The organism is Mediterraneibacter sp. NSJ-151, assembly GCF_022487435.1.
Lineage (GTDB): Bacteria > Bacillota > Clostridia > Lachnospirales > Lachnospiraceae > Schaedlerella > Schaedlerella hominis.
This window is the reverse complement of record NZ_JAKVPP010000005.1, coordinates 1-57,671: the sequence shown is the minus strand read 5'-3', so window position 1 is coordinate 57,671 and position 57,671 is coordinate 1. Positions and strand designations below refer to the sequence as shown.

Sequence of the window (57,671 nt, the reverse complement as noted above, 5' to 3'; positions counted from 1 at the left end):
GGATGATTTCGGGGCAAAAGATTCAAGTTTTTCTATTTTGTCTATTATGGAGTTTGATGGTCTAAAACTAGATAAAGGAATTACTTCTAATATTGTAGGAAACAGTAAAAGCAGAATAGTGGCAAAAGCAGTGATTGATATTTGCCGTCGACTGGGTGCATCTGTTTATGCCTGCGGAGTAGAAACACAGGATCAGTTGAATGTAATGCAAGAATTGGGATGCGATTATGTTCAGGGAAATTTATTTAATAAAGCAATTACAATTGAGACATTTGAAGTGCGATATATGCAGTAGATGTAAAAAAGTAAGATGGGAGATATAAACAGATGAAGAAAAAAGCGATGAAATATCGTCTGATTAAAATACTTTGCGTTGGAATCATCTTTGGAGCATTGATAGGAATGCTTCTTATGGGATTGAGTGGAAGAGCAAGAATCAAAGAAGTAAGAGAAGAATGTAAAACTACAGAGGATAAGCTGAAAAAAGAAAATGAACAGTTGCAGGCAGAAGCTGAAAAGGCTAAGGTGCAGCCGTCATCAGAGGCAATCGCGAAGGAAAATGCGGAAAAATTAGCTTCAAACGATGATGACTGGAGTCTTGTTCTGATTAATAGCGAGAGCCCGCTGGATACATCTTATGCACCGAGTCTGACAAAAATAACAGATGATTATTCTGTGGACAGTCGTATTGCGGATGATACAAAGAAGATGTTTCAGGATGCAGCGGATGCAGGGCTGAGTTTAAATATTATATCTGCATATCGTGACTATGAGACACAAAGAGGCGTGTTTAATGATACAATGCTAAACTGGATTTATCAGGGAAAAACACCACTAGACGCCTATGATGAAACAAAACAGTCTGTAGCAGTGCCGGGGACAAGTGAACATGCTACCGGATTGGCAATGGATATTACATCATCAACTTATCAGGAGTTAGATGATGAACAAGAAAATACAGATGAAGCAAAGTGGCTGAAAGCAAACTGTGCAAATTATGGTTATATTTTGCGCTATCCTACTAATAAGTCAGATGTAACAGGAATTGTTTATGAACCATGGCATTTCCGTTATGTCGGTAAAACAGCGGCAAAAGAAATTATGAAACAGGGTATTACGCTTGAAGAATATTTGGAACAGCAAAAAGACGGAAAATAATCTGGAAATTTAAATGAAATTCATGAATAGTCACAAAAGTATAAAAAAATTGAATATTTAATTGACATTCTGACAGAGGTGAGTATAATAAGACTCAACAAAAACAAAGGCGTTTTTCCATTACGGAAAAGCGCCTCTTTTGTTTTGTAGTTGTCATGCATGCGACCCTGTTTAACGAGAAAAAATTGCGAAAGCAATTTTTCGATAATAGAAGGAGGTTGAGAATATGAAGAAACTTGAAATTGTAATTCAGCCAGAAAAATTAGAGGATTTGAAGGGGATCCTGGATGATTGTCAGGCAAATGGTCTTATGATAACAAATATCATGGGATATGGTAATCAGAAGGGACATAAAAAGATTTATCGAGGTGCAGAATATAGTGTGAATCTTTTACCAAAAGTAAAAGTAGAGACAATTGTTGAACCAGATACAGCAGAAAAAATTATTAAAAGAGTTGTAGATGAAATTCAGACCGGTACTTATGGAGATGGAAAAATCTTTGTATACGAAGTACAGGATGCAGTTCGAATCCGAACAGGAGAACGTGGATCGAATGCATTATAATTCGGTGCAAACCATGAAAATAAAAAAAGATATAGATTGTTATCAAAGAGGATAGTTGTAAGATACATAAAAATGTTCTTACAGGTGTCCTCTTTCTTTTGAAATATTGAATGAGATAGTTAAAAGACAGTCTCTAAAGAAATGAGAAGGAGGATGTAGATATGGGATTGACAGATTTAATTGCAGGCGGAATGGATAGCATAGACGCAACAGCATTATTGATAAATGTTATGTGGACAATGTTAGGAGCTATATTGGTTTATTTCATGCAGGCAGGATTTGCTATGTGTGAGGCAGGTTTTACAAGAGCAAAAAATACAGGAAATATTTTGATGAAGAATATGATGGACTTTGTACTTGGAAGTATTTTCTTCTTTATATTTGGCTTTGCTTTGATGCATGGTACAGATTGGAATGGTATTGTAGGAATCAAAGGATTTTTTGATCCGACATCACTGGCAGATGCAGATGGGATGATCAATGGACTTCCGGCAGGCGTGTTTATTATTTTCCACACAGTATTTTGTGCAACAGCAGCAACCATTGTTTCAGGATCTATGGCTGAGAGAACAAAATTTGCAGCATACCTGGCATACAGTGCAGCAATCAGTATTTTTATTTATCCGATTACAGGACACTGGATCTGGGGCGGAGGCTGGTTATCAGAACTCGGATTCCATGATTTTGCAGGATCTACAGCAGTACATATGGTAGGTGGTATCTGTGCTTTGGTAGGAGCTAAAATCCTTGGACCTCGTATTGGAAAATATAACAAAGAAGGAAAAGTAAGAGCTATTCCTGGTCACAATCTTGCAATTGCAGCGTTGGGAGTATTTATTTTATGGTTCTGCTGGTTTGGATTTAACTGTGGATCTACAACAGCAGCAACAACGAACTTAGGTGACATTGCAATGACAACAAACCTTGCAGCCGCAGCCGCTACATTGATGGCATTGATCGTAACATGGGTTCGTTATGGAAAACCTGATGTTTCAATGACATTTAATGGTTCTCTGGCAGGTTTGGTAGCAATTACAGCAGGTTGTGATGCAGTAAGTAACTGGTCAGCAATCATCATCGGAGCAATAGCAGGTGTATTGGTTGTATTTTCAGTAGAGTTCTTTGATAAGGTGGCAAAAATTGATGATCCGGTCGGAGCAATCAGTGTACATGGTGTATGTGGTGCGACAGGAACAATTTTAACAGGTGTATTTTCACCGGATTACACATTTGGAACTCAGTTGCTTGGTGTTGCAGCAACAGCAGCATACGTATTTGTATTAGCAATCATTATTTTTACAATTATTGATAAAACAATCGGTTTGAGAGTATCTAAAGAAGAAGAAATTGATGGTTTGGATGTTCATGAGCATGGATGTTCAGCTTATGCAGATTTTAACTTTAGAATTTAATATAAAAGATTCTGCTGTTGTGCAGAGCGTCTGTGAAAGACAGCAGAAAAATCTATCTTCTTTCTAAAAGGAACAGGAATTACTTGTAAATGACAGCGAGTAATTCGGTTCCTTTTTTAATATAGTAGAAAAGAAATTTTTTAGGGAGGGGTTCTGCATTGACGATGGAATGTGCTTTTGTTAGAATAAGGGGTAGATGTAAGGAGGGTTTCTTATGGGAGATTTAACGTTTGGCGAACAAGTTAAAATTATGTTAAGCAGAAAAAACATGACGATCAAACAATTGGCTGAGATGATCGAGGAACGAACTGGGAAAGCAATGTCACGTCAGAATCTGACCCAGCGTTTGAGTAGAGATAACTTTCAGGAACAAGACATGAGATTGATTGCAGCTATTTTGGGGTGTCCGTTTAAGTTGAGTATATTTCCAGAGGAGCTGGAAATAGAGGAAACCGCGTCAGAGGAACTTGCAGTTCAATATGCAAACAATGCAGGACTGAAAAATAAAGATGCAGAAGAAATGACAGTTGAAGAACCGGAATCAGAAGAACCAGAATCAGAAACAGAGGAAGCGGAAGAATTAGAAACAGAGGAAGCAGAATTTGAAGAAGTAGATGATGATTCGGAAGAAGAAATTTTACTTGAAGATGAAGAGCCTTGGGATGAATCAGAGGAATTGACTCTGGAGGATGCGGAGGAGATACCGCAGGACGAAACAGAAAATTATGATGATCACAAGACAACTATCTGGAAGCCACAGATTGTGCAGAGTGCATATGAGAGGGCGAGATTTACTTCGGAATGGGAGAAGGCAACGATTGAGCCGGAGGAAGAACCTAAACGCTTTGTGAAGAGAAACGAAATTGAAGAAGATTTGACGATAGGAGAATTGAATCCATATACAGGACACGAGTATTTATCAAATAGTGTGAGAATGCATCCGAATAAGATCGGATATGTGCAGGTATATGATCGTGCGAAGCATCGTTGGGATGATATGACAGAATGGGCATATCTTGGATACCAGGAGCGGATGAAATCAGAGCTTGGCAAAGATTATGAACCACCAATTTATTTAGACTAAGATGAAATGGGGAGCTACAATAAACGGATATGCTCCCCATTTATAATGCAAAGAAATTTTAGAAAAATATTTTCTAATAAATGTAATGACACCAGTATCCAAAATTTTCCTGTGTATTACATTCATCAGGAGAAAGTTCTAATTGATCGTTGTAGGCGTTGATAAATTCCGGAAAACCAAAAATTTCTGCGGCCCGGGCTTCTCGAATATCATATACTCCTGGCACTCCGAGCTGATAATGACCATTTTCTTCGATAAGGAGAAGATGATGATAATTATGATATCCATGCAGAAGAAAACTGTTGTTTGCAAGATTCCAACATTTTTTAGGAAGAATTTTCAAATCTGAATGATGGATTTTCTGTATGGTTTTAGAAGGAGATAATAAGTTTGTTGTATCACTGGCTTCGAATAAATTATCATTATCGTTGTATTCGGAAGCTGAAAGATCTGGAGCTGGATCAGGAGTTTCGGATTGCACAGTTGTTGAAAAAATTTCATTGATATCCAGATGAAAATGAGATTCTGTAGCGGTAAGAAAACTTTCATCAGGCAGTGGAATTAAAAAACCATGCAGATTCTCCATGGATGAAATTGAATTGATGGCAGAATCCGGTAGTGTAAGTTGAGCAGAAATGATATGAGAATTGCATGGAAGCTCACTTATTTTTTTGGAAATGTTATGCTCTTGTTCGGTTAAAATAGCACAGAGTGGGACAAGGTGCTGATTCGTGACGGGAATATTTCTGGCTTGAATCTGAAGAAGCCAGCAATCTGGCTTCTTTGTGAGTTTTAAAAATCCGGTGTTGCGCATACAGTGATTATTTTTATATTCATAAAGATAATAAATACCTGGATTCATAGAGTACCTCCAATAGATTAATAAAATAAGAATTGAGGAAATGCTGTTCAAAACCTCTAAGATAATGTATTCTTGTAATAATAAGAAAAGAACTGAAAATACATGAAAGGATTAGAAATATTCATGGATGAGATGAACCAAAAGTTGGATGAAAAATATATGAGAGAGGCGATTCGGCAGGCGAAGAAGGCTTATGCGCTGGAGGAGGTTCCGATAGGATGTGTGATCGTGTACGAAGGAAAGATTATTGGACGAGGTTATAATCGAAGAACAACAGACAAAAATCCATTGGCACATGCGGAGATTGCTGCGATAAAAAAAGCGAGTAAAAAAATAAATGACTGGCGATTGGAAGAGTGTACATTATATGTTACCTTGGAACCTTGTCAGATGTGTGCGGGCGCGATTGTACAGGCGCGGACAAAGCGGGTTGTTGTCGGGTGTATGAATCCAAAGGCCGGGTGTGCAGGCTCTATTTTAAATCTGCTTGATATGCAGGAATTTAATCATCAGGTTGAGCTTACGACAGGTGTACTGGGTGAAGAATGCAGTGCGATGATGAAACAGTTTTTTAAAGAACTCAGGGAGAAGCAGAAGAAAATAAAATACGAAAAAACGCTGAAAAAAGAGGATTAGATAAGAGAGTATAGAACAATCAGTTAAATATAGAAAAAATAAAAGACACTGTGAGGATTCTCCTTTTCAGTGTCTTGAATTTCTTATTTTACGTGCATTACGCTTCGAATACATCTCCACAAACGTTACCTTGGTAGTTGACTCGATCCAGGCACCCTCACAACACCCGGAAGGTCCTGCTTAGTGCTGCTTCGTTCCCGACCTGACACGGTTCACAGGTTCCCGTCGTGTGAGACCCGGATTTTCAACGCCACTTTCCAAGGGCAGCTTTGCAAATCAGCACCCTCTGCGTAATATCACCCCTGCTATAGCGGATTGCAGGTACAAGGTACCGCTAACACCCCGGCTGCACGAGTCTTAAGTTTACATGGTTTTTAAGAAAAAGTCAAGATGCCTAAGAAGAATAATTGAAAATAGAGGGGGAAGCGTTTATAATGAAATGAAAAAAGTATCGGGTTATTTAATATAAAAGTGACATATTAGAAAAAGGGAGCATATAGATGAATATTTTATTGACTGCAATCAATGCAAAATACATTCACTCCAATTTAGCAGTATACAGTCTGAGAGCTTATGCGGCAGGAAAATGTGAGAAATATAAAGAAGAGATAGGAATTGCGGAATATACGATCAACCAGCCATTGGATCAGATATTGATGGATCTGTATAAAAGAAAACCGGAAGTGCTTTGCTTTTCCTGCTATTTGTGGAACATTGAATATGTAGAACAACTGGTCGCAGAACTAGGGAAGATTATGCCACAGACAGATATCTGGCTTGGTGGACCTGAGGTTTCATATCATGCGTCTCATATGTTGGAACAATTTCCACAGGTATATGGCATTATGCGAGGAGAAGGAGAAGAGACATTTTTAGAATTGGCAGAGTTTTATTACAACAACAGTGGGAAAAGTCTGGAACAATGTGAAAAAGTCCAACGATTGAAAGAAATCGTGGGGATAACTTTCCGAGATGGAGAAGAAATCATAGAAACTGCAGATCGAAGTGTGATGGATTTAAGTAAAGTGCCATTTGTATATGAAGATTTAGATGTTTTTAAGAATAAGATCATATATTATGAATCAAGCAGGGGATGCCCGTTTTCATGTAGTTATTGTCTCTCTTCTATTGATAAATGTCTTCGTTTTAGAGACTTAGAGCTGGTAAAAAAAGAATTACAGTTTTTTATAGATCATGAGATTCCGCAGGTGAAGTTTGTAGACCGTACATTCAATTGTAAACATTCACATTCTATGGAAATCTGGTCTTATATAAAAGAACATGATAAAGGGAAAACAAATTTTCATTTTGAGGTGGCAGCAGATTTATTAAATGAAGAAGAATTAAATTTAATCAGCACTATGCGACCTGGATTGATCCAATTGGAAATTGGTGTGCAGTCAACAAATGAACAGACGATTAAGGAAATTCATCGTACAATGAAATTTTCGCAGGTGACAGAAGTGGTGAATCGTGTGCATGCTGCGAAAAATATTCATCAGCATTTAGATTTGATCGCGGGTCTTCCTTTTGAAGATTACAATAGTTTCCATAAGTCATTCTGTGACGTATATGCATTGAGACCGGAACAGCTGCAGCTTGGCTTTCTTAAAGTTTTAAAAGGCTCATACATGGAAGAAAAAACAAAAGACTATGAGTTGTTGTATCAGAACAGACCGCCGTATGAAGTGCTGTCGACAAAATGGCTTCCATATTCGGATGTGATTCGCCTCAAAGGACTGGAAGAGATGGTAGAGGTGTATTATAACAGCAGACAATTTGAACATACTATGGAATTGCTTGAACAAGTCTTTGGAGATGCGTTTGTGATGTTTGAAGAAATGAGTAACTATTATGAAGAACATGGATATTACGGGGTGAATCACAATCGTGTCGCACGATATGAAATATTATATGCGTTTATAAAAGAAGTGGCATTAGTACAATACGAGACTTTATTAACAGAAGAGCAATTTCGTCAGACGTTAGTTATGGATTTATATCTGAGGGAAAATATGAAAAATCGTCCGGCATTTGCAGGTGATTCTTTAGTAAGTAAAGAGGTGGAGCGGACATTTTACGATACAGAGGCAGAAGAACATCAATATTTGAAAGGGTATGAAAAGTATGATAAACGTCAGCTGCGTAAGATGACACATTTGGAAAATATAGATGGACATTTGATTTTGTTTGATTATCAAAACCGCAATCCGCTCACAAATCAGGCCACAACATATGAGGTTATATAAGGGTTGCAGGTCACGTTACTGTTCACAGGTACTGTGAATGATAACTATATAGGTTCTTGCAAAAAATGAGCAAAAAGTATAGAATAAAACCAATTCAAAATAAGAAATAAAAAAAGGGGTATCGAAATGAATTTTTATGATAAAAAATTTAAGAAAACAGTGTCTATTGTTATTCTTGTAATAATATTAGCAATGGTTGCAACGATGATAATTCCATATCTTATGTAAAGGATATGGATGCCAGATAAGACCAAGGGGTATAAGATGCAGCAGAAAAAAAGAAAGAGAAGAAGCAGAAGAATTCGAAGACTCCAGAGAGATATTTATTTGTTGGGTATAGTGTTGCTCTTAATATTAATCATTATGGGGGTGGTACAGCTCGTTACGAAAAGCTATATACATCGTCATGATGATGGGAAAATATTATCAGGGATTACAGTTGGAGGAGTCGATGTGTCCGGGCAGACCAAAGATGAGGCTGTTCAGACAGTGCAGGGTGTTATAAGCCAGGAAAATAATGTGACCTTTACATTCAAAGTGACGGATGACAGAGCATTTGATGTCGAAGCAAATGCATTAGGACTTCAAGTGAGTAAGCTGGAAGATTCTGTACAACAGGCAGTGGACTATGGCAGAAGAGGAAATGCATTAAAAGCATATAAAATTATGAAAAATGCAAAACGTGGAAAATTGACACATGATATTCCACTGCAATATAAAATAGATGAAAATACAGCAAAAAAAGCGTTGGAAACAGCTGCGGTATCAGCTCTTAATGAGCCACAGAATGCCTGTGTGACACAGGATGCATTAGGAAATGTAAGCATCGAGAAGGAAAAAAGCGGAGAAGTTCTGAATACAAATAAAACAATCGAGAATATAAAGAAGCTTTTAAAAGCTTGGGATGGAAAAAATGCTACGATTCAAGCGAAGATAGATGAAGATAAGGCAAAAGTTACAGCAGAGGAATTGAAAGATGCGACGGATTTATTGGGAAGTTCTACAACTTATTATGATGTGAATGACAGTGGGCGAGCACAAAACGTAGAAAGCGGAGCAAAACACCTGAATGATATTTTGTTGCAGCCTGGTGAAGAGCAGTCGGCAGATGAAGCAATGAGGCCATATACAGAAGAGAATGGATATGCAAAAGCAGCTTCTTTTTCCGGGAATACGGTAGAACAGACAATGGGTGGAGGAATCTGCCAGGTGTCTACGACATTGTATCAGGCATTGCTTTATGCAGAACTTGATATTGTAGAAAGACATCAACATTCTATGCTTGTATCTTATGCAGAGCCGTCTATGGATGCGGCAATAGCAGATGATGTGATGGATCTGGTATTTAAGAATAATCAGGAATATCCTGTTTATATTGAAGCAATTGTTGGCGGGGGTAGCTTAACGTTTAATATATATGGAAAAGAAACAAGAGATCCGAACAGAACAGTTACTTATGTCAGCGAGACACTTTCAAGTGAACAGGCAACAGGAACAAATTATGTTGCATCAGATGACCCAATCGGATATATCAATTATGTGAGTGCAGCACATCCGAAGATTTCTGCACAGCTGTGGAAGGTTGTGACAGAGAATGGGACAGAGGCGAGCAGAGAAGTTGTGAATCATAGTGAGTATGTATCGTCGCCGGAGACCTATTCTGTGGGAACAGCATCAGATGATGCCAATGCTACAGCTAAAATGCAACAAGCGATTGGAACACAGGATTTAGCAACAATCAATGCAGCAATTCAGGAAATTATTTATGGTTATTGATCAGGAGTGCAAAGAACATAGAAGTCCGGATGATCAAGGAGTAGTATGAAAGTAGGAAAACTATCACAAACTGCATGGAATCGTGCAGTGATGAAACAATTATATAAAAAGCAAGAACAAAATTTATTGAAGATATCAGCGGCAGAAAGTTGCAGTGCCTATGCTGTAGATGATGAACAAGTGCTTATAAAATCGGCGGCATCCACATCAGGTGATACAAAAAAACTAGGGAATTATTCTTTGGTAGCAGCAATCAATCAGTTAGCATCCAGAGGGGCAAAACCTATAGACGTGCAGATTTTTATTTTGATCTCGGAGCGTATCGGAGAGCAAAAGGTGGCAGGCATGGTACAAGAAATGGAAGAAATGTGTACCATGATGAATATTGCAATTTCAAATGTTCAGGTAGAGGTGAATCCGGCAGTGGCACAGGCAATTGTGCGTGTGGAGACAATGGGATTTGCTGAAAAAAGGATGCTTAGAAATATCGAGAATATCAAGCCGGAACAAGACATTGTCATGTGTGGTTTTGTGGGGTTAGAAGGTACGCTGCGTATTTTGGACGAGCAGGAAAAAGAGCTAAAAGGAAGATTTGTTCCGGCATTTTTACGTCAGACCAAAGAACTAGAGTCACAGATGCTCAAGCTTCAGCTATTGGAGAATGTTGAAAAAGAAGTGAAAGAGGAAAATATTATTTTATCCGCTGTGCAGCATGTAGGAAGCGGTGGGCTCTTTGCAACTTTATGGGATACAGCTGAGGTGGCAGGACTTGGGTTGCAGATTGATATGCAGAAGATACAAATCCGACAGGAAACCGTAGAAATTTGTGAATATTATCATTTGAATCCATATAAGATGACATCAACAGGAAGTCTTCTGTTTTTCACAGATCAAGGCGAAAAGCTGATCGAGATTTTAGAAAAGAACGGCGCACGAGCCGTTAGGCTTGGGAGTACCACCGCAGAGAATGCGAGGGTGATCACAAGCGGAAGTGAAATCAGATACCTGGATCGGCCAACATCGGATGAACTGATGTTATGGAGAAAACAGAAATTAGAGGAAGGTAAAAATTATGGATACAAAACAGAAATTAAGAAATGAAATTTTGAGAAATTTAGAGAAAAACAGCCGGATTGATCTTGGAGAACTTGCAGTTCTTATGGGTATGGAAGAAGCAGAGATTGCAAATGAAGTGGCAGAAATGGAAAAAGAAAAAATCATTTGCGGATATCATACAATGATCAATTGGGATAAAACCGGGGTGGAAAAAGTGACAGCGTTGATTGAAGTGCGTGTTACACCACAGAGAAATCAGGGATTCGACCGTATTGCGGAACGTATTTACAATTATCCGGAAGTGAATGCGGTATATTTGATTTCCGGTGCATATGATCTTCTTGTTACATTGGAAGGAAAAACATTGCAGGAAGTATCATTGTTTGTATCAGAGAAGCTTTCTCCGATTGAACCGGTTATTGGAACAGCAACTCATTTTATTTTGAAAAAATACAAAGACCATGGTACGATCATGTTGCCTAAGAAAGGGTCTGACAGAATGGTGGTGACACCATAATGAGAAATCCATTATCAAAAAAGATTGTATCAGTACAGCCATCAGGAATCCGAAGATTCTTTGATGTGGCAAATGAAATGGAAGATGTCATTTCCCTTGGTGTTGGAGAACCGGATTTCGACACTCCATGGAGAATACGTGAAGAAGGAATTTTTTCTCTGGAAAAGGGAAGAACATTTTATACATCTAATGCAGGATTGATGGAGCTTCGTACAGAAATCTGCAAATATCTTGAACGTACGATCCATGTCAATTATGATCCGAAAAAAGAAACACTGATCACTGTCGGAGGAAGTGAGGCTATTGATTTGGCGCTTCGTTGTATGCTTGATCCGGGAGAAGAAGTATTGCTTCCGCAGCCTAGTTATGTATCTTATCTGCCATGTACAATTATGGCGGATGGGGTTCCGGTAATCGTAGAATTAAAGCATGAAAATGAGTTTAAACTGACAGTAGATGATCTGAAAGATAAAGTGACAGAAAAGACAAAGATTCTGGTCATGCCATTTCCAAATAATCCGACAGGGTCAATTATGACAAAAGAGGATTTGGAGCCAATAGCAAAGTTTGTGGAAGAACATGATCTGTTTGTTATTTCAGATGAAATTTATTCGGAATTGAGTTACAAAGGTGACCATGTTTCTATCGCTAGTTTGCCTGGAATGAGAGAGCGAACAATTGTGATCAATGGATTTTCAAAAGGGTTTGCGATGACAGGATGGCGTCTTGGATATTGCTGTGGTCCGCAGGTGATTTTGAAGCAGATGATCAAATTACATCAATTTGCAATTATGTGTGCACCTACAAACAGTCAGTATGCAGCGATTGAAGGATTGCGTCACTGTGGAGATCAAGTAATAGAAATGCGAAAAGCATATAATCAAAGAAGACGATTTTTGATGCACGAATTCAAACGTATGGGATTGGAGTGCTTTGAACCATTTGGTGCATTCTATGTATTTCCAAGTATCAAAGAGTTCAATATGACATCGGAAGAGTTCGCAACTCGTCTGTTATACGAAGAAAAAGTGGCGGTTGTTCCGGGAACAGCATTTGGAGACTGTGGAGAAGGTTTCCTGAGAATATCTTATGCATATTCTTTGGAAGATTTAAAGGCTGCATTGGAAAGACTGGAGCATTTTATTGAAAAATTACGTGCAGAACAAAATAAATAATTATTTTGCTTAGAAAAAACTGTAGTGGAGAAAAAATATGTTAAATATTGTATTATTGGAGCCTGAGATTCCGGCGAATACAGGAAATATCGGACGTACTTGTGTTGCAACAAATACAAGACTGCATTTGATCGAACCATTAGGATTCCGTCTTGATGAGAAAGCATTGCGTCGTGCAGGAATGGATTATTGGAAAGATCTTGATGTTACAACTTATATTGATTATCAGGATTTTCTTGATAAAAATCCGGGAGCAAAGATTTACATGGCAACGACAAAAGCTGAAAAAGTATATACTGATGTAGCATATGAAGAAGACTGTTATATTATGTTCGGGAAGGAAAGCGCAGGTATCCCGGAGGAGATTCTTGTTGAAAATCAGGAGAACTGTGTGAGAATTCCAATGGTAGGAGAGATTCGTTCTTTGAATCTTGGAAATTCAGTTGCAATTATGTTATATGAGGCATTGAGACAAAATCAGTTTGCAGGGATGAATTTGGAAGGACATCTTCATCGTTTGGAATGGAATAAATAAAAGAAAAAGAGAGAAAAATCCTTTTTAGCGGATACGATGTATTGGCTAAAAAGGATTTTTTTCTATTTTAAAAATCTAAAAATTTTTTAGATAAGGTGGAATAAATATGGAATAAAAAGAGCATAATAAATAAAAGTTGTGCATATTTTACTAAATTGTTTCTATTATTGACAAAAAATAAACAATTTATTCACAAAAAAGTTTGAAAAAATCTAAAAGATTTATAGATTTTATACAAAAGATGTGCTAGGATGAGAATATGTACCTTAGGGAAAGGCGGTGACTAGAATATGGTAGAAGAAACCATTCAGGTAATCCGGGAGACAGAAGCAAAAGCAGATGCAATAACAAGAGATGCTGAAGTCAAAGGCAATCAGATCGTGGACGATGCAGAAAAACAGGCGAAACAACGGAAAGAAGAACAGTTAGCTGTAATGGAAGAGAAGATGCAGAAAGCCATGACAGATGCAAGAGAAGAAGGAGAACGGGTACAAGCAGAGACGCTGTCAAAGATTGAGAAAGAAGTTGTAGCGTTAAAAGAACTTGCTTCCGTAAAGGAAGAGGAAGCAGTCAGCCTCGTAATAGCACAATTGGTATCATAAGTTGCGTGTTGCGGGAAGGTAAAAAGGATTACAGTTTGCAGGTAAACTGTAATGAAAAAGGAGGGATTGTGTTATGGCGGTATTGCAGATGCAGCGAATGAGTATCTGCGCGTTGAAGAAGGACCGAAAAGCGATTCTGGAAAAGATTCAGAGCATGGGAGTTATGGAGATTAACCATGTGTTGGACGAAGACGAAGATTTCCGCCGGATGGACACTGCAAATGCCAGAAGCAGTTTTGAAAAAGCTGCTAATTCTGCTGACAGAGCTTTGGAGATATTGAATGAATATGCTCCGGTAAAAACATCGATGCTGTCATCTTTAGAAGGCAAGAAGCTGGTTGATGCAAAAGTACATGAAGAAGTGATTCGAAAGCGAGAGGAACTGCTTAAAGTGGTGAGTAAGATTCAGGCATTGGATAAGGAAAAAGCAGAGAATAAAGCAGAGATCCTTAAGTTGGAGAATCGGATTGAGAGCCTTGTCCCATGGCTGAGTCTGGATATCCCGATGAATGCGACAGGAACAAAGAAAACTTCTGTGATTTTAGGAAGTATTCCGGGACTGGCTGATATTTCTGGAATTTACGAGATTTTGGCAGATGCAGCGCCGGAAGTTGAGGCGGCAGATGCTTATGTGATTTCATCCGGACAGGATATGACTTGTATTGCAGTTATCTGTTTAAAACAAGAAGAACAGAGTATAGAAGAAGCACTTCGAAGTCGAGGATTTTCAAGAATAGCGCAGAGCAGCGCAAAGACTCCGGCAGGGGAAACGGAGGAGTTAAAGCAGGCAATTAAAGAAAAAGAGAATCGGATTTCACAAATCGAGCAGGAAGTGATCAGGCTCGCAGAACAAAGAGAAGAGATTTATCTGCTTGCAGATTATTATCGTGTACGAGCGGAAAAGTACGAAGTATTAGGAGAGATACCACAATCGGCAAATACTTTTGTGCTGAGCGGTTATGTTCCTCATCGGGATGTAGAAAAGGTGAAACGGGTTCTGGAAAGCAAATATGACTGCGCAATCGATGTAGAGGAGTTAAAAGAAGAGGAAGAACCGCCGGTACTTTTGAAAAATAATAAATTTTCAGCAAGTGCGGAAGGAGTTTTAGAATCTTTCGGACTTCCGAAAAAAGGTGAGATTGATCCGACAGCGATTATGTCAGTATTTTATGTATTTTTATTTGGATTGATGTTATCAGATGCAGCATATGGAGCAATTGTTTCTATTGCCTGTGGTGTATTGATTTTAAAATTCCCGCGTATGTCAGAGGGAATGAAGAAGTCGATTCAGTTATTTTTCTGGTGCGGATTATCAACATTATTCTGGGGAATCATGTTTGGCGGATATTTCGGAGACGTGATCAACGTTGTATCCAGAACATTTTTCGGACATGAAGTGGGAATCAAAGCATTATGGTTTGTTCCACTCAATAATCCAATGAAATTGTTGATTTATTCTATGGTATTTGGATTGATCCATTTATTTACAGGATTAGGGATTAAAGGATACATGTGTATCAGAGATAAAAAATATGTAGATTTCTTATGTGACGTAGTATTGTGGTATGTTTTCTTAATCGGATTGATTTTGTTATTAATTCCGACAGATATTTTTGCATCTATTGCACAGGTTCAGATTACATTTCCGCCGGTTGTCAATGCAATTGCAAAATGGGCGTCCATCCTCGGAGCGGTGGGTATTGTGTTGATGTCAGGCAGAGCAAATAAAAATTTTGGACTTCGTATCGCATTAGGAGCATATGATCTGTACAATGTGACAGGATGGTTAAGCGACGTGTTATCTTATTCAAGACTTCTGGCACTGGGACTTGCAACAGGTGTTATTGCCCAGGTTGTAAACCAGATGGGAAGTATGGGAGGAAAAAGCGTATTTGGAGTGATCCTGTTTGTGATCGTATTTATTATCGGACACGTATTTAATATTGCGATCAACTTACTTGGCGCGTATGTGCACACAAATCGTTTACAGTATGTAGAATTTTTCGGAAAATTCTATGAAGGTGGAGGAAGAGCATTCCATCCATTTAGAGAAAATACAAAGTATGCGGATGTTAAGGAGGAATAAAAAGTTATGGATAAATTAGGTATTGTATATGCACTTCTTGGAGCAGCATTAGCTGTATTATTGGCAGGAGCAGGTTCTGCTTTAGGTGTTGGAGTAGCAGGTCAGGCAGCATCAGGGGTTGTATCAGAAGACCCAAGTAAATTTGCAAAAGTATTGATTATGCAGCTGCTTCCAGGTACACAGGGAATTTACGGATTGTTGGTTGGATTTATTACACTTTCAAAGGTTGGTTTGCTTGGCGGAGGTATCAAAGAAGTATCTGTGGCAACAGGTCTTTTGATTTTGGCAGCATGTCTTCCAATTGGTATTGTTGGATTGATCTCAGGAAAATCTCAGGGTAAAACAGCTGCAGCAGCAATCGGAATCGTGGCAAAGAAACCGGAACAGTTTGGTAAAGCAATGCTTTTCCCGGCGATGGTTGAGACATATGCAATTTTAGCACTGTTGATTTCTATCCTCGCAGTAAGTGCAATTCCGGTATAAACTGAAGGGTTACTTCAGGAGAATGTTATTCGGAGAATGAAGATGAATTGAAATAGAGCGAGGTAAAGAAAATGAGTGGATTAGACAAGATGAAAAGTCAGATCCTGGAAGATGCAAACGCACAAGCCGAAGAGAGAATCGCACAAGCAAATGCACAGGCAGAGGAAATACAGGCAAGAGTAAAAGCGGAAGTAGAAGAAGCACAGCAGCGAATGGATCAGAAAACAAAAACTGCAGTGAAGAATTATCATGAACGCATTGCCTCCTCTTGTGACATGAAGAGAAAGACGGCCATTTTGAAGGCAAAACAGGAAATGATCTCCGAAGTGCTTCAAAAGGCATATGAAAAAGTAATGAATCTTTCAGATGCAGATTATTTCGAATTACTTACAAATCTGTTGAAGACATATGTGCAGTCAGGTGATGGTGAGATTTATTTTTCTGAAAAAGATAAGCAGAGAATTCCGGCTTCGTTTGTAGAAGAAACAGAGAAAATCGTAGCATCGAAAGGCGGAAAGCTGACATTTGCTTCGGAAACAAAACAGATTGATGGCGGTTTTATTCTGGTATACGGAGGGATTGAAGAGAACTGTACCATACGGGCAATCTTTGAATCCAAACGTGATGAATGGTCTGACTTGGTGCAAAAAGTAATGTTTGTATAAAATAAAGCAGCCGGGAGGATTGAATGTGAATGAATTAGAATATACCTATGCAGTTGCCAGAATACGTGCGTTGGAGGCATCACTGCTTACAGATTCTGTAATCGACCAGCTCCTTGCATGCAAAGATGAAGCACAGTGTCTTGGGCTTTTAAGTGAAAAAGGCTGGGGAAATGCTGAGACAGAAAATGATGTGGAAGCAATTTTAAATTGCGAGGAAGAGAAAACATGGCAGGTTATCCAGGAAGTATCTCCAGATTTAACAGTGTTTGATGTGATGTCTTATCCGAAACTATATCATAACCTAAAAGCAGCGATCAAGGAAGTTTGTACAGAGGTGACAAATGAAAAGATTTTTTATGATGACTGCGAGATTCCGGGAAAGGAAATGCTGTCAATTGTAGAGAATAAAGCGTTTGAACGTCTTCCGGGGAATATGGAGGCGGCTGCAAAAGAGGCTTATGAGACATTGCTTCAGACAAGAGATGGGCAGTTGTGTGATGTGATTGTCGATCGTGCAGCTTTGGAGGCTATTACACAGGCAGGACATGACGCAAAAGATGAGATTATCCGTGTATATGCTGAGTCAACGGTGGCACTTGCAAATATCAAAATTGCAGTGAGATGTCAGAAGACAGGAAAATCGCTGGAGTTTATGAAACGTGCTATGGCTCCGTGTGAGAGCATCAATGTGGAACAGCTGGCAAAAGCAGCATTGTCGGGAGCAGATGCATTGCGAGAATATTTGAAAGAAACAGTTTATGCAGACGGTGTAGAAGCGTTGGAAGAATCGCCATCGGCATTTGAAAGATGGTGTGATAACCGGATGATCGAGGCAATTAAGCCACAGAAATATAATGCCTTTTCTGCAGGACCGCTGGTAGCGTATCTGCTGGCAAGACAAAATGAAATTAAGACGGTGCGGATGATCCTGACAGGAAAACAAAATGGATTTCCAGACGAGATGATCCGGGAAAGGATAAGGGAGATGTATGTATAAGATTGCAGTAATCGGAGATTATGACAGCATATATGGATTTGCAACACTCGGTCTTAGCATCTGTCCTGTCAAGAACCGGGAAGAAGCAAAAGATAAGCTGCGTCAGCTGGCAGATGGAAAATATGGCGTTATCTATATTACAGAGGCAGTTGCAGCGCAGTTGACAGATGTGATAGAAGAATATCAGGAACGGACATTTCCAGCGATCATACAAATTCCGGGCGTATCGGGAAATACAGGTGCCGGTGTGGAAGGCGTAAAGAAGACGGTGGAACAGGCTGTCGGAAGCGATATTTTGTTCTCAGAAGAATAAAACAATAGATAGAAAGCGAGGTAGTTCGTCAAATGAGTACAGGCGTAATAAAGAAAGTCGCAGGCCCACTTGTTATTGCTTCGGGAATGCGAGATGCGAACATGTTTGACGTCGTTCGTGTTAGTGAACAAAGACTGATTGGCGAAATCATAGAGATGCACGGAGACGAGGCATCTATTCAGGTATACGAAGAGACATCAGGACTTGGACCGGGAGAACCGGTAGAATCCATGGAAGTGCCGATGTCTGTTGAATTGGGACCTGGATTGATTACCAGCATATATGATGGAATTCAGCGCCCGCTGGATGACATTATGAAAGTATCCGGAAATAACTTAAAACGTGGTGTAGAGGTTCCATCTCTGAAGAGAAATTTGAAATGGGAATTTGTACCTACTGCAAAAGTTGGAGATGAAGTAGAAGCCGGAGATGTGATCGGAACAGTGCAGGAGACAATCGTCGTACAGCAGAAGATCATGGTTCCATATGGAATCAAGGGAACCATAAAAGAAATAAAGGCCGGAGAATTTACGGTGGAAGAAACAGTGGCTGTTGTAGAGACTGCAGAAGGTGACAAGGAATTGACACTGATGCAGAAATGGCCAGTCCGTAAGGGACGTCCATATAAAAAGAAATTATCTCCGGATATGCCACTGGTAACAGGACAGCGTGTTATTGATACATTTTTCCCGCTTGCAAAAGGTGGAGTTGCTGCAGTACCGGGGCCATTTGGAAGTGGTAAAACAGTAATCCAGCATCAGCTTGCAAAATGGGCGGAAGCAGATATCGTTGTTTACATCGGATGTGGAGAGCGTGGCAATGAGATGACGGACGTTCTGAATGAATTTCCGGAACTGAAAGATCCAAAGACAGGACAGTCTTTGATGCAGAGAACCGTTCTGATCGCAAATACATCAGACATGCCGGTTGCAGCACGTGAAGCATCTATTTATACAGGAATTACAATTGCGGAATATTTCCGAGATATGGGATATTCAGTTGCGTTAATGGCAGATTCAACATCACGTTGGGCAGAGGCACTTCGTGAAATGTCAGGACGTCTGGAAGAGATGCCTGGTGAGGAAGGATACCCGGCTTATCTGGGAAGCCGTCTTGCACAGTTCTATGAAAGAGCAGGACATGTGATTTCATTAGGTAAGGAAGAAAGAGAAGGAGCATTGTCTGTAATCGGTGCAGTATCACCTCCGGGTGGAGATATTTCAGAACCGGTATCACAGGCTACACTTCGAATCGTAAAAGTATTCTGGGGATTGGACTCAGCACTTGCTTATAAGAGACATTTCCCGGCAATCAACTGGCTAAACAGTTATTCGTTGTATCTTGATAATATGGAAAAATGGTTCAATGAAAAAGTTGAGCCGGACTGGATGGCAAAACGTCAGGAAATGATGACCCTGCTTCAGGAAGAAGCGGAATTAGACGAAATCGTAAAAATGGTTGGTATGGATGCCTTATCAGCAAGCGACCGTCTGAAGATGGAAGCTGCACGCTCTATTCGAGAAGATTTCCTGCATCAGAACTCTTTCCATGAAGTAGATACTTATACTTCTTTGGATAAGCAGTATATGATGATGGATCTTGTCCTCGCATATTATGATCAGTCTGTAGAAGCCTTAGAAAAGGGTGCAAAATTACAGAACTTGATCAATCTGCCTGTACGTGAACAGATTGGCCGATTCAAATATGTGACTGAAGATGAGATTCAGAAAGAATATGAAAAAGTAAAAGAAGAATTACACATTGAGATTGCGAATGCATTGGGAAAGGAGGACTTCTAAATGCCAAAAGAGTATAGAACCATACAGGAAGTAGCCGGACCACTGATGCTGGTGCGCGATGTGGAAAATGTTACTTATGACGAGCTGGGCGAGATTGAGCTGGCAAGTGGGGAAGTAAGACGTTGTAAAGTATTGGAAATTAATGGAAGTGATGCTCTGGTGCAGTTATTTGACAGTGCAACAGGTATCAACTTATCGAACAGTAAAGTGCGTTTCCTTGGAAGAAGCATGGAACTGGGTGTTTCAGAAGATATGCTTGGACGAGTTTTTGACGGTATGGGACGTCCGATTGATGAAGGACCGGAGATACTTCCGGAAGCTCGTATGGACATCAACGGACTGCCGATGAATCCCGCAGCAAGAAGTTATCCGGAAGAATTTATCCAGACAGGAGTATCAGCTATTGATGGATTAAATACACTTGTACGTGGACAGAAGTTACCAATCTTCTCAGCATCGGGTCTGCCACATGCAAATCTTGCAGCACAGATCGCAAGACAGGCAAAGGTTCGAGGAAAAGACGATAAATTCGCCGTTGTATTTGCGGCAATGGGTATTACATTCGAAGAGTCAAACTTCTTTATTGAAAGTTTTAAAGAGACAGGTGCAATAGACCGTACAGTTTTATTCGTCAATCTTGCAAATGACCCTGCAATTGAGCGTATATCTACACCTCGAGTTGCACTGACGGCAGCAGAGTATCTTGCATTTGAAAAAGATATGCATGTACTTGTAATTTTGACAGATATTACAAACTATGCGGATGCACTTCGAGAAGTATCAGCAGCCCGTAAAGAGGTTCCGGGACGTCGAGGATATCCGGGATATATGTACACAGACCTTGCTTCTTTGTATGAAAGAGCGGGACGTCAGAATGGTAAAAAAGGAAGTATCACAATGATTCCAATCCTGACAATGCCGGAAGATGATAAGACACATCCAATCCCTGACCTGACAGGATATATTACAGAAGGACAGATTATTTTAAGTCGTGATCTGTATCGAAGAGGTGTAACACCACCGATAGATGTACTTCCATCATTGTCTCGTCTGAAGGACAAAGGTATCGGCGAAGGTAAGACACGTGCGGATCATGCCAATACAATGAACCAGCTGTTTGCGGCATATGCACGTGGTAAAGATGCGAAAGAGCTGATGGTAATCCTTGGTGAAGCAGCATTGACAGAGATTGATTTGTTGTATGCGAAGTTTGCAGATGCATTTGAAAAAGAATATGTATCACAGGGATACAATACAGATCGAAGTATTGAAGAGACTTTGGAAATTGGATGGAAACTACTTTCCATGCTTCCAAGAACAGAGTTGAAACGTATCGATGACAAATATCTCGATGAATATTACGGAAAGTAAGTTGCTGCAAAAAAGGTGACGAAAAAAGACTCTGAGAAGCATCAAAGGAAAGGTAGGTGAGGACGCTTGGCATCCACACAAGTAAATCCAACCCGTATGGAACTGACACGTTTGAAAAAGAAACGGATCACTGCAGTGCGAGGTCACAAATTATTGAAAGATAAACGTGATGAACTGATGCGCCAGTATCTTGATCTTGTAAGAGAAAACATGGAAGTTAGAAAACGGGTCGAAGCCGGCATTTTATCAGCGAATAAAAATTTTGTTATTGCCAAGGCTGGAATGTCGGAGGCGGAACTTCACACAGCACTGATGGCACCGAAACAGGAAATTAATTTGATTCCTTCGGAAGAAAATGTCATGAGCGTAGAGATTCCAAAATTTGAATATAAAACAAGAACAGCGGATGAAAATGATATTTATTCATATGGATTTGCATTTACATCCAGTGATTTGGATGGGGCTGTCAAATCTCTTGCAGATATTCTGCCGGATATGATAAGATTAGCAGAATGCGAAAAAGCATGTCAGTTAATGGCGGCAGAGATTGAAAAGACACGAAGACGTGTAAATGCGTTGGAGCATGTAATTATTCCGGAAACAGAGAAAAATATTAAATATATTACGATGAAGCTGGATGAGAACGAGAGAAGTACGCAGATTCGTCTGATGAAAGTAAAAGACATGATGCTCGAAGAAGCACATGGATATTCAAAAAAATAAAACCAGATTTTAAAGATGCAGTTGGAAAACCTAAAAGGTGCTCCGGCTGCATTTTCTATATATAAGCGGAACCATTTTGCAAAAAAGGCATACAGTAATGATATAAGCTCAGAAATGGGGAGGGTGACCATGAACTCGAAACTGCCGTATTATATGGCTTATCCGATGCCGCTTGCATATGACGATGAAAGGATGGAACGACGAGATTATGAATATATGAAAAGTCTGTACCCGGATACTGCAAAGAAAGTACTTCCCTATGTAGAGGAAGAGTGTGATAGAAATGAATATCCATGCAGTATGATTTATGATGAATATCCGGACCGCTTTTCACTTCGGATGATGTGTAATCGTATCTTTGATAAGGTTGTAAGTCAGGAAAAACTGGAACCGGAGGACTGGCTTAGAAATTTGATAGAGGTCATATTATATCAGGAATTGTTCAAACGTAGAAGTGATGACAGGAGAAACAGACGCCGCTTTTATTGACTGTACATGATGTTAAGAAAATTTTTATGAATTATAAGTGTTTTGAGTGGCGCAGATATTTTACAATGAAAAAATATATGGTATAATAGAAACCGATGTTAACAATTATATTATTCAAAGTGAAATGAAAGAACATAAGCTGGAGACATATATGAAAAAAAAGAATATTATATTTATAGGAATGCCTGCTGTTGGAAAAAGTACGGTAGGGGTTGTGGTTGCCAAGCGACTGGGTAAACAGTTTATTGATACAGATTTGTTGATACAGGAACAGGAAAAAAAGCTGCTTCGTGAGATTATCGCAGAAGTCGGCGAGGATGGATTTTTGAAGATTGAAAATCAAGTAAACAGAGACGTAGATGTAGAGAATGCTGTAATCTCTCCGGGAGGAAGTATTGTGTATTGCGAGGAGGCGATGCAGCATTATAAAGAAATCGGAACGATTGTATATTTACAGGCATCTTATCAAACAATAAAACAAAGAATCCGTAATCCGAAGAAGCGAGGGGTCGTGCTCAGAGAAGGACAGACATTAAAGGATCTTTATGATGAGAGATGCGTTTTGTTTGAAAAATATGCAGATATCATTGTTAATGAAGACCAGTGTGAGATAGGGGATACGATTGAGAATGTACTGGAAGAACTCTCCAGATTATAATTAAGTTTATATCAAAAAGTTTTGCAATGATGTTACGAAAATAAAAAGTTCTTTTACAAAATTGTTTTTTATGCTATAATGTTTTAGCGTTTGTGAATTTGTAGACACAACAGCGTGTCATTTGAAATAGACAAAGAATAACGCGGGATATAAGTATATAAGCTAAAAAATGATTTATGCAACCGAGAATGGGGATTTAGAAAGATACGATATAAATATCGGATAATAGAGGTGCAAAATGGAGCAATATATTATTAAGGGTGGTAATCCGTTAGTTGGTGAAGTAGAGATTGGCGGAGCAAAGAATGCTGCACTGGCAATACTGGCAGCTGCAATTATGACAGACGAGACTGTATTGATTGACAACCTTCCGGATGTGAACGATATCAATGTGATGTTGGAAGCAATCGAAGGAATCGGTGCGATGGTAGAGCGTATTGATCGTCATACAGTGAAGATTAATGGTGGAACGATCACAGATTTTAATATTGATTATGATTATATTAAAAAGATTCGAGCATCTTACTATTTATTAGGAGCAATGCTTGGAAAATATAAAAAAGCAGAGGTGGCTCTTCCGGGTGGATGTAATATCGGAAGCAGACCAATCGATCAGCATTTGAAAGGATTTAGGGCACTCGGAGCTGATGTTGATATTGAACACGGCAAGATTGTTGCCGAGGCCGATGTACTTAAGGGTACACATCTGTATTTCGATGTTGTCTCTGTAGGAGCAACAATTAATGTCATGATGACAGCAGCGATGGCTAATGGCATGACAATTATGGAGAATGTAGCAAAAGAACCACATGTTGTTGATGTTGCAAACTTCCTGAACAGCATGGGTGCGAATATCCGTGGAGCCGGAACAGATGTGATTAAGATCCGTGGAGTGAAAACGCTTCATAAGACAGAGTATTCCATTATTCCAGACCAGATCGAGGCAGGAACATTTATGTTTGCAGCAGCGGCTACAAAGGGAGATGTAACTGTAACAAATGTAATACCAAAACATTTGGATGCAACAATTTCTAAGCTGATTGATATTGGCTGTGAGGTAGAGGAACTCGATGATGCAGTTCGTGTTGTTGCAAAAGGCAGATTAAAGTCTACACAGGTTAAGACATTGCCATATCCGGGATATCCGACAGATATGCAGCCACAGATTGGTGTAGTATTAGCACTGGCATCAGGAACAAGTACAATCACAGAAAGTATTTTTGAAAACCGTTTTAAATATTTAGATGAGCTTGCAAGAATGGGAGCAAATATCAAAGTAGAGGGTAATTCAGCTACAATCGAAGGCGTAGAGAAGTTATCCGGAGCAAGAGTGAGTGCACCGGATCTTCGTGCAGGAGCAGCACTTTGTATTGCAGGTTTGGCTACAGATGGAATTACAATTGTAGATGATATTGTTTACATTCAGCGTGGATATGAGCGCTTTGAAGAAAAACTCAGAAGCCTGGGTGGAATCATTGAGCGTGTATCGAGCGAAAAAGAAATTCAGAAATTCACATTGAAAGTAAGCTAATCTAAAAGTTTTATAAACTGTATTGACAGAGACAATGATGAGTTGTATAGTTTGTTTGATAACTACAAATTAAATAATATAAACTTTCTCTTATTCAGAGCAGTGGAGATACAAAGGATCGAAGAAGCTGCGGCAACCCCTCTAAGCAGGAAGGTGCCAGCCTGAGCGAGTAATCGAACAATAAGGGGATTGTTATGAAATAGAAACAGTCCGTACGTTGTGCGGGCTGTTTTATCGTTATAAGCATCTAAGAAGGCTATATCAGCTGGGGAGTCAATCCCCCAGCTGATATAGCCTCCGGCAGGATTGCAGAGGTGCGCAGTAGAAGTGTGTTATGCAATTGCATGACGCGCACCTCGCAGCAAGAATGCCGAGGCATTCTTGAACAAGCCGGGAAGCAATGGTGTTATGCGGTATTCAAGTCGAACAAATCCTAAACCGAGAGAAAGTACGGAAGAAAAGGAGAAGAACATGGAAAAATTATTATTTACATCCGAGTCCGTTACAGAAGGACATCCGGATAAGATGTGTGATCAGATTTCAGATGCAATTTTGGACGCATTATTGGAAAAGGATCCAATGAGCCGTGTAGCATGTGAGACATGTACAACAACAGGTCTTGTTATGGTTATGGGAGAAATTACAACAAATGCCTATGTAGATATCCAGAAAATCGTTCGCGATACAGTTCGTGAGATTGGATATACAAGAGGAAAATACGGATTCGATGCAGAGACATGTGGTGTCATCACAACATTGGATGAGCAGTCTGCGGATATCGCTCTTGGAGTAGACAAGGCATTGGAAGCAAAAGAAAATAAGATGTCTGATGACGAGATCGAAGCAATCGGTGCCGGAGATCAGGGAATGATGTTTGGATATGCAACAGATGAGACAGAAGAATATATGCCATATCCAATCGCAATGGCACATAAGCTTGCCCTGCAGCTTACAAAAGTAAGAAAAGACGGAACACTTCCTTACTTAAGACCGGACGGAAAAACACAGGTTACAGTAGAATATGATGAAAATGGTGTCCCAAGACGTCTGGATGCAGTTGTATTGTCAACACAGCATGATCCGGAAGTGACACAGGAACAGATTCATGCAGATATCAAAAAACATGTATTTGACGTGATCATCCCAGCAGATATGATCGATGCCGATACAAAATTCTTCATCAATCCGACAGGACGTTTCGTAATTGGGGGACCTCACGGAGACAGTGGTCTGACAGGACGTAAAATCATCGTTGATACTTACGGCGGAATGGCTCGTCATGGCGGCGGTGCATTCTCAGGAAAAGACTGCACAAAGGTAGACCGTTCAGCAGCTTATGCAGCACGTTATGCAGCTAAGAATATTGTGGCAGCAGGACTTGCAAAGAAATGTGAGATTCAGTTATCTTATGCAATCGGTGTAGCACAGCCTACATCCATCATGGTGGATACATTTGGAACAGGTAAATTATCTGATGAAAAATTAGTAGAGATCATTCGCGAGAACTTTGATATGCGTCCGGCAGGAATTATCAAGATGTTAGATCTTCGTCGTCCGATTTACAAGCAGACAGCAGCATATGGTCATTTCGGAAGAAATGATTTAGACCTTCCATGGGAGAAACTGGACAAGGTTGAAGATTTGAAAAAATATTTGTAAGAATAAAAAGATGCGGTGCAGAAAAATGCTGTGTACCGCATCTTTTTTTAAAAAATTATGTTATAATCCCACTAGAGTAAAATGAAAAGAGGGCGAACCTATGAAGTTGAAAACGAAACTGGTGATTGCATTTATTCTGGTTATGATATTTCCAACTTTTGTTACAATGGCGGGAATGCATATGCTTGCACCGAACAAGGCAGGGGAAATACAGCAGATGTATTTGATTATCGTCTGCGTTACAACAGCTGTACTTGTCTGGTGGATTTATAAGACGGTTTCCGTGCCATTGGCAAAGTTGCAGGAAGCAACGAGAAATATCAAAGAAGGAAATCTGGATTTTGAGATAAAGCCGGAAAATGATGATGAGATAGGTCAGGTGTGTCAGGATTTTGAGGAAATGCGATTGCGTCTGAAGGCGAATGCAGAAGAAAAAATAGAATTTGACCGTGAGAATAAAGAACTGATCAGTAATATTTCCCATGATCTGAAAACTCCGATCACGGCAATCAAGGGGTATGTGGAAGGAATCATGGATGGTGTTGCAGATACACCGGAAAAGATGGACAGATACATCAAAACCATATACAATAAAGCAAATGAGATGGATCGGTTGATTAACGAACTGACATTATATTCAAAGATTGACACGAATCGTATTCCTTATGATTTTACAACAATTTCTGCAAAACAGTATTTCAGAGACTGTGCAGAGGATCTTGCAATTGAGCTGGAATCAAAAGGTGCAAAATTTGAATATCGTAATTATCTTGAAGAGGATTCTAAGATCATAGTAGACCCGGAACAGATGCGAAGAGTGATCAACAATATTGTTTCCAATTCATTAAAATATACAGACAAGCCACAGGCAGAAATAAGGATGAAAATTTTGGATGTGGGAGATTTTATCCAGGTAGAATTAAGTGATAATGGAAAGGGAATTGCTACGAAGGATCTGCCATACATATTTGAACGATTTTATCGTGCAGATGCGTCAAGAAATTCTTCCAAAGGCGGAAGCGGAATCGGGCTTGCGATCGTGAAGAAGATTGTAGAAGAACATGGCGGTAAAATATGGGCGACCAGCGAAGAAGGCGTAGGAACAACAATGTATTTTGTTGTCAGAAAATATCAGGAGGTGCCAATCGAATGAGCAAAAGAATTTTAATAATCGAAGACGAAGAAAGTATCGCAGAATTAGAGCGTGATTATTTGGAGCTTAGTAATTTTGAGGTGGAAGTTGCAAATGACGGACAACTGGGATTAGATAAAGCATTAGGAGAAGAATTTGATTTAATCATTTTAGACCTTATGCTTCCGGGAGTAGATGGGTTTGAGATTTGCAAACAGGTACGAAACAATAAGAATACACCAATCATTATGGTTTCAGCAAAAAAAGATGACATAGACAAAATCCGTGGACTGGGACTGGGAGCGGATGATTATATGACAAAACCATTCAGCCCAAGCGAACTGGTTGCCCGTGTTAAGGCACATCTGGCAAGATATGAGCGTTTGATCGGAAGCAGTGTGGATGAAAATGAAATCATAGAAATCCGTGGATTGAAGATTGATACAACAGCACGGCGCGTATGGGTAAATGGCGAAGAAAAATCATTTACAACAAAAGAGTTTGATTTGTTGACATTTCTTGCAGGTCATCCGAATCATGTGTATTCGAAGGAAGAACTATTTAGAGAAATCTGGGACATGGAGTCAGTAGGAGATATTGCAACAGTAACAGTGCATATAAAGAAAATCCGAGAGAAAATCGAATACGATACATCGCACCCACAGTATATTGAAACAATCTGGGGAGTTGGATATAGATTCAAGGTATAAAAATATGAGAAAGAAAACAATAAAAGAGCGTTTGCAAGAAGGAAGCTTTAATACAGTGCGGGTAATCGGACTGGGATTTTTGTTCGTAATTTTGATTGGCGCAGTACTTCTATGGATGCCATTTTCCGTGACAACACCGATGAAATTTACCGATGCATTATTTACGTCGGTTACAGCAGTCTGTGTGACAGGGCTTGTTACAGTTACTCCGGCAGTACAATTTACTGTGGTGGGAAAAGTAATCTTATTATTCCTGATTCAAATTGGAGGACTTGGAATTATTGCATGCGTTGTTGCATTTATGATCCTTGCAGGACAAAGGATTTCCCTGAGAAGACGAGTTATGATCCAGGAAAGCTATGGGTTGGATACGCTGAGTGGAATGGTACAATATATTATTCGGATCATAAAAGGCACATTTTTCGTTGAAGGAATCGGTGCACTTGCCTATAGTTTTTACTTCGTTCCAAAATATGGAGTGTTAAAAGGAATTGCATATGCGATATTCCATGCTATATCAGCATTTTGCAACGCAGGTATTGATATACTCGGGAGCTCCAGTTATATGCATATGGTCACAAGTCCAATCATTAATTTTACGACGATATTTCTCGTTGTAAGCGGAGGACTTGGATTTGTAGTGTGGTATGATATTTTGAATAATATAAAACAAGTGCGAAGTATAAAAGATGTGAGGCGAAATTTCTTTCACAGACTGTCTTTGCAGAGCAAGATTGTACTTACAATGACGGCAGGGCTGCTTTTGTTTGGAATGTTTGCATTTCTTTTATTGGAATATCATAATCCTGTGACAATGGGAAAATTGACATTCTGGCAGAAAGTACAGGCGTCATTATTTCAATCTGTCTCAACACGAACAGCAGGATTTGCGACAGTTTCTCAATCAGGGCTGACAGCCGCATCGAAGGCAATCGGCTGCTTGCTGATGATGATCGGAGGTTCTTCCGGAGGAACGGCAGGAGGCGTAAAAACGACAACGGTTGCGCTGCTGTTATTGACTTGCTTAAGTGTAGTAAGAGGAAGTCGTGATATAGAGTGTTATGGAAGAAAAATTCCACTCTCACAAGTAAAATCTGCGGTGACAATTTTATTTTTGACAATTATGTTTTGGATGTCAGGAACAATTATCATCACGATTATAGATCCACAGGTGAATTTTTTGAGAATTGTATATGAAACAACATCGGCAATTGCTACAGTTGGTTTATCGGCAGATTTGACACCTAGCTTGAGCAGAGCAAGTCAGTATGTACTGATGGTGATAATGTACATTGGAAGAATCGGACCGGTCACGATGGCAATGATTTTTGCAGGAAAAGGGAAAAATGCAGAACAGTATCGTGAATTACCGGAAAAACAGATTATGATAGGATAGGAGATAGAAGATGGGAAAACAATTTGCTGTGTTCGGTCTTGGAAGCTTTGGAAAAAGTGTAGCATTGACCTTGCAGAGTTTTGGATGCGATGTAATCGCAGTTGATAATTGTTATGAGAAGATACAGGATATTGCAGATTCAGTTTCATATGCAATGTGCGGAGACGTAACAGAGCCAGAATTTATGAAAACAATCGGAGCCCGCAATCTGGATGGGGCAGTGATTGCAGTTTCAGAAAATCTTGAAGCTGCGATCATGGCAACTATGATTTCGAAAGAAATGGGAATTTCTTATGTATTGGTAAAAGCAATGGACGAACTGCAGGGAAAGATTCTTGAGAAAGTCGGTGCTGACTCGATTGTGTATCCGGAAATCGATATGGGTGAACGTGTAGCAAAAAAGCTGATATCGACAGAATTTATTGATTGGATTGAATTATCTCCGGATTATAGTCTGACAGAGAAACTGCTTCCGAAACAATGGGAAGGAAAGAGTCTGGCAGAGCTGCGGGTCCGCGAAAAATATGGGATTAACGTAATCGGAATTTTAAAGGAAGACAAGATGGATATGGCATTAGATCCATCAAAACCATTGCAACCGGATGATATGTTATTTATTATCGGGAAAAATTCTGATTTAGAGAGGTTTAAGCTAAAGTAAAGAAAGGATTAACAGACGAATGATCACAAGTACAAGTAACCAGAGAATTAAGGAGATTGTACAGCTTCAAAAGAAAAACAGAGCAAGAAATACAGAGGGTGTATTTATTGTAGAAGGAATCCGTATGGTAAGGGAAATACCTGAGGATAAGCTAAAAGCACTCTATGTAACAGAAGAGTTTTATAAAAAGCATAAAGCAGAACTGCCGGGAAATGTGAAGCCGGAGTTTGTAACTCCGACGGTGTTTTCATATATTGCAGATACAAAAACACCTCAAGGGGTATTGGCAATTGTATGGCAGAATAAATACACGTTGGCAGATATTTTAAAAAAAGGTACAGAAAAAAAAGAAATGCTGCTTGTGTTAGATAATCTTCAGGATCCGGGAAATCTTGGAACCATTTTCAGAACTGCAGAGGCAGCGGGGGTTACAGGGATTATTCTTAGTAAAGACAGCGTGGATATTTACAATCCGAAAGTGATCCGCTCTACGATGGGTGCAATTTTCCGTATGCCATTTGTGTATGTGGAGAAATTGACAGATACAATAGAAGAATTGAAGGCACATCAGATTCAGGTTTATGCGGCTCATTTGGATGGGAAGAATGCGTATGATGAGGAGTGCTATCTCAATGGCACAGCTTATCTGATTGGAAATGAAGGAAATGGACTGAGACAAGAAGTGGCAGATTGTGCGGACACATGGATACGGATTCCTATGTTGGGACAGGCAGAATCCTTGAATGCAGCAGTTGCAGCTTCCATTTTGATGTTTGAAGCAGCAAGACAGAGACGAAAATAATGTTGGATTTATCACTGGAATATGGTATTGTAGTAAATAGATATAGGGCAAAACGTGTGAATTTACACATGAATCATAGTTTTGCCATATATATTTACCAAGATATACATGTTTATATGTGGGAATAGGAGAGAAGAAAGACATGAACTTAAAGGGAAGAAATTTTTTGACATTAAAAGACTTTACTCCGGAAGAAATTACATACCTGCTTGATTTATCAGCAGAATTAAAAGAAAAAAAGAAAAAAGGAATTCCGGTGGACCACTACAAAGGGAAAAATGTTGCGCTGATTTTTGAAAAAGACAGTACAAGAACAAGATGTGCTTTTGAAGTTGCAGCATCTGATATGGGAATGGGGTCTACTTATCTTGGACCTACAGGATCTCAGATTGGAAAGAAAGAAACAATCAAAGATACAGCACGTGTACTTGGAAGAATGTATGATGGAATCGAATATCGCGGATTTGATCAGGAAATCGTAGAGACATTGGCAGAATACGCAGGTGTTCCGGTATGGAACGGGCTGACAAACCAGTATCATCCAACACAGATGCTGGCAGATATGTTGACGATCCGCGAACATTTCGGAGATTTAAAAGGGCGTAAGCTGGTATATATGGGTGATGCAAGATATAATATGGGTAACTCTCTGATGATCGCCTGCTCAAAATTAGGTATGCACTTTGTTGCCTGCACAACATCAAACTATTTCCCAAATGCAGAATTAGTTGAGACATGCCGCGGATATGCAGCCCAGTCAGGTGGAAGTGTTACATTGACAGAAGATGCAATAGAAGGAACAAAAGGCGCAGATGTTATCTATACAGATGTATGGGTATCTATGGGTGAGCCGGACGAGGTGTGGGAGTCACGTATTAAAGAACTTGCACCATATAAAGTTACAAAAGAAATTATGGCAAATGCAGGAGAACAGGCAATCTTTTTACACTGCTTACCGGCATTCCATGATTTGAATACGACAATTGGTAAAGAGATGGGAGAACGCTTCGGATTTACAGATATGGAAGTGACAGATGAAGTGTTTGAATCTGAGCAGTCAAAAGTATTTGATGAGGCCGAGAACCGTATGCATACAATTAAAGCGGTTATGGTAGCAACACTTGGAGAAGTAAAATAAATGAAAACAGAAATCTTAAAGCTTTTGAGAGAAAGTAAAGATTATGTTTCCGGGCAGCAGTTGTGTGAGACTTTTGGAGTTTCACGCACAGCAGTCTGGAAAGTAATGAATCAATTAAAAGAAGAAGGATACGAGGTCGAAGCGGTTCGGAATCGTGGATATCGGATCGTGGGCAGTGCAGACGTTATGACACAAGAGGAGTTAGAAAGCCTTTTGGATGGCCGGACAAAGTGGGCCGGACAGCATGTTGTCTATTCTGATGAGATTGATTCAACAAATATAAAAGCAAAACAGTTAGGTGAAGAAGGTGCGTCACACGGGACACTCGTAGTGGCAGATATGCAGACTGCAGGTCGAGGAAGAAGAGGACGTGGGTGGGATTCACCATCCGGCAGCAGCATTTATATGTCCATTATGCTTAGACCAAAATTTCCACCGGTAAAAGCACCTATGCTGACAATCGTAATGGCTTATAGCGTAGCAAGAGCATTGCGTACATGTACCGGATTAGATGTACAGATTAAGTGGCCGAATGATATTATCCTGAATGGAAAAAAGATTGTTGGGATATTGACAGAGATGAGTACAGAAATCGACTATATTAACCATGTAGTGATCGGAGTCGGAATCAATGTCAACACAGAAATATTTCCAGAGGAGATAGCAGATAAGGCAACTTCTCTTCGGATTGAGATTGGGGAAGTACAGAAGAGAGCACCGATCGTAGCAGAAATTATGTCTGAGTTTGAAAAATGCTATGAAAAATTTGAAAAACAGGAAGATTTGAGCTTTATTCAGGAAGAATATAATAAGCTGCTTGTGAATTGCGGAAAGGATGTCTGCATTTTAGGTGCAAAAGAATCTTATCAGGCACATGCTTTGGGAATTAATGAAACCGGTGAATTAATTGTCCGCCGGGAAGATGGAAGTAAAGAAACCGTATATGCAGGAGAGGTATCTGTGCGTGGAGTATACGGATATGTATAAGGTGGTATGATATGGAAAACACAGAAGAGATTGTACTTTGTGCAGCCAGTGCATATGAGCAGAAGTTTTATTTGAATCCAGATTTTATGACACTTCCAGAGTCAATTCGCCAGGAACTTCAAATCATGTGTGTACTGTATACAGCTGATGTTGGCGGAATCCTCATGGTTGTATATGATGAAGATGGAAACCTTGAATTGAAAGTCGAACATGATGAAAATGATTTCGAATTTGACGAAATTGGAAGCGTTCTTAAAATTAAAGAATTGCAGAATACAAAAAGAGAATTATTTGAATCATTGGAATTGTATTATAGAGTCAAATATCTTGGAGAAGATATTGATTTGGATGATGTCGAAGATTCAGAAGAATAGGTTAAGGGGAACTATATGAAACAGTTAACAATTGGAAATGTTACATTGGACAATTGCTATGTACTGGGACCGATGGCAGGCGTAACAGACCTGCCATTTCGTTTGTTATGTAGAGAACAGGGAGCAGGTCTGCTGTGCATGGAAATGATCAGTGCAAAAGGGATTTTATATAACAATAAAAATACAGAAAGTCTGCTTCAGATTCATCCGGATGAGATGCCGGTATCATTGCAGCTATTTGGTTCAGATCCAAAGATTGTAAGTGAGATGGCGAAACGTATCGAGGAAAGACCATTTTCGATATTAGATATTAATATGGGATGTCCGGTGCCGAAAATTGTCCGAAACGGAGAAGGGTCTGCATTGATGAAAAATCCGAAGCTGGTGTATGAACTTGTATCAGCAACAGTGAAGGCAATTCAAAAACCGGTAACTGTCAAAATCCGAAAAGGATTTGATGATGAACATGTAAATGCAGTAGAAATTGCAAAGATTATTGAAGAAGCCGGAGCTTCGGCAGTTGCGGTACATGGCAGAACGAGAGAACAGTATTATTCAGGAAAAGCTGACTGGGATATTATTCGTCAGGTAAAGGAAGCCGTTCATATTCCAGTTATTGGAAATGGAGATGTAACATCGGGAGAAAAGGCTGTTGCAATGCAGGAACAAACAGGATGTGACGGAGTAATGATCGCACGCGGGGCACAAGGAAATCCATGGATCTTTTCGGAGCTGATAGCATATGAAAAAACAGGTGAAATGCCGAAACGTCCGGATGTAGATGAGATACGTCAGATGATGCTTAGACATGCAAGACTCCAACTGCAATATAAAGGTGATTATACCGGAATCCGAGAGATGAGAAAACATGTTGCCTGGTATACCAAAGGACTGCATAATGCAGCACGTTTAAGAGATGATATCAATAGCGTTGAGAGCTATGAAGAACTTGAAAAAATCTTGACAGTATTGGCATGATTGGGTATAATATTGTAACTGCGAATAAGACTAAAAAAGAGATGGACCATGCTTGAAAAACAAAAGGTTTGGGACATCTTTTAGTTGCGTTATGAGATTAATTTACAAGAACAAACAGACAGAAGAATAAGACAGAAGTATTCAGAATATATTTATTTCAAAATATAGATTTGAAAAATAGTAATTCTAAAGTTAATCATAAGATATGATTGCAGACTTAAAAAGAAAACACGTGAGACTAAAAAGGAGAATAAATCATGGCAGAGGCAAAGAAAAGATTACTGACATATGCTGGATTAAGAGCATTGGAAGAAGAACTGGAAAATTTAAAAGTAGTAAAACGTAAAGAAGTTGCAGCTAAGATAAAAGAGGCAAGAGAACAGGGAGACCTTTCAGAGAATGCTGAATACGATGCAGCAAAAGATGAGCAGCGCGATATCGAGGCTCGTATCGAAGAACTTGAAGCAATTCTTAAAAATGTAGAGGTTGTAGTGGAAGACGAAGTGGATTTAGACAGAATCAATGTTGGATGTACAGTAAAAGTATACGATGTAACATTTGATGAAGAAATCGAATTCAAAATCGTAGGATCTACAGAGGCGAACTCTTTGGAAGGAAAGATTTCAAACGAGTCACCTGTAGGACAGGCTCTGATGGGCAAAGAAGTCGGAGACGTAGTAGATGTTGAGACACAGGCAGGTGTGATCCAGTACAAGGTTCTGGGTATCAACCGCTCACTCTAGGAAGGAGATATACAATGGCAGATAATCAGAAAAAAACACAGGAACCAGACTTAAATCAGTTGAGAAAAGTTCGTCGTGAAAAACTCGCAGAACTTCAGCAGAATGGAAGAGATCCATTTCAGATTACAAAATTTGATCAGACACACCATTCACTCGAAGTGAAAAATCTTTATGAAGCACACGAAGCTGAGATTTTAAAAGACCGCCAGGAGCCAAATGTAGACGGACTGGATGAAGAGCAGGTAAAAGAAGTTCTGAAGAAAGATTACGAAGACAAGAGAAGCATTATGGATGCAAATCCAATTCACGTATCAATCGCTGGACGTATGATGTTCAAGAGAGTTATGGGAAAAGCTTCCTTCTGTAACATTCAGGATTTACAGGGAAATATTCAGGTATATGTCGCAAGAGATGCAATCGGAGTTGATGCATATACAGATTTCAAACGTTCAGATATTGGTGACATTTTCGGATTAGAAGGATTTGCTTTCAGAACAAGAACAGGAGAAATCTCTATCCATGCTGAAAAGATGATACTTCTTTCTAAGAGCTTACAGATGCTTCCAGAGAAGTTCCACGGTCTGACAGATACAGACACACGTTACCGTCAGAGATACGTTGACCTGATCATGAATGCAGACTCTAAAGATACATTTATCAAACGTTCAAAGATCCTGGCAGCAATCCGTAAGTACTTAAGTGGAGAAGGATTCATGGAAGTTGAGACTCCAATGCTTGTAGCAAATGCAGGAGGAGCAGCAGCAAGACCATTCGAGACACACTTTAACGCATTGAACGAAGATCTGAAACTTCGTATTTCACTTGAGCTGTACCTGAAGAGACTGATCGTTGGTGGACTTGAGAAAGTATACGAGATTGGACGTGTATTCCGTAACGAAGGTCTTGATACAAGACATAACCCAGAATTTACTCTGATGGAGCTTTACCAGGCATATACAGATTACCACGGCATGATGGATCTGACAGAGAATATGTATCGTTTTGTTGCTCAGGAAGTCCTTGGAACAACACAGATCGTTTACAAAGGAATCCCGATGGATCTTGGTAAACCATTTGAGCGTATCACAATGGTTGACGCAGTTAAGAAATACGCAGGCGTTGACTGGAATGAGGTTGAGACTCTGGAGCAGGCAAGAGAACTTGCAAAAGAACACAATCTTGAATTTGAAGAGAGACATAAAAAAGGTGATATCCTGAATCTGTTCTTTGAAGAATATGTAGAAGAGCACCTTCTTCAGCCGACATTCGTAATGGATCATCCGGTTGAAATTTCGCCACTTACAAAGAAAAAGCCAGAAAATCCAGAATATGTAGAGCGTTTCGAGTTCTTTATGAATGGATGGGAAATGGCAAATGCATACTCAGAGCTGAATGACCCAATCGACCAGAGAGAGCGTTTCAAAGCACAGGAAGAACTGCTTGCACAGGGTGATGATGAAGCTAACACAACAGATGAAGACTTCATGAATGCCTTAGAGATTGGTATGCCTCCTACAGGTGGTATCGGATTTGGTATCGATAGAATGTGTATGTTGTTGACAGGAGCAGAAGCAATCAGAGACGTGTTACTGTTCCCGACAATGAAGTCACTCGGTGATGTAAATAAGAAAAATGATGTAAAAAATCAGGCTGCCGAAGAAATGAAAGCAGAGCCGGAAAAAATTGATTTCTCTAATGTAAAGATTGAGCCTTTATTTGAGGAAGAAGTTGATTTTGATACATTCAGCAAGTCAGATTTCAGAGCTGTAAAGGTTAAAGAGTGTGTTGCAGTACCGAAGTCAAAGAAACTCCTTCAGTTCACTCTTGATGATGGAACAGGCACAGATCGTACGATTTTAAGCGGTATTCACGCTTATTACGAGCCGGAAGAACTGGTTGGTAAAACACTGATCGCCATCACAAACCTTCCACCAAGAAAGATGATGGGAATTGAGTCTTGCGGTATGTTATTATCAGCAGTAAATAATCTGAAAGACTCAGAAGATGAAGAACTGCATCTGATCATGGTTGATAACCACATTCCAGCAGGTGCAAAGCTCTATTAAGATGATGTATGGATGTACCGTTTCACTAAAATGACGGGACGTACTTCATTTGATAAAAAACTAAAAAAACAGCGATTTACATCAAACTTACATCAATTGATGCAGAAATCGGTGCAAGCAAGAAAAAATCGCATAATTAGTGCAATGAGTGGGCAATTCCAATCGGGATTGCCCATTTTTAAAACAAACAGAAATACAAATCGGAATTTATAAAGGAGAATATTGATGAAACTATTTTTATGTTCGCATTTTTCAAGTGTAGGAAGTCTGATAAAGGAAGAAATTGATAACAAGAAAGTCGCATTTATTCCCACAGCTTCGCTGCGTGAAGGCTATACCGGTTATGTCGGCTCGGCTCGAAAGCTATTCAATAAACTGGGAGCAGCCGTAACGGAAATTGATATTTCAACGGAGGCTTATTTAACGATACAGTCCGTTTTTGAAGATGCGGATGTGATATATTTTACCGGCGGAAATTCTTTCTTCCTTATGGACCAGCTCCGTAAAACGGGAACGGATGAGCTATTGAAGAAAGAATTGGCAAAGGGAAAAATGATGATCGGTGAATCGGCGGGTGCGATTATATGCGCTCCAACTATCCAATATATTGAACAAATGGATGAAAAGCCGGAGGACTACTCACAAGAAGATGATGCAGGGCTTGATTTGATTGATTTCTATGTTCTTCCGCACTATCTTACAGCACCATTTAAGAAAGTTACCGAGAAAATAATGACTGAATTTTCGGATTTGAATCTATGCCCAATTAACAACCGTCAGGGAATTGTAATTGATGGTGAAGGTTCAAAGGTTATTTGCAAAGACTAATTTGAAAATTCCAGTTTGTCAACTTGCCCTTTGAGAGAGGAGAAATCCTTTTCTCAAAGGGCTTTTTCTATTTATACGGATATTCGCAAACTACAAGATAAAGCCAAAACTTCATATACTCTAAGCACAAGGAGGTTGAGGTTTGGCTATGAACAACAGCTTAACAGAAGTACATCCGGAGCTTGTTTCGGAGTGGTCGGAGAAGAACTTGCCATTGAAAGTTCATTTGTCAGGACATTCGCACGATCACATTTGATAAGGAATTTGATGTTGTGCTGAATATGGCGGATGGAGCAATAGGATATCTTGAAGACGATGGGGAAAATCATAAGATTTTTTCTGTCATTGCGAAAGCATTAAAAATGGTGGAAAGCACTTTATGGATATCATGAATGGAAGCTATGCCCAAACACATTTCCCTTGCAAGTTATGGGATGCAGGAGAAAAGGGACTTACATTATCTGCTTTTGAATGGGAGAAGGATAGAAAAACGCTGATATATGGGCAGGTAGACTATATGTATGGAGAAGCACTTTATAAGCCTGAAATGAAAGAAGGAAATCCTATAAGGTTATATAGTTTGGATGAAATCACGGAGATATTCTGTAAATTAGGACTTCGTATTTGTAACAGCTTTGCTGATTTCAGTGGAAAGCCGAGTTCTGATAATGATATTCAATTGATGGTTTATTCCATACGGGAATAAATCTTCATCAAATCTTTATTTTTTTCTGTTAGGTTATATTTCAGTAAGAAATGAAATATAGAAGGAAGGATAGTAAAGATGAAAATGATGTTACAGACACAAAATCTATGTAAATATTTTAGAAAACAGAAAGCGGTAAATAATGTTTCACTTAATATCGAAAAGGGACAGATTTATGGACTGCTTGGACCGAATGGCGCTGGTAAATCTACCACATTGAAAATGCTGACCGGTATGATGAAACCAACTGCAGGAAAGATTTACTTTGATGGAAAACTTTTGGATAGGAAAGATTTATCAAAAATAGGAGCGTTAATTGAAAATCCGCCTATTTATGAAAATCTTTCCGCCAGAGAGAATTTGAAGGTAAGACAATTATTGCTTGGTACAGATGAAAACAGAATTGATGAGGTCTTGCAGATTGTATCACTTACAAACACCGGAAAGAAGAAAGCAGGACAGTTTTCTTTGGGGATGAAGCAAAGACTAGGCATTGCAATGGCATTGCTTGGAGAACCGGAACTTTTGATATTGGATGAACCTACGAATGGATTAGATCCAATAGGCATCGAGGAATTACGAGAGCTGATCCGGTCTTTTCCGGAACAGGGAATCACTGTAATTCTCTCCAGTCATATTCTCTCAGAGGTACAGTTACTTGCAGATAAAGTCGGGATTATTTCAGGTGGAATCTTAGGATACGAAGGAGCATTAAAGCAGGGAGATAATCTTGAAGATTTGTTTATGAATGTGGTAAGAAAAAACCAGAAAGCAGGTGAAATCCATGGTTAATATTATAAAAGCAGAACATCAAAAAGCCAAAAGAACCATGCGAAAAAAGTTTATCTGGGGATTTCCTCTTCTTACATTTGTCATGGCATTTATATTTACTCTTGGGATGACAAATGCTTATGCAGAAAGTGTTTGGAACTGGTGGTATACACTTTTGCTGCCGGGGATGATTGCTCTATTTTGTTATCTTTCTGTGGCGCAGGAGAAAAAGATAAAATACTATCATTTAATGACTATTCCCACAGACAGAAGAAAATTGTTGCTGGGGAAAATTATTTATATTGGGTACATGATTTTGTTTTCTAATGTGATTGTGTTTGCAGGAGCAACGCTTGGAGGCTTTCTTCTAACGACACATGTTCCAGTTGGAGGAGCGTTGATTGCAGTATTGTTTCTGACGGTTTCTGAGTTATGGGAGATTCCGGTAGCTTTATTTTTAAGTGAACGATTTGGAATGATTGTAAACCTGTTCGTCTGCCTATTTATTACCGTCAGCGGTGTGGTAATATCACAAACCAGAATCTGGTATGTACTTGTTTCTGCAATCCCTATGCGAATGATGTGCCCGTTGCTTCATGTTTTACCAAATGGACTTGCCGCAGAAACAGGGAATCCTCTTTTGGATACGGGAGTCATTGTTCCGGGAATGTGTCTCTCAATCATCTGGTTTGTTTTTGTAACGGTTCTGTTTTTGAAATGGTTTGAGAGAAGAGAGGTGAAATAAGATGATTGGAAGATCTCTTAATGCAGACTTGCGAAAGATGAAAGGAACATCTGTGATTCTGGCACACTTACTGATTCCGATTATAACCAGCGTTATATTTTTAATATATTACTTTTTTTCACCATGGAATGAAAATATGAAAGTGATTGCATTTTATCAGGCAATAGGAGCAGGACTTCCGGTACTTATTGGAATTTTTACAGCAAGTGTGATGGAACAGGAACAAAATGCAGGTGATTTTCAAAATCTGTTGTCTTTACCGGATAAACCTGCAGCATTTTTATCGAAACTGTTGATGCTACTGGTTTTGTGTCTGTGCTCTATCCTATTGACAGCAATCATATTCGGAATTGGATTTGGAAGAATCGCATCAAGCGATATCGAAATCATGAAAGGATGTATATTTGCAGCATTGCTGCTGTGGGGAAGCAGTGTTCCACTTTATCTGTGGCAGCTGATTCTGGCTTTTCAGTTTGGAAAAGGGGTATCCATTGGAGCAGGGATTATATCAGGACTAATTAGTGCATTGATGCTTACCGGACTTGGAGATTATGTGTGGAAATATGTATTTGTCTGCTGGACGGGTAGAGTACCATATACTTATCTGCAATCTGTATTGGGAGAAACTAGTGTAGGTGAATGGTTGTCATTCATACCAGGTTGCTTAACATTTACAGGGATTAGTATGGTATACTATTTTTGGTGGGTAAACCACTGGGAAGGAAACAGAATATCGGAATAGAATCGAGGGAAACTATGGCAAAAATACTGGCAGTTGATGATGAACCGGCAATTCTGGAAATGATAGAAAGCATTTTGAATAAGGATGGACATCTGGTTACCAAAGTAAGTAATCCGCTGAAACTTAATATGGAAGAATTACATCGTTATGACCTGATTTTACTTGACATTATGATGCCTGGAATGGACGGCTTTGAATTATGCAAAAGAATCAGGGCACTTGTGGATTGTCCGATTTTGTTTCTTACCGCAAAAACGGAGGAAAACAGTCTGGTAAACGGACTTTCTTTAGGAGCAGATGATTATATTTCAAAGCCATTTGGAGTGATGGAACTTCGGGCAAGGATCAATGCACATCTTAGAAGAGAGCACAGGGAACATTCTGTCCGGATGGTTTTGGGGAGGGTCTGTATTCAAATATCTCAAAAGAAACTATTGGTTGATAATAAGGAACTTCCTCTTACGAAAGCAGAGTACGAAATTTGTGAATTCCTGGCTAAAAACAGGGGACAGGTTTTCTCGAAAGAACAGATTTTAGAAGAGGTCTTTGGTTTTGACAGTGAGAGTAATGACAGTACCATTATCACGCATATCAAAAATATAAGAGCAAAATTTGCGGATTATGATTATACACCGATAAAAACAGTCTGGGGGATTGGATATAAATGGGAAGAGTAAAGAGAAGCAATGCACTCAGCTGGATTTTTATGAGATATGTACTGGTCATGCTTGGATCATTAGTAGGTTTGGTGATTGTTGCTTGGCTGCTGCTGTACCTTTTGATTAGTGTGGGCTGTATCTATCCGGCGAATTATGCAGAGCAAAAGATTAATGAAGCATATGATACGATTTTACGTGCGGATAAAGTAACTGCTGAGATGATTCCTGCACTTTGTGATTATGTAATCTTTTCAGAGAATGGAGAGAAAATAGGTGGAGATCTGTCAGAACAATACGAACAGATAGCATGGAATGTTGCAAAGTACGGAAACGCATCCGGGAAATATTTTTATAAAGTAATTTCAAGGGAAAATGAATATGTTGTTTTGCAATATCGCCTGACACCTCAATATCATTCAGCTTTTTTGAGGGAGCATTTTATAGGACCACAGAATGTGATGAGTATTATGTCAGTGATTGGAGCGGTAGCGATTATCATCATTCCGTCCATACGTTTTGGAAAAAGAATCAAAAAGCAGATGCAGCCTGTATTAGACGCAATCAGACAAATAAAGGATCAAAATCTGGAATATGAGACATCCTGTTCCGGTATCAAAGAGTTTGATGACTGTTTATCGGCAATCGATGATATGCGAGATGCATTGCGAGAATCTTTAGAAAAGCAGTGGAAAACAGAGCAGGAAAAGAAACAACAGATGTCTGCTTTGGCGCATGATATTAAAACACCTCTTACGATTGTACGGGGAAATGCAGAACTACTTTCAGAGACTGAACTGACCACAGAACAGAAGAATAATATCACTTATGTTTTGAACGGCACAACACAGATACAAAGTTATGTAAAACAGTTGATAGATGTCACAAAATCATGGAATTGCAGTGATGTTACCTATACAACGGTAAGGTTAGAAGATTTTTTCGCAGATATAAAGGAACAGGCACTCGGACTGGTAGAAATCTATCACCAGAAAATAGATTGGAAGGCGGGACAAAGTGATAAAAAGGTAACGATTGCTTATGATCCAATGTTCCGGGCCGTAATGAATATGATTCAGAATGCAGTGGAGCATACAAAAGAAAATGGAATCATTTATATTGACGCAAAGGAGCAGGATGGCCGGCTGACATTCATTGTGGAGGATAGCGGATCAGGATTTACAAAAGAAGCATTATTGCATGGCACAGAGCAGTTTTTTATGGATGACACAAGTAGAAATGGCGAAGCCCATTATGGGATGGGACTATTTTTTGCAAAAACTGTGGCTGAAAAATATGGTGGAGGTATTAAACTTTCAAATTCTGAAAATACAGGTGGGGCGAGGGTAGAAATATTTTTCCTGAGTAGTCAAGAAACAAGCTAAATAGACCGCAATTAAGCTATGTAAAAGAAATTTTACATGCTTTTACCTAATATGTAAAAGCCTTTTGATAGACATTACTACTACGTTTGCTGTAATCTCATGGAAGAAGGAAGCATAAATATAAAGGTCATTCAAGACGCACTCGGACATTCAGATATTTCAACTACACTGAACATCTATGCTGATGTTACAAAAGAAATGAAAGCGGAAGAGTTCAAAGGATTGGATAGCTACTTCAAAGTATAATATTGGACTTCACATACAGAAAGAGAACATACAGAGTGTTGTGTGTTCTTTTTTTCGTTGGATAAAAAGAGAAATGCTTGAATGGGATATCTTTATGTATCTTTAAACGCCCAAATTAGAAATATTACTCTTCTTCACTCTTCTTCAACTTCGAATAATAACTATCCGCAGTATAAAGCGCAGCCACCGGATTATGCCCCAATACACGGTCTTTCGTCACTGCTGTCGTAGTCAGTGCCTCGGAATATTTGTAAAACAGACTGTCATGCCCCACACAAAGTCCGACCACAACATTCAGGTCCGTCTTCGCCTTGTTCAGAAGCTTTGCCTGCAGGATCGGATTACACATATTCACACCGACACCTTCGCATCATTCCGGGATGCCGACTGATGTCTTCTTCTGTGTTCCGGCTTTACAGCCGACACCATACACCTCAAAGCCATGTCTGCGCAGGATATCTGCCAGGATACGGCTTTCTTTCAACAATCCGACACAGGTTGCAATCCCGATCTTTTTCGCATTAATCTTCTTTGCAAAATCCATGATTTCTTCGACACGGGTATGTTTGCAGTAATTCTCATACTCTACTTCAGCTGCAGCGATTGTGACTTTGCGGTTCTCGTCTTCATTGTAGCATTCCATAGCTTCATTTAGAACTTCTTCATCCATGTGTGTTGTCAGACAGAAATCCGGATAGGTTTTATCCATTTTGTTGCAGTTTTTTACTGCGCAGTCGATGCAGGACATGTCTTCTTTTTTCATTTTTTCATTCTCCTTTTGTATACCTTGGTATCTACAGAGGCCTGCCACTGGCAGATTTTCTAGATTAAGCTTTACTTTGTAAAATATCCGCTATTTACTTCATAATAACAAATACTTATACTACAGACAATGGTTTTCCGTTTTTATTTTCTTATTTTTTGTAGTTCTTTTCTATGAGAAACGTTCCCCGATTCAGGGTTGATTTGTCATGAATTGTCGATTCTGATTTTTGAAAAATTATTGAAAATTATCTTTTTCAATACCTCAGCCGAATACCAGCTACATGGAAGCCAATAAACCATGCAACAGCGGTTCTTTTATTCGCCAGTATATGCAATTTCTATCTCATAGCCGCCGTTCTCATAGTAGGCGTGCGAAAATAGTATCTTATTGTTATTTCTGAAATATAAAATTTGAATCATAAAACTTCTTTCCCTCTCAAATCCATTTTTACCAAACCAACTACTAACAATCCAATAAAAATTGCCGTGTCCACAAATAACAGTACAACAACACTTTTTACCACTCCGAAAGTAAAAAGTATGGAGAAGATTTCCACTGAAAACACAATAAAACACATATAATTTGTCAAATACTCTGTTATAATTTCTCCATAATAATTGTTCATCTGCAATTTCGCATAGATAAAAGGTTTTAATAAATAACGGATTATGATACATATAACAGGACAAATAAAAATCCAGTTTTTATTAACTAGGGATGTTGCCACTCCTTTACTCCATTGTACTGGAATTTCTGTCGGCAACTTAGAATAAGACAAAGCCCCAATAATCAAGCATAGTGCGGTAATCATAGTCCAGGTAAGCATACTTCCCCATATATACAAAAAGCTGACGGAATCCAGTTTGAAAACAGTTCGATTATCTTTCCAATAGTCATGCAAATCTGTTACATATTGTTCTACCTGTAATTTTTCATAACTAATACTTTCTTCATCCAGCATTTTTTCGCACATGAGTTTCGCCTTAGTCAAATCAGTAATCTGATTTTTTAATACTTCCTTTTGCTTCTCAAGCATTTCCTGCAATGTTACTTTTTCGGATATAATACTTCGTATATCTTCAATAGAAATTCCCAATGTACGTAGATATGCAATCTTCTTTATATTTTCCACATCATTTTCAGAATAATCTCTATAACCATTACTTTCATTTCTCGAAGGCTCAATAAGTTTTTCCTTTTCATAAAAACGGATATTAGAACGGGATAAACCTGTTCGCTCTTCTACGTCTTTTATAGTCATATTATGCCCTCCTTTCGAGCAACTCTATTTTACTTAATAATAAGCTATAAACAAGGTTTACAGTCAAGCATTTATCAAAAAAACTATAGTTGTTGATAAGGACATGAAAAGCTGTCCAAAATAGAAAGTGAACCGGATTGCTGCTCCGACTCAATCTTCCACGTGGAATACATCTTCCACCAGCATATTAAAGTATTTTGATATCCGCAGCATAAATTCGGCAGATGGGGTGCTGTCCCCACGTTCTATCCTGCCAACAGTTTTGGTGCTGTATCCGATAGCAGCGGCAAGGTCATCCTGGTAAATGCCACGCTGTTCCCGGATTTCTCTGATATTATTGGTAACCGCCATAAAAATCCCTTTTTTTCAGTTCTATAGATATTTTCTTATTGTCAATTATGCAAAATAATGTGTCCAATAAAAAGGACTTGCAATTTTATCGGCAATGCTTTATCGGCAATGTCCTGTAATAGCAGAAGCATCAGATTTTCCAAGAACTTTTCCAAATATGTCTAAGCGGTCATTTTCACTAACCTTGATAGGTGCATACTTTTCATTAAGAGAGATAAGGAAAATTCCGTCTTTATCGTTTTGTAATTTCTTAATATAGGCTTCTCCGTTAAGAGCGAAGATGCCGATTTCTCCATTAGCAACAGATTCCTGTTGTAATACCCATGCAATCTGACCATCGTGGAATTCAGGTTCCATACTGTCACCACTAATACGGACACCGAAAGTAATCAGATAAGAATGTATCGAACACAAATCCCGATTGTCGTGAAAGCTGCTGAAACTTCTTCCAAAGGCAAAAGCATTTATGCTTATGAGCCAAACAGCACAGTGTCTAAGGCATGCGCTGAATTTACAAAGGAGGTGTTAGCTGATGGCAGGAAGAAAGAGCGACTTCACTCTCACGAAGTTCGATGATTTATTTACCACGCAGGCACAGAGAGATGAAGAACAGCTTTCAAAAATCCGAGATATTCCGTTAGAGCTGATTGATGATTTTCCAGACCACCCGTTTAAGGTCAGGGACGATGAAGATATGATGCAGCTTGTGGAGATTTTTATCTTAGGATTTACAATAGGGTTATTAAGGATATTAAAGTGCTGTTTAAGTTGGGGGCATGTGTAGATCATATACCGATTTATAAAGCAATGTGCTAGGCTTTTGCAAATTCGGGTTATATTAGAATGGGAAAAATCCAGATGCGTTTAGAGATAAAACGGGGTACGGAATAAGTGGATTATGAAAATATTTAACTTGATTAATATAGGTGGAACATGCTGGAAGTACAAAAATATTAAAAGCAACCAATCCTAGGTACAAACTGGTTAGAACAGTGGTGGATAGGCTTGGAAGATATTGGTTGATTTATAAACAGCAGCCAGATTTGGTTATTATGGGTATTGGGATACTGATACGATTTATCGCGAAGAGATTGCAAATACCGGTATGGATTGCAACAAAGGACGATATTTTGCTGGGCTTACTAATATGTGAAATGCTGGAGTCAATAGAGTTATTTTGTGATTTGGATAATAAGATGCCGGGGACGATAAAGTTTGAATAAAAATATTATTCAGAGGTGCACTTTACTATCCTCGCAAGGGCAAAGTTGAGTAGTCTGAAAATTTCAGGAGTTGCTAATATGCTATAGAGGTGTAATCCCCCTCTCTTTGAAAACAGTAGTGGTATAGGAGAGGGGGAACAATTGGGGTTTTATCTTTTTTGATTAAATTTATTTCAATTCAACAATTAGTTCTATTTCACATGCGATTCCGCCAGGAAGTGAATTCGTACCAATTGCAGAGCGTGCAGGACAACCCATTTCTTCGCCGAAAATGTCGATGAGTAAATTGGACGCTCCATTTACAACTAATGGCTGTTCTGTGAAACTGTCTGTGCTGTTCACAAAAGCAAGTAATTTTACAAAGCTTTTAATTTTATTTAAGTCTCCAATTTTAGCATGTAGATTTGCTAGTAAATTTAACATACAATTATATGCTGCTTTTTGCCCGTCTTCTATGGAAAGACTATCTCCGAGTTTTCCAATAATAGTATTTCCATTGCCTAAATCGGGGCCGCAACCTGAACAATATAAAAAGTTATCACCAAATTCCTTGACAGGAGTATACACGCCACCTTTTGGTGGTGGAGATGGTAATAAAATGCCTTTTGATTCTAAAACATGATAGATATTCATATATTTGCCTCCTTGATTTGATTAGTAAAGTAAGAATCTATTTCTTGCAGTAACTGGCCATTGTGCAACAATATGCTTATTATCTATAACAATTGCATGATTATACAATGCACTTGTAGGACATATATGGGTTGGTAAAAGAAACAATTCCTTACCAATTGGTGGGCGTTCTTTTTCATATCCTTTTTTCATACGAAAAGTCCAATGTTCTTCGCTTTGAAAACACTCTTCGTAATTATCCACGCCTAATAAAAAAGCTTTAGGACCAGGTGGATCAGAGGCAATTGACTTGTATCCGCAATCAATTGTGAATAAGGCGTCATTAGGATGGCTAACAACTCTTGTCAGAATAGCTGCTCCTGGGGAAAAAGGCAAATCGGGATATTTTTTCTGATATCCGTAATCATATATAAAAACAGTGCCAGGTGAAAAATAAGTAGTATAATGTACGTCATTTTTCCATTCATCAACAAGATAAGGAAAAGATGGTGATCCTCCGATAATTATATTGGCATAATGGGGATTTTTGATAATTATACAATCAAGTATTTTTTTTAGTTTTTTACTCATTTCATGTATTTTCTTTTTACGAATGATAGGATCTGAATCTGTTTGGTGTCCATCATAACAATGAAAACCAACAATAGAGATCCCTGGTATTTCTTTGCATTTTTCAATGAATTTTTCCAAATTTTCTAATGGCACTCCTGTTCTATTCATACCGAGATTTACGTCTATAAAAAGATCGGTATGAACAGGACAGTCTTTTTGTAAATTACTGAGCAAATAAATAGACTCTATATTGTCTCCGATGGCATAAAAATGTGTTTGTGGAAAAGCAATCCTTAAATTGAGAAAACGTTTTATATTAGGGCCAATGATAGGATAAGCAAGTAATACATCTGTAGCACCACAAGTGGCGGCGATTTCGGCTTCTGATATAGTAGCACATTTAAAGCGTGTAATACCATTACTTATAGAAAGCCTAATAACATTTGGCATTTTATGGCTTTTAATATGTGGCCATAATGAATTTTTACTTTTAGTAATTGAGATTGCTGTATCAATGTTTTGTTGTATTATATTGCGATAATATAATAAGGATGGTGAGGGAGTGTTTTTGATTTCTTCAAAGTTGTAAAAATTAAACATGTTCATTTAACTCCTTTGTGTATGTAAGTATGTAAATCAACAAAAAGTGTAAATATAATAAACAAATTGTTGATAGGTAAAGTATTACACTTTTGGTTGTAATAGTCAATATAATCTGTATATAATTTGTAAAATAGTCAAAATAAACAAATAAAATGCGAAAATATTGTATGAAATATGAAAAAAAATAAAATAATAAATCAAAATATTGACTATTTGTTGAAAAGAAGATAGAATCATATTGAACAAATTGTTGAGATGGATGTGTTGTTTAACTACATGCAATTACTTTTGTACAAGGGTGGTGAAATTAATGAGTTATGTGAGTGATAATTTTAAAGTTCTGTGTGATATATGCGAATGTATTGCGAGACAGTTCGGTGAAGATTGTGAAGTTGTATTGCATGATCTTACAAAACCTTACGAGAATACAGTTGTGGCTATTTGGAATGGACATGTGACAGGAAGAAAGGTGGGTGATGGTGGAACAGATGCTGGGTTGGCAATTTTGAGAGGAACGGCTAACCCTAAAGATGAATATTGTTATATCAATACGGCGCCAAATGGTCATATATTAAAATCGACTAGTAAATATTTTGTTGATGAAAACGGAAAAGTTGTCGGAAGTTTGTGTATTAATTATGATATTACTAATTTAATGAAAGGACAAATTGCAATTGAAAAATTTACTTCTAAAAATGAATCGAGGGATGAAATTTTTACAGGAAATGTAGACGAAATTTTAGAAATTCTTATGGAAAAAGCAGTAGAAAGTACGGGTAAGACAATAGATGTTTTAGATAAGGAAGATAAAGTGGAAATTGTAAAATATTTGGATGAGAAAGGAGCGTTTTTAATAAAAAAATCGGCAGAGCGAGTTGCTGAATATTTAGATATATCCAGATTTACAGTTTATAATTATCTGAATGAAACTAAGGAGGAATAAAATGTCATATGTTCTTATTAAAAATGGATATATATATGATGGATTAGGAAATCCACCATTTGTAGGTTCGCTCCTTTTGGAAGATGAAAATATAAAAGAAATATTTATTGGCAAAGAAGTATATAAATTAAAAAATTTAGAAAATACATCAATAATTGACGCAGAAGGATACATAATAACTCCTGGTTTTATAGATATTCACAGACATTGTGATATTCAACCTTTTTATGGAACGGAATTTGGTACTACATTGCTTTCACAAGGGATTACAACAGTAGTAGCTGGTAATTGCGGGTTCTCAATGGTTCCTATACCATTAGATGAAGAGCTATCAAAGGAAATATATGATTTTTCTGAACCTGTTTTAGGAAAACCTTTTAGAGAAATAAAAACAATAAGTGACTATTTTAGTAAACTTGGAAATATAAATTTGCCGGTTAATTTTGCTACTATGATTGGTTGTGGCACGATAAAATCGTCAATTAAAGGATTTTCTAATACGCCGTTTAATTCTGAGGAAATCAAAAAAGCTGTTTCTTATATCGAACAAGCAGTTGAAATGGGAGTAGTTGGAGTATCAGCTGGAATAATGTATATACCAGAATGTTATAATTTTAAGGAAGACTATATTCGTATGTTGCAACCGTTAAAAAAACATAATATTCCTTGGTGTGTTCACATTCGTGGAGAAGGGAACTCGCTGGTAAGTAGTATTACAGAGGTGATTGATATTGCTGAAAAAGTTAGATGTCCTGTCGAAATAAGTCACTTTAAATCTTGTGGTAAAAACAATTGGAATCGAGAAATTTTTAAGGCAATAGATTGTATTGAATTAGCACGAAAAAATGGAATAGAAGTAGCATGTGATTTTTATCCCTATACGGGAGGATCCACATCTTTGGTTACGATGATTCCTCCACAATTGATAAAAGGTGATATTAAAAAAATATTAAACAGTTTTGAAACAGGAGAAGGAATACAGAATTTTAGGGATTCGCTGAAATATACTTATGCAGACTGGGATAATTATGCGCTATCGCTGGGATGGGATAGAATTCTAATTACAGGGGTAAATCATGAGAAAAATATTAAGTACATAGGAAAAACAGTTGCAGATTCAGTGATAAATTATAATTTTTCTGATGCTGCTGAATTTGTTGGATATCTGTTAAATGATGAAGAAGGAAAAGTGTCTATTGTAAATATGAGTATGTGCCAAGAGGATGTTGATGTTGTGGCAAAGTTACCGTATTCTTGTGTTATTTCAGATGCAATTTATGCAGAGACTAATATGCCGCATCCAAGAATGTATGGCGCTTTTCCTAAAATTATTCGCGAATATGTAAATGAAAGAAAAATTTACAGTTTGGAAACAGCAGTGAAAAAAATGACTTCAATGCCTGCGGAAAGAGTAGGAATAACAGGAAGGGGAGCTATTAAAGTAGGGTATTATGCAGATATAAACATTTTTAAACTTGATGAATTTAAAGATAATGCAACATATGAAAATCCCAAACAACTTGCTACAGGGTTGGATAAATGCTTTGTAAATGGGAAAATTGCATGGAGTAAAAATAAAGTTGTCAATGATTCATGTGGAAAAAAAATATGTAAAAATTAATATTTTATTAGTTATAAGTATAGAAAGGAAATATGATTATGAAGAAAAATAAGGTTATTAGTTGCATATTGTTTTTGGTACTTTGTATGACAATGTTATTTTCGGGATGTGGAACAAAAGAAGAGTCCAATGAGAAAAAAGAAAATTCAGAAACTAGAAGTTATGATGTTGAGAATATGAAATTTGATAATGTAAAAATTCATGTTATGACAAGAATTACAAATGAAGGATCACAAAAATATTTTGCAGATAAAATTGATGAGTTTAATAATCTTGATAATGGAATCACTGTAGAACTTGAAAATATTACCACGGAGGAAGATTATTTAAATAAATTAAGAACAGGATATTCAGGTGGAGATACACCTAATGTATTTACAGAATATGGTGGTGCACGTGTTAAGGATTATATTGCAGCAAACGGGGTTTTGGATTGGACACCATATTTGGAGGCAGACAAAGAATATTACGATAGTTTTTATGATTCTGTATTTGAAAGCGCACAATACGATGAATATGAGGGAATTTGGGGAATCCCTTATATGCAATATATTATTTGTTTATTCTATAATGAAGATATTTTTAATGCAAATAATATCGAACCTCCAAAAACGTGGGATGAATTGCAAGTTGTTTGTGAAAAATTAAAAGCTGCAGGCATTAAACCATTCCAGGTAGGAGAAAAATCCAATTTTAGATTTGGACATTTATCAAATTGTATTCTTTACAACACTTATGGAGTTGATGCAGCAGACAAATTAGCGGATGGTTCTATGAAATATGATGGAAAAGAAATGATGGACGTCTATACTAAAATTTCTGATATGAACGAAAAAGGATATTTTGGTGATGATATTTTATCTACAGATTATGCATTGGAAAAATCTACTTTTACATCAGGTGGTAGTGCAATGATTTGGGGACTTAACTCAGATGTAATGGGAACTTTAGCTGCTTCTGATGTTGGATTTAAAGTTGGTGTAACTGCAATGCCTTATGGAAATGAATCTTTTAAATCAGAGACACAAGGCGGGGTTAATAATGTTTGGCATGTTTCTACTATGAATAAGAGTCAGGAAGAGATTGATGCATCGGTATATTGGGTTAAATGGATGACATCTGATCAAAGTTTATCAGATTATACAAAAGTAATTCCAAACATTTTTGGACGAGAGTTTGACTTAGATACAGACGATCCGCTTATGAAGGAAGTATTAGATATTTATGGAACAATGACAAAAATGAAATCCGATGTACAATCATATGATGATAGAACATATTTATTGGATACGGTCAGAAATGCTCTCCAGGGAATTGCTCTTGGTAATTCACCAGAACAATGTGCAGATGAAATTATAACTCAGATTAAATCAAATGAGTAATTTACAATAAAAACAAGGGTGGCCATTAGACTGCCCTTGTTTTATAAAAAAGGATGTGAATTTATGAAAAAGAAAAAGAGGGATATAATTGTTTCAATAATGTTTTTGACTCCTGCTTTAATCTTGCTGTTTTGCTTAATCATTTATCCGGTCATTAATACGGTGAATTTATCATTTAGAAGTTGGAATGGTGTTTATGGAATGCCAAAAGTTTTTGTTGGGTTAAAAAACTTCCGAGATGTAGTGACAAATGCGAACTTTTGGAAATCTCTCTTACACAGTATGTATTTTTTGATAGGGGGCTTTTTCATTTTAATGCCATTATCTTTTGTCTTAGCCTTAATAGTTACCTCTAAATTGAAGTGGAAAAAACTCTTCAAAACAGCTTATTTTATGCCTATTATGCTTTCCTCGACAGCTGTTGCATTGATATGGGTTTATATGCTTAATCCACAATATGGTGCAATTAACAAAATTTTAGAGATAATCGGATGTGGAAGTTTAGCAAAGGATTGGTTGGCAACTCCAAATGTAAATGTATGGAGCGCTGTTTTAGTAAATGAATGGATGTATGCAGGGTACAATATGCTTATCTTTGCGGCGGGGCTGGTTTCTATTCCATCAGATCTGTATGAAGCGGCAGTGATTGATGGGTGTACAAGCTGGAAAAAATTAAGATACGTTACACTGCCACTTATGAAAAATTCATTTAAAATCTTTTCTATATTGTGTGTTACCGGTTGCTTAAAAACCTTTGATTTGATATGGGCAATGACAAAAGGCGGACCAAATAGATCTTCAGAAATGCCAGCAACCTTAATATATAATGAAGCTTTTTCTTTTAGACAATTTGGTCGAAGTAGCGCGATTGGAGTAGTCCTTTTAATTATAGGACTGCTATTAAGTGTATTAATGAATTATATTTTTAGAGATAAAGATAAGGTGGTGAAACAATGAAGAAAAAAATAGGAAAATTCCTTTCTTATATTTTTGCGTTTAGTGCATTAATTATCACTATTTTCCCGTTAATAATAACGATATTTTGTTCATTTAAGGATAATGAAGGAATTACATTAAGTATGTTTTCATTTCCAAAAGTATTCCACTTTGAAAATTACGTTGCAGCAATTGAAAGAGCAGGTATTTTAAGAGCAGTTTTTAATTCTATATTATTAGCTGTTTCAACAACCATTGTTGTGGAAGTTGTTGGTATGATGGCAGCATACATTCTGTCTAGAAAAAACTTTAAGATTCTTTCTGTCATTAAAGTATTGTTTTTATTTGGTGTAATGGTTCCTATTCATTGTACAATCATTCCTATTAATAATTTAGCTACTGCCTTAAATGCAAAAAATCAATATTACTTTTTATTGTTTGTATATTCAGCGTTTCAATTAGCACAAGCCGTTTTTTTGTTTACGGGATATTTACAAGGGGTAAGTAGAGATTTGGACGAAGCTGCTATTATAGATGGGGCAAATGATTGGATTTTACTTTTTAAAATATTAATTCCGATTTCAAAACCAATAATGTCAACAGTAGCTGTTTTGAGTTTTGTTTATTGTTATGGAGAGTTAATGTTTTCAATGACATTATTGACAGATGTGAAGAAATTTACAGTTTCAAGATCAATGTTAACATTTTCAGGAGAAGAGTTACAATTGGGACCTATTTTTGCGTGTATCGTTATAGCAGTGATTCCGATTATTACTTTCTATCTGATATTTCATGAGAAGGTTCAAGATGGTATGATGCAAGGTGCATTAAAAGGTTAAGAAAATAAGGGGGTTTAAAATGGAAGAATTACGATTTAGACAAATTCATATGGATTTTCATACAAGTGAAAAAATTAATACTATATGTTCGGAGTTTGATGCAGATGATTTTGCAAGTACATTAGAAAGCGCACATGTTAATTCCGTTACCTGTTTTTCTAGGTGCCACCATGGTATGCTTTATTATAACTCAAAAAAATTCCCACAGTTAATTCATCCAGGACTCAAAAATAATAAAAATCTATTGGAAAGTCAAATAGACGCTTGTCATAAAAGAGGGATTAAGGTGCCAATATATACAACGGTACAATGGGATTATTACATGAGCATGAACCATCCTGAGTGGAATTGTATTAGTTCAGACGGTGCTTTTATATATCGATGCTTTGATGGGAAAACTCCGAAAGTATATTCACCGGGGTTTTATAGGACTTTATGCGTTAATACACCTTATAGACAATTTTTAAAAGATCAAATTGAAGACGTTATTAACGTTGTTGGAAAAAATAATGTAGATGGAATTTTTCTAGATATTGTTAAAGTGGTGGATTGTTCATGTGAATATTGTAAAAAAGGAATGTTAGAAAAAGGATATAATCCTGAATTGTATGAAGAAAGAATTAAATATGCTCAAGAGATGATTCATGATTTTAAAAAAGAAATGACGAAGTTTATTCATAACATAAAGCCTAACATTTCTGTATTTTACAATGGAAGTCATATAGGACCAAGAACAATGAAAGATAAAGAGTTTTATACACATTGGGAACTGGAATCATTGCCTAGTGGAAAATGGGGATATGCACATTTTGGAAATACTGTTCGATATGCAAGAACCAGTGGGATGGATTATTTGTCGCATACGGGAAAATTTCATACTTCATGGGGAGATTTCCACTCTATGAAAAACAAAGAAGCTCTAGAATATGAGTGTTTTCGTATGTTAGCTTATAATTCAAAATGTCTAATAGGTGATCAGCTGCATCCGGATGGACGTATTTCTCCAGAGGTTTATGATTTAATTGGGGACGTATATGCTCAGGTAGAAAAGAAGGAACCTTGGTGTACAAAGGCAACAGAAGTTGTTGAACTTGGAGTTTTAACCAGCGAATACTATAAGACAGATTCTGATTCATCTTTGAAAAAAATCCCTGATGAAATAACTGGAATCTGCGCGTTATTAGATGAGTTAGGGTATCAATTTAACATTATCGATGAAGATGAAGATTTTAGAAAATATAAAATTGTAATTCTACCAGATAATATTTTATGTAGTGATTTTCTGGCTGACAAAATTGATAATTATATTGCTGATGGGGGAAGGATTATTGCATCTTATCGCTCGGGACTAAATTATTCAGAAACAGAATTTGCTATAAAAAGGTTGGGGATTAGTCTTGTTGGAGATGCACCTTATAGTCCGGATTTTTTGGTTCCAACTTCTGAGTATGGAAAGAGATTATTTAAAACAGAATATGTGATGTATAACCAAGGAAAAGAGATTAAAATAAATGACGCCAAAGAAGTGGTGAAGACATATATCCCGTATTTTAATAGAACATGGGAACATTTTTGTTCTCATTTACACACTCCTTCGTCTCATAAATATGGATATCCAGGAATTACAGAATGTAAGGGAAACTATTATTTTATGCATCCAATATTTTCTATATATCAAGAAAAACACCCAAAATGGTGCAAAGAATTTTTGCGAGATGTCTTAGAGACGTTAATTCCTCAACCATTAATAAAACACGATGGTCCTAGCACCATGACTGTAACAGTTAATGAACAAAAAGAAAAGGGTCGTTATATAATACACATATTGCATTATATACCTAATAAAATTGCAGATGAAATATTAACTATCGAAGATGTCATTCCTTTATATAATATAAAATTAAGCGTTTGTTTACCACATGCTGTTAATGGTGTAACATTAGTGCCTGATAAAGAACAATTAGATTATGAAATATTTCAAAATAATGAAATATCTTTTACTGTACCTAAAATTTCTGGCCATTGTATGATAGAATTATCATACAAATAATAGTCTAAATAAAAGATTCTAGCGTACATAAATCAAATTCAAAAAGTAATGGAAACTATTTTGTTGGCGCATATATACTTATATTATTTATGACTTATAACAGAAATGGAATGACAGTAGTTATCGAATCTTACTTGTTGATTTCTTTGGAAAATGCTTTTGTGTCATTCTCCGAAGAATGTGGAAATATATCCAATTGTCAATTACTATACAATATAACTAAAAATGGAATCTTAAATTTAAGCAAAAAGGCAAAACAGGAAGAAATTATTCAGTTAGATTCTGTACATACAGTGACAAAGGTCAAAGTAAAGATTTTGAATGTGTGATGTACCGTTTTATCGAATAGACGGGACGTACTTCATTTGATAAAAACTAAAAAAACAGCGATTTACATCAATTGATGCAAAATTAAGTGCAAGCAAGAAAAAATCGCATAATTAGTGCAATGAGTGGGCAATTCCAATCGGAGTTGCCCATTTTTAAAACAAACAGAAATACAAATCGGTATTTAACGCTTGAAAAAAGGGGAAATAAACATGGCAAAGAAAGAAGAAAGATTTGAAGTTACATTCAGAGACGGAAGTTGGCTTAAAGATGAAGGAATTCGTCAAATCCTTGTAGATAAGAAGACTGGGGTTAATTACCTTTGTTGGAACTCCGGATTTGGAGCCAGTATTACACCTCTTCTGGATTCGGAAGGAAAAGTCATAGTCACAAAGTAAAATCGGGAATTAAAGGATAAAACTAATGAAAATCAAAAAGGTAATTATAGGAGTCACTATCGGAATAATCGCAGCAATACTTTGGAGCGTTGTTTTCATAAACTCATTAAATAGCATGGCTGGAATTGGAATCGGAATATGTCTGGGTATATCTTTTGGCATATCTGGCAGTCTTATTTTTTCAAAAAGAGATAAAGATAGAGAGTGTGAAACTTTTTCTGTAAAATAGTATTTAGAAGGTTCTTCTATGATAAAATAGAATCATAGGAGGGCCTTTTATTATGGCAAGACAAAAGAAACCTGTACACAGGGTACAAAT

General features: G+C 37.9%; 60 protein-coding genes, 1 other RNA gene, 1 pseudogene and 1 riboswitch (1 of these 63 running past the window's edge). Of the genes and pseudogenes, 54 read left to right on the top strand and 8 right to left on the bottom strand.

What is annotated here, in order from left to right; genetic code table 11:
* The 5 genes from LQE94_RS06425 to LQE94_RS06405 all read left to right on the top strand — a co-directional run.
* On the top strand, nt 1-295 hold the final stretch of the coding sequence (locus LQE94_RS06425; RefSeq protein WP_240577280.1) for a bifunctional diguanylate cyclase/phosphodiesterase. The gene continues 1,322 nt to the left of window position 1, outside the view; only the last 295 of its 1,617 coding nucleotides appear in the window; its start codon lies off the left edge, out of view; the stop codon is at nt 293-295.
* A gap of 32 nt (nt 296-327) precedes the next feature.
* A complete protein-coding gene (locus LQE94_RS06420; RefSeq protein ID WP_240577279.1) occupies nt 328-1,158 on the top strand; it encodes a D-alanyl-D-alanine carboxypeptidase family protein in 831 nt (276 codons plus the stop codon).
* A gap of 226 nt (nt 1,159-1,384) precedes the next feature.
* A complete protein-coding gene (locus tag LQE94_RS06415; protein WP_022075260.1) occupies nt 1,385-1,723 on the top strand; it encodes a P-II family nitrogen regulator in 339 nt (112 codons plus the stop codon).
* Between the two features lie 161 nt (nt 1,724-1,884).
* Nucleotides 1,885-3,135 (top strand): ammonium transporter, encoded by a 1,251-nt coding sequence (locus LQE94_RS06410; protein ID WP_240577278.1) that lies wholly within the window; start codon nt 1,885-1,887, stop codon nt 3,133-3,135.
* 214 nt (nt 3,136-3,349) lie between these two features.
* A complete protein-coding gene (locus LQE94_RS06405) occupies nt 3,350-4,219 on the top strand; it encodes a hypothetical protein (protein WP_240577277.1) in 870 nt (289 codons plus the stop codon).
* Between the two features lie 73 nt (nt 4,220-4,292).
* Here LQE94_RS06405 and LQE94_RS06400 read toward each other — a convergent pair whose 3' ends face one another.
* Nucleotides 4,293-5,081, bottom strand: coding sequence for a DUF6128 domain-containing protein (locus tag LQE94_RS06400; RefSeq protein WP_240577276.1), 789 nt, complete (start codon nt 5,079-5,081; stop codon nt 4,293-4,295).
* 102 nt (nt 5,082-5,183) lie between these two features.
* Here LQE94_RS06400 and tadA point away from each other — a divergent pair, with 102 nt between their 5' ends.
* Nucleotides 5,184-5,717, top strand: coding sequence for a tRNA adenosine(34) deaminase TadA (tadA, locus tag LQE94_RS06395; RefSeq protein WP_330638896.1), 534 nt, complete (start codon nt 5,184-5,186; stop codon nt 5,715-5,717).
* 90 nt (nt 5,718-5,807) lie between these two features.
* Here the strand turns inward: tadA and ffs are convergent.
* An RNA gene (gene ffs, locus LQE94_RS06390) (signal recognition particle sRNA large type) lies at nt 5,808-6,071 on the bottom strand.
* A gap of 146 nt (nt 6,072-6,217) precedes the next feature.
* Here ffs and LQE94_RS06385 point away from each other — a divergent pair.
* From LQE94_RS06385 to LQE94_RS06200, 38 genes are all read left to right on the top strand, one after another.
* Nucleotides 6,218-7,966 carry a B12-binding domain-containing radical SAM protein gene (locus tag LQE94_RS06385; RefSeq protein WP_022075265.1) on the top strand — a complete coding sequence of 583 codons (1,749 nt, stop codon included), beginning with the start codon at nt 6,218-6,220 and terminating at the stop codon, nt 7,964-7,966.
* 264 nt (nt 7,967-8,230) lie between these two features.
* Nucleotides 8,231-9,742, top strand: coding sequence for a VanW family protein (locus LQE94_RS06380; protein ID WP_240577275.1), 1,512 nt, complete (start codon nt 8,231-8,233; stop codon nt 9,740-9,742).
* Between the two features lie 45 nt (nt 9,743-9,787).
* Nucleotides 9,788-10,843, top strand: coding sequence for an AIR synthase-related protein (locus tag LQE94_RS06375; RefSeq protein ID WP_240577274.1), 1,056 nt, complete (start codon nt 9,788-9,790; stop codon nt 10,841-10,843).
* Nucleotides 10,815-11,315: an Lrp/AsnC family transcriptional regulator gene (locus LQE94_RS06370; protein ID WP_022075269.1), complete on the top strand. Its 501-nt coding sequence runs from the start codon at nt 10,815-10,817 to the stop codon at nt 11,313-11,315. The genes LQE94_RS06375 and LQE94_RS06370 overlap by 29 nt, the downstream gene beginning before the upstream one ends.
* Nucleotides 11,315-12,490 carry an aminotransferase class I/II-fold pyridoxal phosphate-dependent enzyme gene (locus LQE94_RS06365; RefSeq protein ID WP_118724511.1) on the top strand — a complete coding sequence of 392 codons (1,176 nt, stop codon included), beginning with the start codon at nt 11,315-11,317 and terminating at the stop codon, nt 12,488-12,490. Before LQE94_RS06370 ends, LQE94_RS06365 begins: the two co-directional genes overlap by 1 nt.
* 37 nt (nt 12,491-12,527) lie before the next feature.
* Complete coding sequence (locus tag LQE94_RS06360) at nt 12,528-13,025, top strand: tRNA (cytidine(34)-2'-O)-methyltransferase (RefSeq protein WP_022075270.1); 498 nt, start codon at nt 12,528-12,530, stop codon at nt 13,023-13,025.
* 290 nt (nt 13,026-13,315) lie between these two features.
* Nucleotides 13,316-13,627, top strand: coding sequence for an ATPase (locus LQE94_RS06355; RefSeq protein WP_118724512.1), 312 nt, complete (start codon nt 13,316-13,318; stop codon nt 13,625-13,627).
* Nucleotides 13,628-13,700: 73 nt separating this feature from the next.
* Nucleotides 13,701-15,713, top strand: a complete 2,013-nt coding sequence (locus LQE94_RS06350) for a V-type ATP synthase subunit I (protein WP_240577273.1) — start codon at nt 13,701-13,703, stop codon at nt 15,711-15,713.
* A 6-nt stretch (nt 15,714-15,719) separates the two neighbouring features.
* Nucleotides 15,720-16,196: a V-type ATP synthase subunit K gene (locus LQE94_RS06345; protein WP_022075273.1), complete on the top strand. Its 477-nt coding sequence runs from the start codon at nt 15,720-15,722 to the stop codon at nt 16,194-16,196.
* 71 nt (nt 16,197-16,267) lie between these two features.
* Entirely contained in the window at nt 16,268-16,861 is a 594-nt protein-coding gene (locus LQE94_RS06340; RefSeq protein ID WP_240577272.1) for a V-type ATP synthase subunit E, read from the top strand.
* Nucleotides 16,862-16,886: 25 nt separating this feature from the next.
* Nucleotides 16,887-17,858 carry a V0D/AC39 family V-type ATPase subunit gene (locus LQE94_RS06335; protein ID WP_118724515.1) on the top strand — a complete coding sequence of 324 codons (972 nt, stop codon included), beginning with the start codon at nt 16,887-16,889 and terminating at the stop codon, nt 17,856-17,858.
* A complete protein-coding gene (locus LQE94_RS06330; RefSeq protein ID WP_022075276.1) occupies nt 17,851-18,171 on the top strand; it encodes a V-type ATP synthase subunit F in 321 nt (106 codons plus the stop codon). The genes LQE94_RS06335 and LQE94_RS06330 overlap by 8 nt, the downstream gene beginning before the upstream one ends.
* A 32-nt stretch (nt 18,172-18,203) precedes the next feature.
* A complete protein-coding gene (locus tag LQE94_RS06325) occupies nt 18,204-19,970 on the top strand; it encodes a V-type ATP synthase subunit A (RefSeq protein ID WP_022075277.1) in 1,767 nt (588 codons plus the stop codon).
* Nucleotides 19,971-21,341 carry a V-type ATP synthase subunit B gene (locus LQE94_RS06320; RefSeq protein ID WP_022075278.1) on the top strand — a complete coding sequence of 457 codons (1,371 nt, stop codon included), beginning with the start codon at nt 19,971-19,973 and terminating at the stop codon, nt 21,339-21,341.
* Nucleotides 21,342-21,407: 66 nt separating this feature from the next.
* Nucleotides 21,408-22,064, top strand: coding sequence for a V-type ATP synthase subunit D (locus LQE94_RS06315; RefSeq protein ID WP_022075279.1), 657 nt, complete (start codon nt 21,408-21,410; stop codon nt 22,062-22,064).
* Nucleotides 22,065-22,193: 129 nt separating this feature from the next.
* The gene (locus tag LQE94_RS06310; protein WP_117991001.1) at nt 22,194-22,553 is read left to right on the top strand and encodes a hypothetical protein; all 360 of its coding nucleotides are present in this window, start codon (nt 22,194-22,196) and stop codon (nt 22,551-22,553) included.
* A 151-nt stretch (nt 22,554-22,704) separates the two neighbouring features.
* On the top strand, nt 22,705-23,211 hold the full coding sequence (locus tag LQE94_RS06305; protein ID WP_118724529.1) for a shikimate kinase: 507 nt from the start codon (nt 22,705-22,707) through the stop codon (nt 23,209-23,211).
* A gap of 238 nt (nt 23,212-23,449) precedes the next feature.
* Nucleotides 23,450-24,742 carry a UDP-N-acetylglucosamine 1-carboxyvinyltransferase gene (locus tag LQE94_RS06300; protein ID WP_022075282.1) on the top strand — a complete coding sequence of 431 codons (1,293 nt, stop codon included), beginning with the start codon at nt 23,450-23,452 and terminating at the stop codon, nt 24,740-24,742.
* A gap of 87 nt (nt 24,743-24,829) precedes the next feature.
* Nucleotides 24,830-24,929: riboswitch (SAM riboswitch) on the top strand.
* Nucleotides 24,930-25,213: 284 nt separating this feature from the next.
* Nucleotides 25,214-26,401, top strand: coding sequence for a methionine adenosyltransferase (gene metK / locus LQE94_RS06295; protein WP_240577271.1), 1,188 nt, complete (start codon nt 25,214-25,216; stop codon nt 26,399-26,401).
* Nucleotides 26,402-26,501: 100 nt separating this feature from the next.
* Nucleotides 26,502-27,554, top strand: coding sequence for a HAMP domain-containing sensor histidine kinase (locus LQE94_RS06290; RefSeq protein ID WP_022075284.1), 1,053 nt, complete (start codon nt 26,502-26,504; stop codon nt 27,552-27,554).
* Nucleotides 27,551-28,243 (top strand): response regulator transcription factor, encoded by a 693-nt coding sequence (locus LQE94_RS06285; protein WP_022075285.1) that lies wholly within the window; start codon nt 27,551-27,553, stop codon nt 28,241-28,243. Before LQE94_RS06290 ends, LQE94_RS06285 begins: the two co-directional genes overlap by 4 nt.
* 4 nt (nt 28,244-28,247) lie before the next feature.
* Nucleotides 28,248-29,639, top strand: coding sequence for a TrkH family potassium uptake protein (locus LQE94_RS06280; protein ID WP_240577270.1), 1,392 nt, complete (start codon nt 28,248-28,250; stop codon nt 29,637-29,639).
* 10 nt (nt 29,640-29,649) lie between these two features.
* Nucleotides 29,650-30,300 (top strand): potassium channel family protein, encoded by a 651-nt coding sequence (locus LQE94_RS06275; protein ID WP_022075287.1) that lies wholly within the window; start codon nt 29,650-29,652, stop codon nt 30,298-30,300.
* A gap of 19 nt (nt 30,301-30,319) precedes the next feature.
* Nucleotides 30,320-31,102 carry a 23S rRNA (guanosine(2251)-2'-O)-methyltransferase RlmB gene (gene rlmB, locus LQE94_RS06270; RefSeq protein ID WP_022075288.1) on the top strand — a complete coding sequence of 261 codons (783 nt, stop codon included), beginning with the start codon at nt 30,320-30,322 and terminating at the stop codon, nt 31,100-31,102.
* Nucleotides 31,103-31,244: 142 nt separating this feature from the next.
* Nucleotides 31,245-32,240 carry an ornithine carbamoyltransferase gene (gene argF, locus LQE94_RS06265; RefSeq protein ID WP_118724517.1) on the top strand — a complete coding sequence of 332 codons (996 nt, stop codon included), beginning with the start codon at nt 31,245-31,247 and terminating at the stop codon, nt 32,238-32,240.
* Nucleotides 32,241-33,227 (top strand): biotin--[acetyl-CoA-carboxylase] ligase, encoded by a 987-nt coding sequence (locus LQE94_RS06260; RefSeq protein ID WP_240577269.1) that lies wholly within the window; start codon nt 32,241-32,243, stop codon nt 33,225-33,227.
* Nucleotides 33,228-33,238: 11 nt separating this feature from the next.
* Nucleotides 33,239-33,601, top strand: a complete 363-nt coding sequence (locus LQE94_RS06255; protein ID WP_022075292.1) for a DUF6145 family protein — start codon at nt 33,239-33,241, stop codon at nt 33,599-33,601.
* 15 nt (nt 33,602-33,616) lie between these two features.
* Nucleotides 33,617-34,579, top strand: coding sequence for a tRNA dihydrouridine synthase DusB (gene dusB, locus LQE94_RS06250; protein ID WP_022075293.1), 963 nt, complete (start codon nt 33,617-33,619; stop codon nt 34,577-34,579).
* Between the two features lie 257 nt (nt 34,580-34,836).
* A complete protein-coding gene (greA, locus tag LQE94_RS06245) occupies nt 34,837-35,322 on the top strand; it encodes a transcription elongation factor GreA (RefSeq protein WP_240577268.1) in 486 nt (161 codons plus the stop codon).
* Between the two features lie 14 nt (nt 35,323-35,336).
* Nucleotides 35,337-37,388, top strand: a complete 2,052-nt coding sequence (gene lysS / locus LQE94_RS06240) for a lysine--tRNA ligase (RefSeq protein WP_240577267.1) — start codon at nt 35,337-35,339, stop codon at nt 37,386-37,388.
* Nucleotides 37,389-37,613: 225 nt separating this feature from the next.
* Entirely contained in the window at nt 37,614-38,216 is a 603-nt protein-coding gene (locus LQE94_RS06235; protein WP_240577266.1) for a Type 1 glutamine amidotransferase-like domain-containing protein, read from the top strand.
* Between the two features lie 379 nt (nt 38,217-38,595).
* Nucleotides 38,596-38,922, top strand: a complete 327-nt coding sequence (locus tag LQE94_RS06230; RefSeq protein WP_021737749.1) for a hypothetical protein — start codon at nt 38,596-38,598, stop codon at nt 38,920-38,922.
* Between the two features lie 78 nt (nt 38,923-39,000).
* Nucleotides 39,001-39,714, top strand: coding sequence for a lantibiotic protection ABC transporter ATP-binding protein (locus LQE94_RS06225; RefSeq protein ID WP_240577265.1), 714 nt, complete (start codon nt 39,001-39,003; stop codon nt 39,712-39,714).
* The gene (locus tag LQE94_RS06220) at nt 39,707-40,438 is read left to right on the top strand and encodes a lantibiotic immunity ABC transporter MutE/EpiE family permease subunit (RefSeq protein ID WP_240577264.1); all 732 of its coding nucleotides are present in this window, start codon (nt 39,707-39,709) and stop codon (nt 40,436-40,438) included. The genes LQE94_RS06225 and LQE94_RS06220 overlap by 8 nt, the downstream gene beginning before the upstream one ends.
* A 1-nt stretch (nt 40,439) precedes the next feature.
* Nucleotides 40,440-41,180 (top strand): lantibiotic immunity ABC transporter MutG family permease subunit, encoded by a 741-nt coding sequence (locus tag LQE94_RS06215; RefSeq protein ID WP_117969375.1) that lies wholly within the window; start codon nt 40,440-40,442, stop codon nt 41,178-41,180.
* 14 nt (nt 41,181-41,194) lie between these two features.
* Entirely contained in the window at nt 41,195-41,857 is a 663-nt protein-coding gene (locus tag LQE94_RS06210; protein WP_240577263.1) for a response regulator transcription factor, read from the top strand.
* A complete protein-coding gene (locus tag LQE94_RS06205; protein ID WP_117835027.1) occupies nt 41,845-43,221 on the top strand; it encodes a sensor histidine kinase in 1,377 nt (458 codons plus the stop codon). The genes LQE94_RS06210 and LQE94_RS06205 overlap by 13 nt, the downstream gene beginning before the upstream one ends.
* Before the next feature lie 99 nt (nt 43,222-43,320).
* Complete coding sequence (locus tag LQE94_RS06200) at nt 43,321-43,467, top strand: tyrosine-type recombinase/integrase (protein WP_330638895.1); 147 nt, start codon at nt 43,321-43,323, stop codon at nt 43,465-43,467.
* 124 nt (nt 43,468-43,591) lie between these two features.
* Here the strand turns inward: LQE94_RS06200 and LQE94_RS06195 are convergent.
* The 4 genes and pseudogenes from LQE94_RS06195 to LQE94_RS06180 form a co-directional block, all read right to left on the bottom strand.
* Nucleotides 43,592-44,230, bottom strand: a pseudogene (locus tag LQE94_RS06195) (DUF1847 domain-containing protein).
* 418 nt (nt 44,231-44,648) lie between these two features.
* A complete protein-coding gene (locus LQE94_RS06190; RefSeq protein ID WP_240577262.1) occupies nt 44,649-45,494 on the bottom strand; it encodes a MerR family transcriptional regulator in 846 nt (281 codons plus the stop codon).
* A gap of 150 nt (nt 45,495-45,644) precedes the next feature.
* Nucleotides 45,645-45,845: a helix-turn-helix transcriptional regulator gene (locus tag LQE94_RS06185; protein WP_004611564.1), complete on the bottom strand. Its 201-nt coding sequence runs from the start codon at nt 45,843-45,845 to the stop codon at nt 45,645-45,647.
* A 99-nt stretch (nt 45,846-45,944) separates the two neighbouring features.
* The gene (locus LQE94_RS06180; protein WP_240577261.1) at nt 45,945-46,202 is read right to left on the bottom strand and encodes a S24 family peptidase; all 258 of its coding nucleotides are present in this window, start codon (nt 46,200-46,202) and stop codon (nt 45,945-45,947) included.
* 175 nt (nt 46,203-46,377) lie between these two features.
* Between LQE94_RS06180 and LQE94_RS06175 the strand changes: the two genes are divergently transcribed.
* Together LQE94_RS06175 and LQE94_RS06170 are read left to right on the top strand one after the other, a co-directional pair.
* Nucleotides 46,378-46,629 carry a hypothetical protein gene (locus tag LQE94_RS06175; protein ID WP_442920071.1) on the top strand — a complete coding sequence of 84 codons (252 nt, stop codon included), beginning with the start codon at nt 46,378-46,380 and terminating at the stop codon, nt 46,627-46,629.
* Nucleotides 46,630-46,864: 235 nt separating this feature from the next.
* Nucleotides 46,865-47,068 carry a hypothetical protein gene (locus LQE94_RS06170; protein WP_240577330.1) on the top strand — a complete coding sequence of 68 codons (204 nt, stop codon included), beginning with the start codon at nt 46,865-46,867 and terminating at the stop codon, nt 47,066-47,068.
* Nucleotides 47,069-47,236: 168 nt separating this feature from the next.
* On the opposite strand, the gene LQE94_RS06165 is transcribed toward LQE94_RS06170, so the two are convergent.
* Together LQE94_RS06165 and LQE94_RS06160 are read right to left on the bottom strand one after the other, a co-directional pair.
* Nucleotides 47,237-47,701, bottom strand: a complete 465-nt coding sequence (locus LQE94_RS06165; protein ID WP_118737190.1) for a RidA family protein — start codon at nt 47,699-47,701, stop codon at nt 47,237-47,239.
* Nucleotides 47,702-47,722: 21 nt separating this feature from the next.
* Entirely contained in the window at nt 47,723-48,853 is a 1,131-nt protein-coding gene (locus LQE94_RS06160) for an alanine racemase (RefSeq protein ID WP_240577260.1), read from the bottom strand.
* Nucleotides 48,854-49,166: 313 nt separating this feature from the next.
* Between LQE94_RS06160 and LQE94_RS06155 the strand changes: the two genes are divergently transcribed.
* The 8 genes from LQE94_RS06155 to LQE94_RS06120 all read left to right on the top strand — a co-directional run bounded on the left by LQE94_RS06155 (nt 49,167) and on the right by LQE94_RS06120 (nt 57,581).
* Entirely contained in the window at nt 49,167-49,799 is a 633-nt protein-coding gene (locus tag LQE94_RS06155; protein WP_118737188.1) for a helix-turn-helix transcriptional regulator, read from the top strand.
* A 1-nt stretch (nt 49,800) separates the two neighbouring features.
* Nucleotides 49,801-51,420, top strand: a complete 1,620-nt coding sequence (locus LQE94_RS06150) for an N-acyl-D-amino-acid deacylase family protein (protein ID WP_240577259.1) — start codon at nt 49,801-49,803, stop codon at nt 51,418-51,420.
* A gap of 38 nt (nt 51,421-51,458) precedes the next feature.
* The gene (locus LQE94_RS06145; RefSeq protein ID WP_240577258.1) at nt 51,459-52,802 is read left to right on the top strand and encodes an ABC transporter substrate-binding protein; all 1,344 of its coding nucleotides are present in this window, start codon (nt 51,459-51,461) and stop codon (nt 52,800-52,802) included.
* Nucleotides 52,803-52,865: 63 nt separating this feature from the next.
* A complete protein-coding gene (locus LQE94_RS06140) occupies nt 52,866-53,759 on the top strand; it encodes a carbohydrate ABC transporter permease (RefSeq protein WP_240577257.1) in 894 nt (297 codons plus the stop codon).
* Complete coding sequence (locus LQE94_RS06135) at nt 53,756-54,577, top strand: carbohydrate ABC transporter permease (RefSeq protein ID WP_118737185.1); 822 nt, start codon at nt 53,756-53,758, stop codon at nt 54,575-54,577. The genes LQE94_RS06140 and LQE94_RS06135 overlap by 4 nt, the downstream gene beginning before the upstream one ends.
* A 19-nt stretch (nt 54,578-54,596) precedes the next feature.
* The gene (locus LQE94_RS06130; RefSeq protein WP_118737184.1) at nt 54,597-56,627 is read left to right on the top strand and encodes an alpha-amylase family protein; all 2,031 of its coding nucleotides are present in this window, start codon (nt 54,597-54,599) and stop codon (nt 56,625-56,627) included.
* 539 nt (nt 56,628-57,166) lie between these two features.
* The gene (locus tag LQE94_RS06125; protein WP_005341211.1) at nt 57,167-57,352 is read left to right on the top strand and encodes a DUF6440 family protein; all 186 of its coding nucleotides are present in this window, start codon (nt 57,167-57,169) and stop codon (nt 57,350-57,352) included.
* Nucleotides 57,353-57,377: 25 nt separating this feature from the next.
* Nucleotides 57,378-57,581: a hypothetical protein gene (locus LQE94_RS06120; RefSeq protein ID WP_240577256.1), complete on the top strand. Its 204-nt coding sequence runs from the start codon at nt 57,378-57,380 to the stop codon at nt 57,579-57,581.
* Nucleotides 57,582-57,671: the final 90 nt, after the last annotated feature.

Excerpts from the sequence above, each read along its gene's own strand:
- LQE94_RS06120 (WP_240577256.1), top strand. The coding sequence starts at position 57,378 with ATGAAAATCAAAAAGGTAATTATAGGAGTCACTATCGGAATAATCGCA.
- LQE94_RS06325 (WP_022075277.1), top strand. The coding sequence starts at position 18,204 with ATGAGTACAGGCGTAATAAAGAAAGTCGCAGGCCCACTTGTTATTGCT.
- LQE94_RS06345 (WP_022075273.1), top strand. The coding sequence starts at position 15,720 with ATGGATAAATTAGGTATTGTATATGCACTTCTTGGAGCAGCATTAGCT.
- LQE94_RS06380 (WP_240577275.1), top strand. The coding sequence starts at position 8,231 with ATGCAGCAGAAAAAAAGAAAGAGAAGAAGCAGAAGAATTCGAAGACTC.
- LQE94_RS06135 (WP_118737185.1), top strand. The coding sequence starts at position 53,756 with ATGAAGAAAAAAATAGGAAAATTCCTTTCTTATATTTTTGCGTTTAGT.
- LQE94_RS06405 (WP_240577277.1), top strand. The coding sequence starts at position 3,350 with ATGGGAGATTTAACGTTTGGCGAACAAGTTAAAATTATGTTAAGCAGA.
- LQE94_RS06220 (WP_240577264.1), top strand. The coding sequence starts at position 39,707 with ATGGTTAATATTATAAAAGCAGAACATCAAAAAGCCAAAAGAACCATG.
- LQE94_RS06230 (WP_021737749.1), top strand. The coding sequence starts at position 38,596 with ATGGATATCATGAATGGAAGCTATGCCCAAACACATTTCCCTTGCAAG.
- LQE94_RS06125 (WP_005341211.1), top strand. The coding sequence starts at position 57,167 with ATGGCAAAGAAAGAAGAAAGATTTGAAGTTACATTCAGAGACGGAAGT.
- argF (WP_118724517.1), top strand. The coding sequence starts at position 31,245 with ATGAACTTAAAGGGAAGAAATTTTTTGACATTAAAAGACTTTACTCCG.
- LQE94_RS06235 (WP_240577266.1), top strand. The coding sequence starts at position 37,614 with ATGAAACTATTTTTATGTTCGCATTTTTCAAGTGTAGGAAGTCTGATA.
- LQE94_RS06285 (WP_022075285.1), top strand. The coding sequence starts at position 27,551 with ATGAGCAAAAGAATTTTAATAATCGAAGACGAAGAAAGTATCGCAGAA.
- LQE94_RS06360 (WP_022075270.1), top strand. The coding sequence starts at position 12,528 with ATGTTAAATATTGTATTATTGGAGCCTGAGATTCCGGCGAATACAGGA.
- LQE94_RS06155 (WP_118737188.1), top strand. The coding sequence starts at position 49,167 with ATGAGTTATGTGAGTGATAATTTTAAAGTTCTGTGTGATATATGCGAA.
- LQE94_RS06330 (WP_022075276.1), top strand. The coding sequence starts at position 17,851 with ATGTATAAGATTGCAGTAATCGGAGATTATGACAGCATATATGGATTT.
- LQE94_RS06150 (WP_240577259.1), top strand. The coding sequence starts at position 49,801 with ATGTCATATGTTCTTATTAAAAATGGATATATATATGATGGATTAGGA.
- LQE94_RS06300 (WP_022075282.1), top strand. The coding sequence starts at position 23,450 with ATGGAGCAATATATTATTAAGGGTGGTAATCCGTTAGTTGGTGAAGTA.
- LQE94_RS06320 (WP_022075278.1), top strand. The coding sequence starts at position 19,971 with ATGCCAAAAGAGTATAGAACCATACAGGAAGTAGCCGGACCACTGATG.
- LQE94_RS06255 (WP_022075292.1), top strand. The coding sequence starts at position 33,239 with ATGGAAAACACAGAAGAGATTGTACTTTGTGCAGCCAGTGCATATGAG.
- LQE94_RS06145 (WP_240577258.1), top strand. The coding sequence starts at position 51,459 with ATGAAGAAAAATAAGGTTATTAGTTGCATATTGTTTTTGGTACTTTGT.
- LQE94_RS06340 (WP_240577272.1), top strand. The coding sequence starts at position 16,268 with ATGAGTGGATTAGACAAGATGAAAAGTCAGATCCTGGAAGATGCAAAC.
- dusB (WP_022075293.1), top strand. The coding sequence starts at position 33,617 with ATGAAACAGTTAACAATTGGAAATGTTACATTGGACAATTGCTATGTA.
- LQE94_RS06215 (WP_117969375.1), top strand. The coding sequence starts at position 40,440 with ATGATTGGAAGATCTCTTAATGCAGACTTGCGAAAGATGAAAGGAACA.
- greA (WP_240577268.1), top strand. The coding sequence starts at position 34,837 with ATGGCAGAGGCAAAGAAAAGATTACTGACATATGCTGGATTAAGAGCA.
- LQE94_RS06165 (WP_118737190.1), bottom strand. The coding sequence starts at position 47,701 with ATGAATATCTATCATGTTTTAGAATCAAAAGGCATTTTATTACCATCT.
- tadA (WP_330638896.1), top strand. The coding sequence starts at position 5,184 with ATGAAAGGATTAGAAATATTCATGGATGAGATGAACCAAAAGTTGGAT.
- LQE94_RS06180 (WP_240577261.1), bottom strand. The coding sequence starts at position 46,202 with ATGGAACCTGAATTCCACGATGGTCAGATTGCATGGGTATTACAACAG.
- LQE94_RS06385 (WP_022075265.1), top strand. The coding sequence starts at position 6,218 with ATGAATATTTTATTGACTGCAATCAATGCAAAATACATTCACTCCAAT.
- LQE94_RS06225 (WP_240577265.1), top strand. The coding sequence starts at position 39,001 with ATGAAAATGATGTTACAGACACAAAATCTATGTAAATATTTTAGAAAA.
- LQE94_RS06310 (WP_117991001.1), top strand. The coding sequence starts at position 22,194 with ATGAACTCGAAACTGCCGTATTATATGGCTTATCCGATGCCGCTTGCA.
- LQE94_RS06305 (WP_118724529.1), top strand. The coding sequence starts at position 22,705 with ATGAAAAAAAAGAATATTATATTTATAGGAATGCCTGCTGTTGGAAAA.
- LQE94_RS06420 (WP_240577279.1), top strand. The coding sequence starts at position 328 with ATGAAGAAAAAAGCGATGAAATATCGTCTGATTAAAATACTTTGCGTT.
- LQE94_RS06370 (WP_022075269.1), top strand. The coding sequence starts at position 10,815 with ATGGATACAAAACAGAAATTAAGAAATGAAATTTTGAGAAATTTAGAG.
- rlmB (WP_022075288.1), top strand. The coding sequence starts at position 30,320 with ATGATCACAAGTACAAGTAACCAGAGAATTAAGGAGATTGTACAGCTT.
- LQE94_RS06355 (WP_118724512.1), top strand. The coding sequence starts at position 13,316 with ATGGTAGAAGAAACCATTCAGGTAATCCGGGAGACAGAAGCAAAAGCA.
- LQE94_RS06410 (WP_240577278.1), top strand. The coding sequence starts at position 1,885 with ATGGGATTGACAGATTTAATTGCAGGCGGAATGGATAGCATAGACGCA.
- LQE94_RS06365 (WP_118724511.1), top strand. The coding sequence starts at position 11,315 with ATGAGAAATCCATTATCAAAAAAGATTGTATCAGTACAGCCATCAGGA.
- LQE94_RS06375 (WP_240577274.1), top strand. The coding sequence starts at position 9,788 with ATGAAAGTAGGAAAACTATCACAAACTGCATGGAATCGTGCAGTGATG.
- LQE94_RS06210 (WP_240577263.1), top strand. The coding sequence starts at position 41,195 with ATGGCAAAAATACTGGCAGTTGATGATGAACCGGCAATTCTGGAAATG.
- metK (WP_240577271.1), top strand. The coding sequence starts at position 25,214 with ATGGAAAAATTATTATTTACATCCGAGTCCGTTACAGAAGGACATCCG.
- LQE94_RS06140 (WP_240577257.1), top strand. The coding sequence starts at position 52,866 with ATGAAAAAGAAAAAGAGGGATATAATTGTTTCAATAATGTTTTTGACT.
- LQE94_RS06185 (WP_004611564.1), bottom strand. The coding sequence starts at position 45,845 with ATGGCGGTTACCAATAATATCAGAGAAATCCGGGAACAGCGTGGCATT.
- LQE94_RS06350 (WP_240577273.1), top strand. The coding sequence starts at position 13,701 with ATGGCGGTATTGCAGATGCAGCGAATGAGTATCTGCGCGTTGAAGAAG.
- LQE94_RS06200 (WP_330638895.1), top strand. The coding sequence starts at position 43,321 with ATGGAAGAAGGAAGCATAAATATAAAGGTCATTCAAGACGCACTCGGA.
- LQE94_RS06130 (WP_118737184.1), top strand. The coding sequence starts at position 54,597 with ATGGAAGAATTACGATTTAGACAAATTCATATGGATTTTCATACAAGT.
- LQE94_RS06275 (WP_022075287.1), top strand. The coding sequence starts at position 29,650 with ATGGGAAAACAATTTGCTGTGTTCGGTCTTGGAAGCTTTGGAAAAAGT.
- LQE94_RS06280 (WP_240577270.1), top strand. The coding sequence starts at position 28,248 with ATGAGAAAGAAAACAATAAAAGAGCGTTTGCAAGAAGGAAGCTTTAAT.
- LQE94_RS06205 (WP_117835027.1), top strand. The coding sequence starts at position 41,845 with ATGGGAAGAGTAAAGAGAAGCAATGCACTCAGCTGGATTTTTATGAGA.
- LQE94_RS06175 (WP_442920071.1), top strand. The coding sequence starts at position 46,378 with ATGGCAGGAAGAAAGAGCGACTTCACTCTCACGAAGTTCGATGATTTA.
- LQE94_RS06415 (WP_022075260.1), top strand. The coding sequence starts at position 1,385 with ATGAAGAAACTTGAAATTGTAATTCAGCCAGAAAAATTAGAGGATTTG.
- LQE94_RS06160 (WP_240577260.1), bottom strand. The coding sequence starts at position 48,853 with ATGTTTAATTTTTACAACTTTGAAGAAATCAAAAACACTCCCTCACCA.
- LQE94_RS06260 (WP_240577269.1), top strand. The coding sequence starts at position 32,241 with ATGAAAACAGAAATCTTAAAGCTTTTGAGAGAAAGTAAAGATTATGTT.
- LQE94_RS06400 (WP_240577276.1), bottom strand. The coding sequence starts at position 5,081 with ATGAATCCAGGTATTTATTATCTTTATGAATATAAAAATAATCACTGT.
- LQE94_RS06190 (WP_240577262.1), bottom strand. The coding sequence starts at position 45,494 with ATGACTATAAAAGACGTAGAAGAGCGAACAGGTTTATCCCGTTCTAAT.
- LQE94_RS06290 (WP_022075284.1), top strand. The coding sequence starts at position 26,502 with ATGAAGTTGAAAACGAAACTGGTGATTGCATTTATTCTGGTTATGATA.
- lysS (WP_240577267.1), top strand. The coding sequence starts at position 35,337 with ATGGCAGATAATCAGAAAAAAACACAGGAACCAGACTTAAATCAGTTG.